This is a genomic window from Paenibacillus sabuli (genome assembly GCF_014705605.1).
Lineage (GTDB): Bacteria > Bacillota > Bacilli > Paenibacillales > Paenibacillaceae > Paenibacillus_D > Paenibacillus_D sabuli.
In genome coordinates, this window is sequence record NZ_JACXIZ010000040.1 from 1 (window position 1) to 55,835 (window position 55,835).

A 55,835-nucleotide genomic window follows, 5' to 3' on the forward strand; every position below is an offset into this window, starting at 1 on the left:
GCCTGAAATCGATCGAAATAAGCGCGCTGGCAACCGTTCCTCGTATTTAAGAGATTTTCTCACGAATGCTCACGCATTCGCAGGATTTCGAGATTTTGCACAAGTTGCATCTTGGCGGCGTACGACGAGATGGACGGGAATGGACGCGTCGTGGATGGATTCGGGCATGCGGGAACAGAAGGGGCGAGTGGTCGCCACTTACGTAGAACGCTTCTTCTGTCGCACATGCTCCACCTGAATCTTGGAGGCTCACCCTCCCATGCATCAACGGGTCTATGCCCTGCCATTCCTTCGTTTCACCTGTCCAAGCGGTGGAGTCCGATTTCGTTTAGCTGACGGGTCGTAGCCCTTGACGGTTGCCATACTCGGTTCCTTGTGCGTTTTGGGATCGGGCCTCCTGCGAATGCCTGAGCATTCGTAAGCGGATCAAGCTGGGTGGTTCGTTTGACTGGCGACGACACGACGGCGGCCGTGAATCAAGCGGCGGCGGCGATCCCCGGACTTCGGTAGTCCTCCCCGCGCTGCACCATCCCGACCAGGATACGACAGAGCTTGCCCACCAGCTTCAGGATCGGTCATCCCGCGCGCCACATGGTGAGCGTGCCAGCGCTTGAAGTCGGGGTGCTGGCGCACCAGGCTGAGGACCGCCAGGAACAAATGCTTGCGCAAGGTACTGTCCCCGCGCTTGGACAGCTTGATCTGTCCCTTGTAGCGTCCGGAGGTGCGTTCGGCCAGGTTAAGGCCGGCGCGGCACAGCAACTGGTCGCCGTGGGCATAGTGACGCAGGTCGCCAGCGTAGCTGAAGAGACTGGCGATGGCCACGCTGCCCAGGCCCTGAATGCTGCGGAGCTGCTCGACCAGCGGCAGATCGCCGAAGAGCGCCTCGACCTCCTCCATCACCTCCTGGAGCACCTGCGTGGTCGAATCGTACTGGTCCACCAGCCGCTTCAGGTCGCGCTGGGCCTCAGACTCTGTCCCGCGTTTGCCGACGCTTTGGGCGGCGCACTGTAGCAACTGCTCGGCCTTGGCTTGGCCCAAGGCGCCGGCGGCGCGCTTCATGCCCTGCTCCTGCCCCCCCCCCTGATGACCTCCTCCGCCGTGAGCTTGCGAAGCGTTCGGGGTGAGGGGAAGGCGCGCAGGGCCGCCAGCGCCCGAACCCCGTCCCATGCCTTGAACACCTGCTGGAACTCCGGGAAGTATACATCGATCCAGCGCACGATGCGGTTGCCCAGACTGCCCTGTTGACTGACCCAGTACTCGCGGTCACTCATGAGCGTCTTCAACCGGTCATAGGTGGGGGAGAGCGGCTCGTACTCGCTGTAGAACCCACGGCTGACCGACTCCGCGATGACCAGCGCATCTTTGGCGTCATTCTTGGACGGGCTGTTGTTCCGATTTTTCCTTGTTGCGGTGCGTGGTCATCGGGTTGACCAACATGACAGCCACGCCTTGCTCCACCAGCGCATTGGCCAGGTTGAACCAATAGTGGCCGGTCGGCTCCATGCCCACGAGGTACGCCACCTTCCCGTGCCGGGCGCAGGCCGCCTCGATCCAGTCCCGCAGCTTCTGGAACCCGGCTTGCGTATTGGGAAAGGGGAGCGCACGCCGCGCCAAGGTCATCCCTCGAAAATCGACGATTTGGGCGACGTGCATCTCCTTGGCGATGTCGATGCCGACGATGGCGTGTTCGGCTGTAATGCGGGCGATTGACCCTTCACACCTCCATCATACGGGGCACTCCTGTTTTTTCCAAAGCCGCTAGCTTAGCGTATACAGGAATGTTTAGCTGAGGTGCGTGCGTTTGCCCGCCTGATGGATGAGCTGTCTTGGTTATTTCGTGAAGGATCCTTAGACCGATGGATCAGCCAATCACAGCGCACAGGTTCCTTTAAAGAGAAGGACAACCGCTCATCAGAAGAGCAGGAATTACTGGAGCTGCGGACGAAGAGGGGGGAGATTTAAAGCAAGCCGCGCTATCCAGGGGATGAAGGTAACTATCATTCGAAATAATTATGATCAATACTCGGTATCAGCATTGTGTAGCGTCCTGCAAATTGCAAGAAGTACGGTTTATTATTTTCAAGCGGCTTTTCATGCAGATCCAAAGCAGGATAGTGCCGAAGCAATCTAATTGCTTTATTTCATGGATGTTTTTTGAAGGCAGTTGTATAATTAAGTTATACACACAACATTCAACAGCATTGAAGTGTGAAACGAAACGGTTGATTCACTAACGGCAACAGTTGATCAAAGAGGGAGATGTAGGGGTGCGCTGGAGACATGGAGAGTCTTATTTTGCTAAATTTATATTCGTGTTCTCTATTTTTGTACTTCTTCTCACGGGGGTCAGCGCAAGTCTGCTGTTGACCAAGTCAAGAAGTGTAATGATCGAGGAAATTTCCAAGGACAGTCAACATCGGTTGGACAATATTCGCGATTACTTGCAGCATACGTTATTGCCTAAATATGAGGCCCTATTGATGGAGATGGTGCTCTCGACGCTTTCTCCTTACAGCGAGGAAGCGGTTCCCTTTTTTCTGACCGGCAACGCCAGTGACAGCGGATTTAGAATCGCGAAGTTCAACGCGGATTTGGACATCATTCGGCATTCGAATGAAGGCGTTTTCAACATCACGCTCTACGTTCCCTCTTCCGAGACTATAATCGGGTCTGATTACTATTATGAAAATTTGCATCACTCGGCCGACGCGATTTTTATTTCTTCATTGTCCGAGCAGGTCGGGCAATCACATAAGTGGTTGTATCGGGAGCGAAATGAGACGTCCCTGCTCACATACGTTTATACCTTGCCGTATTTGTCGGAAGGTCAGGCGGTCAAAGGCTATTTGTATATCGATTTGGATGTTGGCGATATTACGGACATGCTGAATCTAATACTGAGCACATCTTCTGAACAATTATATGTGTATGATGATAACAATCAATTGCTTTTTTCTACAGCAGCGGATGGACAATCCGACCGGCAATTATTTGAACAAACCCTCAATCCAAGCCATGCATCAGGGTTTGATATCGTGGACACAGCGAATGAAAGCTTGGTGGTGGCATACTCTGCTGATCTATCTGTGAATGATTGGCGTTTTGTTGTGACCCGGCCGCTTCATTCATTTTTATTGTCATCCCAATCGATGCAGCGGACGATCGTGATTGTGTGCGCGTGTGTGGCCTTTTTTGGTCTCATTGTAGCCTTTCTGCTATCGCGCTTTTTTTATAAGCCTTGGAAGAGACTGATTTTTAATATACAACATGTGTATACGTTTCCTTGGCTGCCCGATCAAAAAAATGAATATCAAGTAGTCGATACCCTTTTACACCATTTGGATCAGCAGTTTGCGTCGTTCCATCATAAACTGAAGGACACGCAATTGTTTCACTTGCTTAGGGGGAATATGAGGGAAATTGATGACACTCCTGTACCGCTAGATGCCTACCATGTCGCCGCGTATATACAAGTGAAGAATCAATCAGGCCTGATGTTTATAGAGAAGTACAGGGCTTCCGGTCACTCGATTTCCCATGAGATTGTCTGCTTGAGCCAGAATGAAGTGGCCATCATTTATAGCTTTGAAGAGCAAATAACGGACTATACGGATGGCATTCAGCGCGAGTTGGAGAAGTTCAAGCTTGTCACCGGATATCATTTTATCATCGGTATAGGCAGCATGGTTCCGACCGTCGAGGAGATCTCCAGCTCATTCCAGCAGGCGACCTATGCCATTACTTATATTTTTTTAGACCACGAGGCGTCAAGCTTTTCCTACACAGACGTGTCGGAACTGAGTCAAGTATCCAGTGATTTGCAGTTGGACCAGTTTAAAAACGCATTGCACGCCGGGGAACTAAACAACGTAAGTTCCTACTTGCAAGATTTTAAGGAAAGACTAAGTGAGAGCAATGTCACGGTAGAAGCTGCCACGTTTGCGTTCAAAGAGCTGGTTATGCGGTTGTTTCAAGTGATGCTGGAGCACCGAATACAGGACCCCCAAAAGACGGCAAACGATTTATATACGGAGTGCAAACAGGAAACCTTGGAGCGTAGTTTGCAAGTATTGTACAGGCATTGCAAAGTGGCCGTAGCGTTCATTCAAAACGCCATGAATCCGTCTCATGCTGAAACCATACAAGAGATGCAAAGATACATACGCGATCATTTGAAGGAGGATATTTCACTTGACGTGTTGTCTGAACGCTTCTCCTACTCCCCGTCGTACATCTCAACCTTATTCAGAGAAGTGCTGCACCAGTCCTTTACGGGGTACGTCACGCAAGTGCGATTAGACAAGGCGGCGGAGCTGCTGCTTGAAAGAACGTTGACCATACAGAAAATCGCGGAGCATGCTGGGTTTAAGAACTCGCAATATTTCGCCACCCGATTTAAAAGCAGGTATGGTGTGACGCCTTCCCAATATCGCGATAGTTCCACCCCCAAAACGAGTCTTTCTTGAGAAAACATACCCGATTCGCGAAAAACGGTTTGCATTTTGCAAAATCGTTTTTTTGTGGTGTGGCGATTGAAACCGGCATATAGACGAACTTTTCCTTCCTATAGCCGTTTGCCACAACGTTTAAAAAACTTCAATGGTGTTTGCTTTTTTTTGAAATGGACTTTTTATCATTCAAAGTTATACAGACCCTTCGATTTTAAACTTTACGCCGCAATTGTAATCGGCTAATGTGTAGCATGTCAGAACGAAAGCGTTATCAAAATTTGCGGAAAGGTGGCACAACAGAAGGTGGCAACAGACAGAATAGCGACGAAAGGTCGTCAATTGATTCAAACGCACTTCCGGAATCGGATAGCCGCATACGTGAAGTACAAGTATATGATCCTGCTACTGCTCCCCGGCCTGATCTGGTACGGTGTGTTTTTTTACGCGCCGCTTTATGGCATTCAATTGGCGTTTAAGGATTTTAGAATTATGGACGGCATTACCGGAAGTCCATGGATTGGTCTGGACAATTTCAGAACGATATTTCGAGCCTCCAGCGACTTTTCCACCATATTAAAAAACACCGTGCTGATTAGCTTCTATCATATTTTATTTGGCTTCCCGGCGCCCATTATTCTTGCATTGCTTTTCAACGAAATACGATTTAAGGTCTTCAAGCGCATTACGCAGACGATTTCTTACTTGCCGCATTTTTTGTCATGGGTGGTGCTGTCCGGCTTATTAATTACAATCCTTTCGCCCTCTTCGGGAATCGTGAATGAACTGATCAAGGCGCTTGGTTTCGAGCCGATCTACTTTTTGGGAGACCAGCGGTATTTCCGGTTTACATTGGTCATTTCGGCCATATGGAAGGAAGTCGGGTGGGGAACCATTATTTATTTGGCCGCACTCGCTTCCGTCAATCCCCATTTATATGAGGCGGCTGTTGTGGACGGTGCGGGGCGCTGGAAGCAGACCTGGCATATTACGCTTCCTATGATTATGCCGACGATTGCCATCATGTTCATCTTGAGGATTGGCGGCATTCTTGATGCCGGCTTTGATCAAATCCTGAATTTGTATAATCCGGTTGTGTACGAGGTCGCCGACATTATTGATACTTATATTTACCGGGTTGGAATCGGGCAGTTGCAATATGGGATTACAACAGCAATCGGGCTTTTCAAAAACGCCATTGCAATTACGCTTGTACTGGGTACAAATTATATCGTGAAGAAATTAGGACAAGAAGGATTGATTTAGAAGGAGGTTCTATATGCATGGCAATGACAACTGGAGAGAAATGGTTTCAAGGATTTGCGGTGGTGCTCAGTGCAAGCCTATCCTTGGCGATGATCTATCCGTTTATTCATATGATTTCCATTTCGTTGAGCACACCGGCTGAGGCTCTTAGACCCGGCATCCACTTATACCCTCGGGAGTTGACATTGGATGCGTACCAGAAGGCTTTGACTTCCAACGGGATGTGGTATGGATTCCAGAATACGATTTTTCGTACTGTGGTGGGCACATTTCTAAGTCTGGTGTTCATGTCGATGGCGGCGTATCCGTTATCCAAAAAGGACCTGCCGGATCGAAATTTCTTCATGATGTTCATTATTATGACGATGTTTTTTAGCGGAGGGCTCATCCCTACCTATTTGTTGGTCAAAAACCTCGGATTATTTGACTCTAGGTGGGTGTACGTCATTCCCGTGTTATTCAATACGTTTTCACTCATTATACTCCGCAACTTTTTTATGGAAATTCCAAGTGAACTGGAGGATTCGGCCAAAATCGACGGGGCGAATGACATTCGAACTTTATTTTCCATTGTCATTCCATTATCCAAGCCCATTCTGGCGACTGTCGGGCTCTGGTCGGCTGTGATGCATTGGAACGCGTGGTTTGACGCCTTGATTTATGTGCAAGATCAATCCAAGGTGGTCTTGCAAGTGTTCATACGCAGGCTCATTGTCGAAAACCAGGATCTTGAAATCATGAAGATGATGGATGACCAAAAAAGTCTTAATGCCGAGACGGTCAAGGCTGCGGTGTTGATGGTTGCTACGTTGCCGATTTTGTTGCTATACCCGTTTTTGCAAAAATATTTTATTCAGGGAATATTAGTGGGTTCTTTAAAGGGATAGTTCAAGCAGGATATTTTCAGAACAATGGTTCTGCAAATATAAATTTATAACCTAGACGAGGAGGCAGCAACATGAGCAAGCCCAAAACGCTGGTGGCTAAGCTGGCCCTAGTGCTGGCAATCCTGATGCTGGCGGCGGCGTGTGCCAATGCGGAAAAAAACACGAATGAAACGAATGAGGGAAATCCACCTGCAGATGAATCGTCCAACCCTTCGGGGGGATCCTCGCAAGACGAAGAGCCGATTCAAATCTCTTGGTTAAGCTGGAATGGACCGGAAGGGGACGACTCCCCGGTACAACAGTATTTGGAAGAAAGGTTCAATGTGAAAATCAAAAATGTTCGCTTGGAAAGGGCACAGTGGCAGCAACAACTGAATATCAAACTGGCTGCCAAGGAAATACCCGATGTATTCTGGCTGTGGAGCAGCGAAGAAATTGATATGTATGCCAAGCAGGGTGTTCTGGCCGAGCTGCCGGTCGATCTGATTAAGGAAAAGATGCCGAGATATTCCGAGGATGTGGATCAAGGCGATCCAAACTTGTGGAAGTATGCGCTTGTTGAAGGGGAAAGCTACGCCATACCTTTGTATTGGCCTGACGGTCAAACCCCGTTCCTGCCGGGATATAACGAAAGCTGGTTAAAGGCGATCGGGTACGACCATCCGCCGACGACTTTGGAGGAGTTTGAAGATGTGCTCTATAAGTTTCGAAATGATGATCCTGACGGGAACGGTGTAAAAGATACGTATGGCATGACCGCCCGCGCAAAGGATGCATTGCCTCAGGCGTTTAATGTCGTGTTTAATGCATTTGGCATCGTGCCTCCCTACGACAATATGTTTTTTTATGATCAGGAGGACAACATTACATTTTCAATGATAACGGAAGAGGCAAGACAAGCGTTTAAATTGTTGCATAAATGGTATGAGGATGGCGTCATCGACCCCGAGTTCATCACGACCGATTATACGAAGATGAGACAAGATTTTGCCAACGGGCGTGTAGGTGTGATTGACCCGGGACTCTGGTATCATCATCAAAATGTATTCGAGCCGGAGTTTAAAGCGGTTAATCCGGAACAAGATTATGTGGTCGGTCAGCCGCTGAACGGCCCGAACGGGGAACCTGGGAAGGGCCTGTCTTATGGATTGAAAAACAACTATATTGGGATGGGTATTCAAGTCGAAGGCGACACAAAGAAACGAGATAAAATATTTGAAATTCTGGAGGCGCTTGCCACTGATGAAGAAACGTACTTAATGGCTTCCTATGGCAGAGAAGGGATCGATTATACAATGGAGGATGGGGGCGTTGTTCCGATTCCGGAATACGTCGATAGTCAGGTGCGTGGGGCCGAAATTGGCGCAGGACCCTACTACGGCCTCTTTATGACAAAGTCATTCCCCATGCTCAAGCATGACTTGCCGAAAGTAAAATCGGACTATAAATCAAATGTAACGGAAGGCGTTCCGACGTTCTCCAATGCAGTCATGGGCAATGTTCCCGAACTGGCTGCCTATCCGGATCTGAAAAAGCTGTCGGACAGCTATTTCATGAAGTTTATTTTGGGGGAAGTTGATTTGGATAAAGGATTCGATGATTTTGTCGAGCTATGGAAAAAATCAGGTGGACAGGAAGTATTGGAGGCAGCGGGCGAAGTGGCCCAAAGCCTGAACTAAAAGGAGCGCTTGTATCCTGGCTGCATGGCCGGGATACGCGTTTTCCCGTTGAAAAGACGATTTAGTGAACCGAAAAAGGAGGCACGTTTCGATGAAGAAGCTGCTGTTTCGTTTTGGATGGGGTGTCTTTTCACTTGCGGTGCTGCTGGTCCTTCCACTTATGGCCAATCAAGGGAACCAAGCATCGGCCGCCACGACGCCATACTTTTTCGATGGCTTTGAATCCGGATGGAACAATTGGATCAGTTCTCCGGGAAATGGGACCCCTGTGACGAGCACGAATCAGGCGCATGAGGGAAGCCGGAGTTACATGGTGGATGAGGACAAGGATGCCATCACATATGTAAGCGCAACCAATTTGAACCAAGTTGTCTCGATCTGGTTCTATGACAATGCATCGCAGGCCAATATGACGGTACTGGCGTTCGTTGATCCCAATCAAAGCATGAAGGATGTTGGAATCGGGGTAAACACAAGCGTGAGTACGACCAAGTACGTCACTCGGATTGCGGGGACGACCGTCGCGACGAGCGTCGACAGAACGACAGGCTGGCATGAGTTGGTTTTTGATTATCGTTCGAGTGCGAAAGCGGATCTATATATTGACGGGACATTTGTCCGCACGACCGATACGGTATCGTTCTTCAAGCGTATTGCTTTGGGAGATTACTGGATGGACGGGCAAGTGAGCGGTGTCTATTATGACGAAGTTACAATCTTGAACACATTTCCCTGGGTGACGGTTGAAGATGCCATGGGCTTCGAAGTGGAAGGCGCTTGGCAAAGTGAAGCGTATTTGTTGGAGGATAATCCCACCTTCAGTGAAGAGGATTTATTGGCCACCTCGACAACCACCTATGCTGCGCTGGCTTCAGGTCTTTCGATTTCCGACGAGCGAGTCCAAGCGGGCGGGGCCTCCGGTCGATGGGCGGACCATCCGTACTACCCGACGATTTCGACAAGAGTCCTCAATGAAGATTGGTCCGACGGCAACACCGTCACATTCTGGGTATATTCAGAGGAGCCGACCAAGGAAGAGGTAACATTGATCCTCTATAGCGATAATGCGACAACCGAATGGAAGGAATTTTATTATCGCGGCTTCGAGATTGATTGGACGGGCTGGAAGCAGTTACGTATACCTTTCCAGGCGTTCCAAACCTATGGAACGCCTGGTGGTTGGGACCAAATGGAAGAAATTAAATTTTCATCTAAATCCTTTCATCATCAGCCGAGTCCCTACACCGTATTGCATCTGGATGATTTTCGTGTGACGGAAGAGTCCCCCGCGGATATTGCGAATTTGCTGGATGAATGGACGGATCCCGAGGTCGATCAGACATTTATCACGAAGTACCCTGCCGCGTTTGAAGATGTGTCTTTAATGGATGTGGTTTTATTCGTCAATCATTTGACGGAATATGAAACGGCTTCGCCTTCCCGGCAGGCGGTCCTTGCCAGTCAGAATGCGGCTATCCTGGCCAGAAACGGGCTGACAGGTCAATCCTTTACACGCGATCAGTTCGTTGACGCTGCTGCGGCTCCATTAACAGGCGTTCATCATGATATTGTGGAGATGGATCCGGATGTGCTCAATCATTCGTACCCCGAACTGCGAGATACGCCTACGGGTGCAATCCAATATGAAGCCTATTGGAAGAGTGAACGAGCCGTTTACGGATACAACCCGGCCTTTTACCCCGGACCGGTCAGTCTGTCGCCAGATGGACAGCCCTACATTAAGTATGGCAATAGCATCATTCAAGTCTATCACACCGAGGAGGAGCAGTGGCTGATTCATGATATCGAGCCCGTATATCACAGCTATATCACAGGTACGCTCGGATGGGACGAATACATTCATCGGGACGATCAATTTTATCAGGATGTAAAAATTCGCTTCGATAATGACGGGGATGCGTACATTCTGGCCACTGTACAGAAATTGAATCCGGATGGGAGCAAGGCGCCAGCCATTGCGGGCTTGCTTTTACACTCCACGGACGGGTTAAAGTCTTGGGAGATTTATGAGCTGCCCAAAGCGTTCGGGAAATTCGAAAATCGCGAAACGTACAACGTGGACGCGATGAATGCTCCGCCGGTCATTACGCTTAGCGACCAATGGGCAAACGGCGCTGTAGATAAAGGGGGATACTTGTTGCTCCCGGAAAAACAACCGAACGGCACATTGGTGTTGCCCAGCGCGATTCAATTCTGTGATGGCTGTATATCAGTGGCGCCGTATCATTCCGGCGATGCGAACATTGCGATCACTTCAGGGAGCAAGGTCTATCTCGTATTTGGCATGACGGATGTCACACAATCGCCTTCCATTCCGTCGAACCATCCGGCCAACAGCTTGTCCTGGGTCAAAAATGGCGTCACATATTGGAGTCATGACGGGGTGCCGACTTATATCGTGAGCTATGATAAGACGACGCAGACCGTTTCCGATCCCGTGTTTGTAGGCTATGGCGGCAGATCGATAGATGCACATAACTGGCCGGCCTTGTCGATCGATAGCACGGCTCGCTTGCATCTGGCCATAAGTGGACATCACGACCCCCTTTATTATGTGAGAGCAGTCAATCCGAATGATAATACGGCTTGGGGGACGCCGGAGCTTGTCGGCTCGGCGATCACGTACCCGGCCATGGTGATGGATGCGGACGACACGTTGTATATCATTCCGCGAGACTCCCAGCGTGGCTATCGCTTTGATCTTACCTTGTACCGGAAAGAAATAGGGGCAAGTTGGGCGGGGCCTGTGCAACTGGTCAATCGTTTCAAACCCTATTATGAGGTATGGAATCAAAAGCTGACGATTGATCCGGCGACAGGCACCCTTTATTTGTCGTACTATTCCGCGGCCAGGCAGGTTCAATTTTTCAAGGATGAATATGATGCGATGATGTACATTTGGCCGGATCGAGAGAGGCTAGTGAATCCGGATGGGCTAAAAACACCGGTGGGGACGTATCAGACGCCAGGGAGAATGTACGTGGAGGCTGGGGGCATGGTGCCCTCTGAAATGACAACATTGATCTCAACTGACGGTGGCGATAGCTGGCATCTGGCCGAGACCTCCGACTACGCGTATACCCCATAGCAGCGTCACACGGGCGAATTGCAGACTTGCAAAAAATGCGGCAATTCAGTCAAAGAGCCATCGACCAGTCATCTGGTGGATGGCTCTTTAAAATAAGCTCATAATTAGGACGGGGGGAATTTAGGATGTTTTCTGATCGGGAACAGCTCCAAGAAGTCTTAAAAAAGGCAAATCAGTATGCACGCAAGCGCGCTAATGAATGGGGTGCCTCTCGGCTTTTTGGGGATCCATTGTAAAATGGAGGCCAATAAAACGCAGGAATATCACCAATGCGGTGAATGCTGTTCGTTTGTTGGCGTTGTGAAAAGGATGGTTTTGCCCGAGCGATTCAAATCAATCGGCAGCCTTCTAAAAAATAGTCGGATACGCATCTTCGCCAGAGACGGTCGATGAATGGCGGACTCAAGCAGTCAGGGGCGCACGAAATATGTTACTGGCGCTGGAATGCGTCAGGCTTTACGCTTGAATGGTTTCTTGAATCGGAACCTACAAGCGAAAGGATGGATCTGATGAACAAATTATTCAGGGTAGCTGCGATTCTCTTCTTGTGCGTTTCACTGCTTCCGGCGGTAAGACCGGGTGGAGAGGCCAAGGCCTCGTCGCCGTCGCCGCAGTATGTGTCCATGGAGACCGAAACGCAAGGCGATTGGGTCGGGGTGTACGGGGCGGACGGCTATGTGCTTCCGTTTTTTTCGACGACGCTGACGGATGGGCGCGACACCCCGCCGGCCGCCGATGTCACAGATTTACCTGATTATGTAAACGGTTACTCGAAAGCGGGGACAAGCTATTGGGCCTTGTCGCCCAACGATCCGCGCGCGCTGCAGACGCCGGATGGAACCGCCAGGAAGAAGATCAGCGTCTACGTCGGCACGACCGGGACGTACAGCTTTGATCTTGACGATGCCGAGCCGCATTTGTTTACCGTCTATACCACCGATTTTGGGTCGCAAGAGACCGTCGAACAGCGGTTCCAACTGCTGGACGACCAGGATCAGGTGGTCGATGAGCGGATGATCGATACCATTAATCAAGGCAAATATGTTACGTATATGGTGAGCGGCGATTTTAAGCTGAAGGTGACCAATGTCATCGGGAGCTACGCCTATGCCCAAGGCTTTTTCTTCGACGAGCCGGTGCCGATTAGCGTCGCCGATCTGACGCTCCAGAATTTGGGCGACCGCAAGGTACAGCTGGATTGGACGGATACGGCATCGACCGATGTGGATGTCTTGCGGAAAAAACAAGGCGAGAGCGCCTTCCAAAAGATCGGGGAGGCCGCCTCGGGTGTCACGACGTACACGGATGAAGACCTGGAGGCCGGAGCCGAGTATCAATACGCGCTGCAGAACGTAGACGGCGAGCTGCGTTCCTTGCCTTCAGGCGCGGCCTCGATTGTCGTGCCGGCGTATACGCAGACCCGATTGACGTTCGACTCGGCGGAGATCGAGGCGGATGCGGGGCAGACCCTGAACATCGGACTGACGCTTGAGACGGTCAGCGGAGCGGTGTACACGCCGCTGGAAGGTCAGGCGATCACGCTCCATCTGGAGGGGCCTTATGTCGGCAGTACGATCGAGGAGCAGCTCGGCACCGTCACCACGGATGCCTACGGGGAAGCGCAGCTCGCGTGGACGGCCGATTATGCCGGGGCCTACGAGGTGGTAGCCGCGATGCCGCCGGATGATGACGAGCAGTTGGCCGCAGCCGAGGCGCGACTGCCGGTCGACGTGCGCATCGAGGCGTGGGAGCAGGCTCCGGTCATCCTGCGGACGTCGGAGGCGGTCCAGGCGGGAGAGGTGCTGTCAATCTATGGCGGCGGGATGGACGAGGCGGGGACGTCGGTATGGATCGAAGAGTGGACCGGATCGTCGATGCCGGCCGCGCCTTCCCCCGCCGCGCTTGAGCTGACGACGGCCCAGCGGGAAGCGGAAGGCGGGCGATTCGCCCGGATCATCGTGCCGACGGCATTGGATAACGGCGTGTACGCCGTATGGGTCGAGAATACGTACGGGTTGAGCGATCCGGTGCTCGTCAATGGCGCCGATCCGCACTGGCTGGCTGATGATGAGGCCTATGCAGGGTTGGACGTGCGGCTGATCGGGCGCAATCTGGATGCGGCGGAATTCGGTGCGACGACGAACACGCAGGTGCGACTGGTCGACACCGTGAGTCAGCAGGTCGAGCCGGTCAGTGTAACGGATGTGTCGCCTTACGCGCTGGACTTTCAGGTGGGCAGCGCGCCTGCCGGCGAATACGCGGTCGAGGTGCGGAACGGCTCGAATGTGCCGTGGACCCGCTTGGCGGGCGAGACGCTGACGGTAGTGAGCGCAGGCGCGAATCCCGATCCGCTCGGCCTGAACGTATCCTGGGCCAAGGATTTTAACTGGGCAGAGGTCCGCGACATTCAACTGGACTACGGGGCGGCGGGCGACGGCGTCACGGACGATACCGCGGCGATTCAGGACGCCATCGACGATGTCGCGGACGACGGCGGCGGGGTGCTCTATTTCCCGGCGGGCACTTACCCGCATACCGGGCTCGACATGCGGGCCGGCGTCGTGCTCCAGGGCGAGGATCACGATACCGCGATTCTGCATTTCGTCGGCAGCGGCGGCGCGATGTTCGGCAGCAAGGGCGACGGCGTCACCGTAGGCCTGACCGGATTCGCGAGCTTGAAGTTGACGGTGGATGCCTCCGGGCTGTCGGGTACGGTGAGCTTGTTTGGATTGGGACATTCGTGGAACACGGCGAATCAGACGGCCAGCCGCTTCTTCGTGTACGACACGGTCGCCGACTTGCCGCTCGATGACCAGCAGGTCGGCCTGGCGGCGGTCATTGGCGCGAAGGAAGACGTGTTGTTTTTGGACAATGCCTTTACCGGCTATGAGATGGGCATCTATTCGCCCTTCATCGAGCGCAAGCTCACGATTCGCAACAACCAATTCGATATTGCGGAGGGCAATATCATCAATACCGGCGCCAAGCGGATGATCATCGAAGGCAACCACGGCACCGGGCATCTGATCCCCGGCGTGACCGAGGGCGGTAATTTCCGCGGCATCAAGTTCGGCATCGGCTCGCGCGGCTGGAATGCCGAAGAGATCTACATGGCGTCCAATACGGTAGAAGGCGTCGGCTCGGAATTTAACGACGGCGAGACGCTGCTGATGGAGAATCCGCAATCGAATTTTGCGGACGGCGAGATTCTGGGTGCCACGTCCGATACAGCCACTCTTGGCATCGATTTCGAAGCGGCCGGGAAGAGCTGGAGCGAGCAGTGGAATATCGTGATCGTCGCAGGCAAGGGACTCGGCCAGATGCGGAACATTACCGACTATGACGACCATGTGGTGACGGTGGATGAGCCGTGGACGATCGTCCCCGACCGCACGAGCAAGTTCAGCGTGCTGCGCATGGCGCGCGACGTCGTGGTGGCGGACAATGAGACCCTGGACAGCCGCGGCGGGATCCAGGTGTATCACAATACGTACGACGTCGTCATTGCCGATAATGCCACGGATGACACCGAGGGCATCTCGATCTGGGGACGCGAATCGGACGTCAATTCGCCGGAGCCGGTATACTTCGCGCAGGTCAAGCGCAACACGCTGGTCGGCGCATCGCCGCATTTCGAGACGACCTGGGCCGGGGTCCACGCCGCACTGGGCGGCGCGCACAACGGACATATCGACGTAGTCATCGTCTATGGGGCGGAATTCAAGGGCAACACGGTCAACCGTCAGGGCTCGGAGGATGTCGCCACGCTGCGGGGCGTCGCGGCCGCGATGCCGATCGCTTTCCGCACGCCGCTCGAATTGACGGGCAAGGGCGTGCTGGCGACGCTGCTGGAGGGCAACGCCATTGCGCATTCGGATGTCGGCTTCCTCGTGTCGCCCGGCGTCGACGCGACGTTCCTGAAGGACAATACGTTCACTTCCGTGGACGAACCGCTTCAAGACGAAGGGACGAATACGATCGACTGGTAAGGCTTTGGCGCCGGGCGGCTGCTAAATGGTGTTGCCCGAGCGCCGGTTTTGTGCCACGATGAGCGTATGCATGCCAGCGTGCGGCAATGAAGCAACTGATGACAGACAGGAGCGGGGAAGTCATGCGAAAATTACGATGGATGCCATTCGGGGGCTCGAAGTGGATTACGAATACGTTGCTCATCTCGATTATTCCCGTGATTTTGTTCGGCACCGTCATCTATCATCTGGGCTCTTGGATTGTGCAGCAGGAAGTGCAGCGCTCCTCTCAGGAAAGCTTGACGCAGGTGCTGGTCCAGGTGGAAAGCCAGATCAGCAATATTGAACAGATGACCAATCAGTTGGCGCTGCAGTCGACGACCGGCGACCTGATGAACATCGGGGCCTCGCCGAGCTTGGCGACGAGCTTTCAGACCAATGACATGCGGGATCATCTCAATGTGATGCGCAGTTCAACCGACGCGATTCATTCGCTCTACTTCTATCACATTTCGCAGCAGATGCTGATCACGGCCGACGATGTGACGCCCGTTCGGGCAGACCGGTCGGGTCTGGATACCTCATGGATGGAACAGATGGATGCGCTGATCGCGGATCATCGGCAGCGCATGTGGGTCACGCAGCGCGAAGCGATCGACGATCGCGGGCAGGCTTTTTCGACGATCACGCATATCGTCATGCTGCCGCTGCTGTACAATGCGCCCAAGGCCGCCATTGTCGTGAACTTGAAGCCGGATTACATCAAGGAAGCGATCTCCAGCTTTCCGCTCGGCGCGCAGGGGCGCCTGCTCGTGCTGAATGCCGAGGGCGAGAGGATTGCCCACGTGCGCAGCGAGGGCCTGGAAGGAGAGCCGTCGGAGACGGTGTTAGCGGCGATGCGGGGGTATGAGGGGCGCGACGGGGTGCTTACCGAGCACGTAGGCGGCGCTTATGTCACCTTGGCGGGCTCTTCCCGCAACGGCTGGACCTATGCCATGATCATCCCGGACCATGTGCCGCTGCAAAATGTCGAGTTTTTCAAATGGACGATCATTCTGATTACACTCGTATTATGCGTGCTGGTGCTCTACTCCGCGTACTTCAGTCATAGCCGCTTTCAGCATGCAATCAAAAAATTGATGGAGAAGCTGGCAATCACGAGGCCTGCGGAGGAGCTGACTCCGGACCGGGATCACTTGGCCCGCATGGAGGTGCTGATTAACAAGCTGGTGAGCGAGGTGAAGCACGGGCGTAATCTGGAGAAGGAAAATTTCCCGCTCCTGAAGACGCACTTTTTGTACGCCACCCTGCACGGCAATTCTGTGGAGCTCTCCCGCTTGTCCAGCCGCGAATCGGAATGGAACCTGTTCCCGCATCCCCACTATTGTGTGCTGGCTGCGGAGCTTGACCCTGTATCTTCTGAAAACAATGCGAAGGACCGTGCCTTGTTTTTGTTCGCCGTAACCAATATTGCCTCGGAGCTGACGGATACGCTGGACCGCGAACGCACGCGGCTGGAGACGCTGATGACCCATCACCATGCGGTGATTGTGCTCAACTTCGCGGACGACCGACAGCTGGAATCGGCCGTATTGCCCTTCGCAGAGAATCTTCGCGCCGTGGTGGCGAAGGTGCTGAAGCGGACCGTGACGATTGGCGTCGGAGGCAGCGTGAGCGACATCGCGCAGCTGACGCGTTCCTATCATGAGGCGGTACAGGCGCTGCGGATGAATTGGGCCAATGCCCATGATCGGGTGCTCCGGTACGACGATGTCGCGCGGGTGGCGGACAAGCTGATGCAATACCCGTATGACGAGGAGCAGGATCTGCTGCTGGCGCTGCGTTCGCGGGACCGGGAGGGCGCGGAAGAGAGCCTGCGCAGCTTTCGGCGCAAGATCGACGTGGAGCCGGCCTCGGAAAATATGGCGAAGACCTTTTACCTGCAACTGCTCGTTTCCGTCGTGAAGCAGGTGCAGGAGTACGACGATGACATGAGCCGCGTCTTTGGCGAGGACAATCCGTACGAGGCGTTCTTTCGACAGACGTCCATCGAGCAGATCAACGGCTGGTTCGCGGCCGAGATTGTGAAGCGGATCATCGACTTCATGGAATCCGTCAAGCGCAGCCGCACAGAGGTGGTCATCCGCAAGACGATCGATCTGATTCACGCGCGTTTTTGCGACGATCTATCGCTGCAGATGGCGGCGGACGAGGTCGGGATCAGCGCGAAATACTTGAGCCAACTGTTCAAGGACGAGGTCGGAGAGACCTTCATCGAATACGTAACTCGCGTCCGGCTGAACGAGGCGATCGAGCTGTTGACCAAGACGGAGCTGACGTTGGCGCAGATCGCGGAAGAGATCGGGTACACCAGCGTGCAGCAGCTATTCCGCATGTTCAAGAAAAAGATGCATATGACGCCGGGCGAGTATCGCGAGCAGCATGCCGCGAAAGAATAAGAGTCTGTGTCCGCTTGTCGGATACGGACTCTTGTCTTTCGCGAGAGAATAGAAAGGATCTCGGAGCGTAGCTTGTGTCGCCGCCAGAGGACGGCGTCAGCCGATTCGCCTTGAATAGATGGATCATCGATCAAATTCCGGCCGATTACGCGCAGCATCGCCTTTTTCGCGGGATCAAGGCGCGTGCGGGCGCGCGGATCATGCGCCATGGAAATGTGTGAGTAGCCTCGGAATCCCTTCTTCGTGTAGCTTGGGTAACAGAGGCACAGCGCGACACCGCGACTGGCCATCTGTCCGAGACGATCAAGACGAAGGAGGGGCCACCCATGAAAAGCGAGGCCGCCGTTGCCGCCGCGAGGCCCGGGCGATTTCGGGAACGCTTGCAGACCTACCGGCACAACAGATTTCTGATTTATATGTTTCTTCCCGGATTTCTGATTTTCTTTATTTTTTCCTATGTCCCCATGTACGGCATTATGATTGCATTCAAAGACTACCGCATCCTGGACGGGATTGCCGGCAGCCCGTGGGCCGGCTTGGAGCATTTCCGCTATTTATTTGCGGGGCAAGGCTTCACCAACGCGCTGCGCAATACGGTCGTGATCGCGCTGCTAAAATATTTGTTCGTCTTTCCTGCGCCGATTATTCTGGCCTTGCTGCTGAATGAAATTCGGCTGTCCTGGTTCCGGCGCACGATCCAGACGATCTCGTATCTCCCCCACTTCTTCTCCTGGGTCATCCTGGGCGGGATCCTGTTCACGTTCCTGGGCCGGGAAGGGGGCTTCAATCAGATTCTGGGGTACTTCGGACTGCCGCCCGTGAACTGGCTGATCGAGCCGTCATCCTTCTACGGCATGGTCGTGATCACGGATATCTGGCAGAGCATCGGCTGGGGGTCGATTGTGTACTTCGCAGCGCTCGCGGGCATCGATCCGACACTCTACGAAGCGGCTATTGCCGACGGCGCGAGCCGCTGGCGGCGCATCTGGCATATTACACTGCCGTCGCTCGTCCCCGTCATTACCATTATGCTGCTGTTGTCGTTGGGCAATTTCCTGCAGGTCGGCTTTGATCAGATCTACAACCTGATGACGCCGACGACCTCGGACGTCGGGGATATCCTGGACACCTACGTCCTGCGCCGCTTGCTGACGATGGATTACGAGGTGGGCGCGGCGGCCGGCATTTTCAGCTCCGTCTTCGGTCTGCTGCTGGTCATCGTCGCCAATTATCTCGTGAAGCTGTATGACAAAGATCAGGGCATCTGGTAAGGAGGATCGCGACATGTACAAAACAACCTGGAACGAAAAATTATTCGATACGCTGAATGTGATCGTGCTGATCCTCCTGGCCTGCGCGACCCTGTATCCCTTCATCTACACGCTGACGGTGTCGCTCAGTCTGCCGTCCGAGTTCAAGCTTCCGGGGCTAAAGCTCTTTCCCCGCGACCCGACGCTGGCATCGTATGCCCACGTCCTGGATCAGACCGGCATAGGCCGCGCGTTTTTTAATTCGCTGCAGCGGACGGTGATTGGCGTCGCCGTACTGCTGGCCGCCACGGCGATGACAGCCTATCCGCTGTCCCGCAAAGGCTTTCCGCATCGCGGCCTGGTCATGAAATTGTTCGTGTTCAGCATGCTGTTCAGCGGCGGTCTGATTCCGATGTACTTGCTGATTCGCAATCTGGGACTGCTCGACAGCGTGTGGGCGCTTGTGCTGCCCGGGGCCGTGTCCGCCTTTAATTTGATCATCATGCGCAACTTCTTTCAGGCGATCCCGGAGGAAATCATCGACTCCGCCAAGATCGACGGCGCCGGCGAGTGGCGGGTGCTGTTTCGGATCGTGCTGCCGCTATCGACCCCCGTGCTGGCGGTCGTGGCGCTGTGGGCCGGGGTCCATCACTGGAACGCCTGGTTCGATGCGATGATTTACATTCAGGATCTCGACAAGCAGGTCTTGCAGCTGTTTGTGCGCCGCGCCGTCATCGAGGAGTCGGATGAGCTGGCCTCGCAAGTGGAACTGCTGCAGGCGGGCAACTACTCCAGCGAGACGCTCAAGGCGGCGACGGTCATGGTAGCGACGATTCCCATCTTGTGCATCTATCCGTTTATCCAACGTTTCTTTGTCAAAGGCATCATGCTCGGCTCTGTGAAAGGCTAAGAAAGGCTAAATATGGGGTCAAGTCGAAGGACTTTATACGATAGATCCGATCACATCATCTCACATCATCGAAAGCGAGGGATTCATGTGTCAAAGCACAAAAAGTGGACTCAAACCGCGATGTGGAGCCTGGCTGCCGTATTGCTCTTGTCGATCGTGCTTGCAGGCTGCTCTGGGGGGAGCAACAACGATACACCGCCGTCGGAAAACGATCAGGTCGGTGAATCGACCGACAATAACGCATCCGGCGAGGCCGGGAATAACGGGGCAGGGGACGAGCCGGTCGCGCTGTCGTGGATGGTGCGCGGCGTTGTGCTGGAGGACTCGTTTGGCGAGCAATTCGTGGAAGAGAACTTCGGCGTCGATCTGGACATCATCTCGGTGCCCGGCGCCGATTATGTCCAGCGCCAGCAGATCATGATGACCACCGGCGAGGTGCCGGACGTGATGTTCATCCTGGATCCGAACGAGATGAAGAAGTATGCCAATCAAGGCTTGCTCGCCGAGGTGCCGATGGACTTGATCGAGCAGTATGCGCCGGGCATCCGGGCGGAGATCGACGAGCATGCGCCGCAAGGCTGGTACTACACGGAGTACAACGGCGCCAATTACGGCGTGCCTACGCTCTATCCGTCGGGGCGGTTCACGACGCCGGTGACGTGGCGGACGGACTTGCTGCGGCAGGCCGGCATCGACGAGATTCCGGAGACGATCGACGAGATGACAGCAGCATTCGAAGCGTTGAAGCAAATTGACGTGTACGGCATGTCGACCAACGGCAATTCCTACTATCAGGCCTTCCAGAAGATTTTCGGCGCTTACGGCGTCATGCCGATGCAGTGGACCGTGCGGGACGGCGAGGTGGTCAACGGGGCAGTCTTGCCCGAAGCCAAGGAAGCGCTGGCTCAGCTTGCCGAGTGGTACCAGAACGGCTACATCGACCCTGAGTTTGTAACGGGCGCGAATATGGATACCAAGTATACGGACGGCGTGTTTGCTTTTAGTCAGAACAGCAGCATTTATTCCACCGATGAATCGAACCCGAACTCGGCGATTTCCGTGTTGCGAGCGGTCAATCCGGACGGCGAGATCGCATTCGGTCCCCTGCCGAAAGGACCGCGCGGCGAAAGCGGCGGCTGGGCCTGGGGCGGCGCGGGCAACATTTTTGCCTTCGGCAAGCAGCTGGAGGATCACCCCGAAAAAATGCAAAAAGCGCTTGAAATCATGAACGAAGCGGTAACCGATCAGGAGATGTTCTTCACGCTGGCCTTCGGGGAAGAAGGCACGCATTGGGAATATGTCAACGGCACCGATTTCAAGGAAGGCATCACGGCGATTCCGCCGTACGATGATCCCTCCGTCTTGCAGGAAGAGGGCATCGGCATGAGCCGCGGCGCTTCGTTCTTCGGCCATTCCGGCATATATGATTTTTACGAGATGTACACCGGCGCAAGCATCATGGAGCTCAACAACATGTACCTGGATGGATCCATGTACGATATTTTCGGCAAGCCGGATATTTTGCCCTCGGCCGGCCAGTACTGGGGCGATCTGCAAAAGCTGAAAACCGAAACGTACGCCAAAATCATCCGCGGCGATCAGCCAGTCGATTATTTCGATAGCTTCGTTCAGCAGTGGAACGAGATGGGCGGCGAGCAGCTGCGCGAAGAAGGGCAAGCCCTTTACGACAGCCTGCAGTAGCCTTTAGAAGCGTCAAAACAGTGAGTGCGGCATCCTGTTCGTCCTGCGTATGGGGCGCACGGGATGCTGTTCTCCATTCCAGATGTAAGAGGAGGCACTATGGGGACGTTGACGTTTGTCATCAAGGATCACGTGAAGCATGCCAATTACAGCTGGCCTTCCTCCATGGTACGGTACGAGATCGCGCTCGGACCGGGCGAAGCGCATCGGGACGCCTTGCGGTTGACCGATCAGGAGGAGCGGGCGGTGCCGTTTCAACTGGAGGCCGTCCAATTGGAGGGGGCGTTCGTGCGGCAAGCGGCGGTCTGCTGGATCACGAGTCTGCCGCCCGGCGCGGCGTATCGCTATACCTTGCACTATACGGCCAGTCCGGCCGAGGACAATCCGGGACGCGGGGATGGACTGGCGCAGGAGGATGGACGGGTGCACGATGAGGACGGGTCTCTGGCTCGGAACGAGACGGCTCCGGGCTTGCAAGACGGCCTCGTCGCTTCGCCGCTGGAGGATGGCGCAGCCGCTGCGCCTGCGGAGGTCTTGACCAACGGCAAGCTGTGTCTGCGGTGGCTGGAAGGGGACGGGCTGTCCGTCTTCGAGCTCGGCACACCGGCCGGCCGCAGCCTGGCTGCCGCCCGCTTGGTCGTGAATGCCCGACTCCTGGACGTGGAGCGGGTGTGCATCGCCGCGGGTCCGATCTATCAGGAGCATGTGCTGCACTACCGCTTCGAGGGCGAGCGCACCTATCGCCTGACGCTTCGTTTGACGACAGGCATGGATTTTGTGGAGATGGACGAGGCGATGGCTGGTTTTGCGCCGAAGGAGGAGGCCCGGCTGGAGCTGGACTGGTCGGGATGGGCGCCGCACCGGCGCTTCACGAGATACCGCGGCGAGGAGCGCATCGACCGATACGCGGAAGCGGACGGACGTCTGCCCTTCTCGGTGCTGCCCTTCGACAGCTGGATCTCCTGGCACGGCGCCAAGACGGCCTCGTTCGTCGACCCGGAGCTGCGGCTCGGAGCAGGTGTATTTGCCCTGGACACGCTGCGCTGGGACGATGGGGCATACGCCTTGTGGCGCTCGCCGGAAGCGATGGCGCTGCGCTTCTATTACCGGCGGGAGCCGGGGGACGATGCCGGGCGCCGTCTGGTCTGGACCTACCCGCTCGTGCAGGGATCGCGGGCGACCGCGCTCGCGCTGTACGATTGGGACCCGGAGGCAGAGCGCGCGCGCCAGACCGTGGGCGGCGTCTCGGACAAGGAGGTGCGCATCCCCTCCTATGTGGATGAGCTCTGGCTCTGGCATACACTGCTTCCCTTGAATAAGGTCAAGGACTGGGTGTTCGAGTGGGAGGAGGATCGCGCAGCCTATCCGCGCGCGCTGGCAGTAGGCGCGCTGCCGCCCTCGCTGGACTGGTGGTACTTCCACCGCGACGGCCCTCCGCAACCGTCCGATGTGGGGGAGATGATCGGGAAGCTGTCGTACGGCTTCCATCACATCTTCCATACCGCGCCCGTATCGAGCCGGGAATTCTCGTCCTGGGCGGCGCTGTTCGATCTGGCGGCCGGGGCGATGACGGCGGCGGAGTTCGACCGCTGGAAGGCGGCGAGCGTGCTGATGGCGTATGTGCGGGAGGACGAGAATGTGATGCCGACCCGCACACTGCTCGGAGGACATCCGAACTTCCTGATGGATATCAAGGCCGTGCCGGGCTTCATGGCGGCGCTGTTCCCCCATCATCCGCATGCGCGGCGCTGGCGGGAGGACTTCGAGCGAGCGGTGGCGCTGAATCTGAAGTACCACACGCGCCCGGCGGTGGCCCGTTGGGAGGCGCAAGGCGGGCGGTGGACGGAAAATCTCGGCTGCTACGTATGGGCGGCGCTGAAGCCGATGCTGCGCGCCGCCTGGATGCTCCGCACGTCCGGCGCGGACAATGTGCTGCTGTATCCGAATCTGCTCGCCCTGGCGCGCTGGCTCAGAGACAGTCTGAGCGCGCCGGTGGACGGCGCCCGCACCTATCCGCCGCAGGGGGCGCATTCGGGTGTGCTCTACGATCCGATCGCCGCGCCCTATGAGCTGCGCGTGCTGGGCGAGCTGATCATGCGCTACGAGCCGCTGCTCGGCGAAGAGCTGCTGGCGTTGAGTCCGGAGGATGCGCCGGGCTTCGAGTCGCACGGGAAGCAAGGCGTCTGGCGGCAAATGCTGGAGCCGGCCTATGCCGGCAATCGCGGCACCAGGCCGGAGCTGCGCTCCGCCAAATATACCGGCTATGGCTACATCCTGCGAGCAGCGGTGCATACGCCGAGTGAGATGTCGGTCCATCTGCAGCAGCTCGACGAGGGGCCGAATTACCGCTGGGGGCGAGCCGCAGAAGGAGGCTGCGGCACGATCTATTATTATGCGGACGGCAAGCGGTATAGCTACAATCGCCCCGAGGATGTCGGCGACGCCAATATGGGCGATGTCGCGGGGAGCTGCAACTTCGGCGTGCTGGACGGGCATGCGTTCCGCAGCGTCGGCCGACATGAGCTGACCGAGCCGCTTCACGATTTTGGATTTGCCCAATTCGCGCAAGTGAACGCCGGGCCCTATGCACAGCCGATGTACCGTTCGCGCAGCGTGCTGATGTCGGGCAATGACTATATCGTCATCTACGACGAAGTGGCGGATATGCGGGTATTCGGGCGCTTCGCCTGGTTCGGACACCAGAGCGGGCCGCTCCCCGATATTTATCAATTGAAGCCGGGCGCGGCCGGCGTAGCTGCGACACCGGGCTTGCCGATCGACAAGCCGCCGGGAGGGCCGGCAGAGGGGCAGAGCCATGGGCATCGCGATCCCGGCGGGGCGCGGGGCAAGGTATACGACGGCTACGGCGACTTCCTGACGGTCGTCACCCACCGCACGACATGGCAGCCGCAACTGACGGAGGTCCAGGAGACGCCTTACGGGGCGCGGATCGTGCTCAGCGGCAGGACGGACTACGTGTTCCGCGACAGCGCGGAGATCGTCATGGGGGAGGAGAGCGTGCGCTTCCGGGGCTATGCCGGGATCGTGCGCGAGCACGCGTCGGGCCTCGTGGAGGCGGCCCTGTTCCGAGGGACGCGCATCGGCGCGGGCGGCGTGGAGCTGACGCTCGCGGACGCGTCCGGCAATGGCGCAGGTGCAGGGGGCGTCTCCTTCGTGATCCGCGATAGCGACCTGACCGGGGCCTCGCACTTGGCCGGGCCTTGTCAGGCGGAGCTGAGCTGGACCGGCGCCCAACGTCCGGCGCCCGGCGCCTGCTTGACGATCGGCGGGGAACCGGCGAGCTGGGAGACGACGGGCGAAGCGGCCATTCGCTTCCTGCTGCCTGCGGGCGCGTGCGCCTGGCAATGGAGCGAGCGCCCGCCCGCTCCGGCAAGGACGATCATCACGGGCACAGAGGTATCCGCGGGGGCAGTGAAGGTGTGCTGGGCGGTGGTGCCAGGTGCTACCGGGTATGACGTAGCGATCAGCCGGGACGAGGAGGCGAGCTGGGAGAGCCGGGATGATGCGGCGCATGAGGCGATCCAGGAGAGCGCGGCATCCCTTCAGGGGATTGTGACCACGCTTCAAGGACTAGAAGATGGCACCAAGCTGCATGTTCGTGTCAGGGCTCTGTGCGCGGAGCAAGCGGGCGCCTGGAGCGCCTCGTACCCGGTGTACGTGACCGCGCATGTACCCGAGGCGCCGGAGGGGCTGCGGCTATCCCGCGAAGGCGCGGGCATTCGCGCGACCTGGGGCATGCTGCTGGGGGTCGAGCGGTATTGCTTGTACCGCAGACCGGCTGGCGCAGCGCGCTGGGAGCCGATCTACCGGGGCGGCGAGCGAACATACACGGATGCGGCGGCCGGGGACGACGCATCGGCCAGGGGCGACGTCGTGTATGAATACTGCGTATCCGCCGTCAACGGCAACGGCGAAGGCCCGCTTTCGCTCCCGCGCGATACCGCGCCGGGCGGACTCATCGACTGGGACCCGCGACCGGATGAGACGTTCCGAAGAGATACCCGTAGCAACGAATACGGCTTCAGCGGCTTCGACTATTGGGCCAATCGGGAGCGGGGGAGCCTCGATCCTTACCCAGACTGAGCCGGGATTCAAGCTGCACTGCTGCGGTGAAAGCGAGCCAGACCAAGAGCCAAAAGGCCTTCAAGCCCCCATAACCGGGGGCTTGAAGGCTTTTTGGGACTGTAATGGACACCAGCGGCGCTTAGCGCCGAAATTGGATGCGCGCGCGGTTCTAACGGACACTACGGTCGCTTAGCGGTCTTTTTCGCCACGTAAACGGGCCGCGCCCCCCGCTAAGCGTTCCCCATGTCCGTTACACGGGGAAGGAGGCTAAAAAAAGGCGCTAAGCGGCGCCCATGCCCGTTACAGTCGATTTGCTCTCGCAACGCGGCGCTTGTGTACGCACACCAAGGACGCTGGCACCGGTTCTCCTTGTTGGCCCGTTGTGCACCTCGTCCCAGCTAGTCCACGATACAAACGATGTATTCTCCCCGAGCGTCGCCGGGCTGAATGACCCCCAGCTCCTTAAGTTTCGCCATATTCTTGGCAATGCTTGAAGAAGAGGCATCGAGGGTATCGTCAAACAATTGTCTGTGGAAGCGCTCTCCGTCCTCCATCCTGCTGATCAATTCAAACATCGTCTTTGCATGTCCTTTCCCCAGCAATTCACGAATATGCTTGATTCGATCGTAACGTTGCAGCTCCTTAAGAACCTTAGTCAGCGATGCGTTGACGCATTCCAAATAAAAAACGACAAATGGCTTTAAGTCGCCTTTCGTGGCAGCCATTAGCGTATCATAATAGTCTTCTATTCGTTTATCAAAAAATTCTTCTACACTAAAGGCATCCTTAATTGTAGCAAGATCACTGTGTATTAAACCAACCAAAGTGGAAAATGCGCGTGCCGTTCTTCCATTGCCATCTGGAAAGGGATGGATGTAGCCTATAACATGATGCGTTATGCCGGAAATAAGAAGCGGATGGAGCTTTTTATCATGATTTGCATGTGAAGTCTCGTATGGATTTTGATACCCGGTTACACTTGTGTAAAGCCAAGTGAAGTAGGCCTGCATGAGTTGTGGAACTTCATGAAAAGCAGGAGGCTGGTAGCTGACATGCCCATCGTGATCCTGGAGCGCTACTGGAATCGTGCGATAGCCTTCCGGGTAACCGGTCAAGTCGTTCATGAGTATGGACTGTATATTTTTTAAAACGGGTTCATCCATATCTGAAATATCTCGGTTTGGATATAAGCTATAAATATACTCATACGCTTCAAAGACGTTTTTAACTTCGATTTGTGCTTTTTGTTTAATAGTCAGCGGATTCCTTTTATAATGTTGATAAAGTTGTACGACCTCTTTTAATTCCAGTTTATTTTGCTCAATTTTAGTCGTGAAATGTGCGGTTCTCACCAATGAGTTGCGTAAAATCGTTGGGGTCAGGGGATGGTTTTTTAAGCCTAGTCTTGCCAATGCCCCGATATTTCGTTCGGCCTCCAGAATGAGCTGGTTGATGTCATAGTCAAATGGGTTTAGATTGGGGTGAAAGACCAGCCTGCCTTCTGAATAATCAAAGTGCTTATTTGCAAAAGTGTACGTCATTTTTACACCGCCTTTTACACGTGAAAAACCAATTTAAACAAGGGTTTCATCTCCTTTTATTATATTCAATTACATCTAGTATGTACACCTTTCCGTGCGGCTAAACCAGCCCGACATCGGCCCTCTGGGAGGAATCGTGCAGCCGTTGTCGAATAGAGCTGTCGAATAGAAGTGTCGAATAGAAGATGGGAGTCGGCAAAGGGATCGTTCGGGCTCCTTGGATCCGTCCATCATCCGCTGGGCTCCGTCCATGGGCAAGAGCCGCCTCAACGTCTATACTGATTGAACGCAAGGGGGAGAGAAACATGAGGAGAGGCGGCAGCCTGCAAACGCGTTTGATCGTGGTCTATTCCCTGATCATCATTCTTATTGTAACCGCTTCCTTTTCGTTCTTTTATTTATTTCAGCGCGCCAAGCATGAGAGCTGGATGCTGGATGCGCATCGGCGCGAGATGAACAGCATGTCCCAGAATATCGACAGCATGCTGTATTCGGTGGATCGCCTGGCGATGCAGCTCAAGTATAATGATGAAATTGAAAATACGTTTTATTACCTGCGCTTCGAGCCGGAGCCGGAGCTGTACTTTGAGCGGCATCGCGATCAGGCCGAGCGGCTGAAGCGGGAGATCAACAATATTATCGGCGTCGACACGATGACGTTCAACCGGGTATCGGTGATCAGCAAGACGGGCGCCTTCATCGGAGTCGGGGCATACTACGAGAATCAACAGGTCCGCGAACGGATCCGGACGCTCCCCTGGTTCGAGCATCTGAGAGATCCGAATGTCTACAGCGACATCTGGCCGGTGCACGAGGACCCTTGGGGCGATCACGGACAGCGCGTCATTTCGGTCATTCGGGAGATCGGCACCGATCCGTACGCGATTGTCGAGATCCAGATCCCGTACAGCTATATCGAACGGAAGATCACCACCATCTGGCCGACGGACGGGGCCTTCCAATGGGTGATCGTCGATAAGACCGGAAGCCTTGTTTACGCCCCGGGCGGGGCATTGCCCGAGGAAGCGCTCGGACAATTTTTAAGCCTGTCGGCAGAAGGGCAAGCCCCGCGCAGCGGCCATACCTGGATCGGCGGAGACGGGGTGCCGCGCGCCATCATGCTCTACAACACCGCGATGTATTCGGGGTGGCATTTTTTGTTGGTGCAGACGGAAGCTTCGTTCTGGGCGAATGTCGAACCGATGAAGCAGGTATTCCTCACGCTGGCCCTGCTGCTCGTCGTGCTGTCGGTCGTGCATGTCTACGTCTTCTCCAAGAAGCTGCTGAGGCCGCTGCGCCATCTCCGGGATACGATGAACGAGGTGACGCTGGATTCGATTCAGAAGGACGAGGTGTACCGCCTGCTGCAAGGATACACGATGACAAAGACGCACGACGAAGTGCATCACTTGTACTATTCCTTCCGAAAAATGCTGGCGCGGCTGGAGGAGTCGAAGACGCAGGTCGTCGAAGCGAACGCCAGGGAGATCAAGGCGCATTATGCCGCCTTGCAGGCTCAGATCAATCCTCACTTTCTCCATAATACGCTGTCGCTGATCGGGGTGATCGGCTACCAGAGCGGCAACGGCAGCGTGATGAACCTGACCTCGATGCTGGCCGACATGTTCCGCTATGCCACGTATTCGGGGGGCGAGCAGGCGCAGCTCAAGGACGAGCTCGAGCACAATCGCAATTATTTGGAAATCATGAAAATACGCTACGAGACGCATCTGCAGTACTCTATTGAAGCGGAGCCGGGGACGGAGACGCTGCGCTTGCCGAAAATTACGCTGCAGCCGTTCATCGAGAACTGCTTCAAGCACGGCTTCCAGCATAACTGCTATCCGTTCATCGTCCGCATTCGCGCCTACTATGCAGACCGCGATCTCTTCCTGGAGATCGAGGACAACGGCGTCGGATTCTCCGCGTCCGCGCTCGAGCAATGGCAGGCCGCGCTGCTGTTCGACGAGGACCGGCCGCCCTTGGATTCGCCCGATGGCGGAGCGGGATTGCGCAATACTTGGAATCGGCTGCGCATGGCGTACGGCATGCAGTTCCACTGTGTCCTGGAGAACGGGGCATCGGGCGGCGCGCGGGTGAGGCTGATTTTTAGACAAGTGAATCTGAATCAGATCGGAGGGGATACGGTTGCCTAGTGTACTTGTAGTGGATGACGAACTGCCGTTTTGCCGCGCCTTGCGCAGCTTGGTGGAGACGGTGGACAGCCGGTTCACCGTCGTGGGCGAAGCGTACGACGGGGCCGAGGCCCTGGTCCAATTGCAGGCGAAGAAGCCGGATGTGCTCATGACCGATATTCGGATGCCGATGATGGACGGACTGCAGTTGATTGAGGAGGCGAAGCGTCTTCAACCGGGGTTAATTACGATCATCTTAAGCTCCTACCCGGATTTTGCGTACACGCAATCGGCCATTCGTCTGCGCACCGACGACTATCTGCTCAAGCCGGTTCGCATCCCCGATCTGGAGCGGACCTTGCATCGGGTCGAGCAGCGCTGGCGGGAGCGCGAGCGCGATCAGGTGAAGCGGCGTTTCGAGGAATGGTGCTGCGGCGAGTCGAGCGATGCGCAAGCAAGGCAGGGCTCGGCCCATACGAAAAACGTGGTCAACCAAATGGAGGCTTATCTCCAAGCCAATTACAAGCAGCCGATCACACTCGAGGAGCTGGCGGCGCAGTTCGGCTTCGTGCCGAATTATGCGAGCGCGATGTTCAAGCGCGAGAAAGGCATGACCCCGGGCGAATATTTGACGCACTGGCGCATCCGCCAGGCGATCGAAACGATGAGCCGGCAGCCGGAGCTGCTGCTCAAGCAAGTGTCCGAGTCGGTCGGCTATGCCGATCCGTACTATTTCAGCCGGGTGTTCAAAAAGGTGACCGGGGTGTCGCCGACGGAGCACCAGAGCCGAATGGCCGCACGGTAGCGGCCTGGCTAGGGCCGGGGCAGAGGAGTGATCGGTCCATCTCCTTCTTCGATTGATCCATTCTCTTGCGCAGAAGCGGATTGCTATACTAATCGTGCTTCAGACATGTAAGGGCTTACATCAAATCAATCGAGGAGGAATTGAAAAATGGTCGCAGTTCATTTCAGAGGGGCGGTTGTCATGATCCTGCTGATGCTGGTGGGGGTGGGGATGACGAACCCGGATCGCGCCGGCGCGGCGCCGGTCGAGCTGGTCCGGGACGAATTCGAGGCGTATGCGCCGGGTAGCTCGCCGGCCGCATGGCCGCACAACGCCACGGGAGACTCGTATGTCCAGGTGAAGGAGGCGCTCTCCGGCAATCGCTACCTGCAGATCTACGATGCCAGCAAGCAATCGACGCAGGGAATCCAAAAAAGCTTCGCGCCCGAGACCGGGAAGCTCGGCCTCCACGCGAGGCTGCAGCTCCCGTCCGGCGCCACGGCGGGCAAGGCGAACATCCTGCTCTATGTCGCGGACGGGTCCAATCAGCCCGGCATCTCGCTCATCCTCTCGCCGACGCGCATCGTGTCGCATCGGACGGTGAGCGGCGTGACCACGTCGCAGACCCTTGTCCAGGGCATGACGGCCGGCGAGTGGTTCGAGCTGGCCATCGCGGCCGATGTCGCTGCGCAGACCTTCGCGCTCTATGTCGACGGGGCGGCGGTTGCGGCCGATATACCCTTTCGGCATGACAGCGTGACGAGCCTGTCGAATCTTCGGATCATGGGGGCGTATTACGGAGACGACGCGAACTGGGTTCGCATCGCGAATATGGACGACATCGCCTTGTACAGCGGCGGGCTGCCGCAATCCGTCGTGCCTGCTCCGATCGTGACGCCGCCGCCCGCAGGAAGCGAGTCGCGCTCGTTCGACCGCTATTCGAGCGTCTTCCTGTCCTCGCGCTGGTTCCGTCAGGATGGCCAGGACGGCCAGCTCGGCACCCTCGATGTGCTCAAGCGCTTCATGGCCACCGGCAACAAGTGGGCGTACATTACGGATGAAGCGAGCATTCACAAAATCTTCAGCCTGGGCGTCGGCATGCAAGGCGGGCTCAATATGAATCATGGTACCGGCGGACGGGCCCTCGACTTCGACGGGACCGCGGTCGCGGCGCCGTGGATGACGTGGGGCGCCACCTGGGGCAGCATGAACGACCCCGTCTACTTCAATCTCGTGCTGGAAGCGGGCAAGGCTGCCGTCGATGCGGGCGTGCGGTCGTTTCAGTTCGACGATTGGCGCGGCTCGGTTCAGGCGTACGCCTGGGGCGGCGATTTCAATCCGAGCACGCTGCTTCAATTCAAGGATTATCTGGAGCAGCACTATACCGCGACGGAGCTGAACAGCGCCTTCGGGATCGCCGACATTGAGACCTTTGCCTATAAGACGTATCTGGAAGACGCGTACGACATCGAGACGAACAGCGATTATGTGAGCTTGCGCGGCGGGATCGCGCTGGATGCGGTATTCAAGCAGTTCCTTGATGCGAGCACGCGAGCTTTTCACGTCAATCTGCAAGCGGCCTTGGAGGACTATGCGGAGGAGGCGCTTGAATTTTCCAACAACGCCTCGTTTATCCGCAACGCGGTCGCGTCGACTCATTTCCTGCATGATCTGTTCGACTACGGGATGGGCGAGCACCATGAAGGCACGTTGATCCTGGACAATATCGTGGCGAACGGCGCGCTGGCGACCGGGCTCGGCAAGCCGCATATCCTCTCGCCGTACCCGGTGCATACGGAGACGATCCGGCAGGCGATCGCCGCGGCGTATGCGATGGGGCAATATTTCCTCGTGCCGTGGGATATCTGGATGGAGGGCACGACCCGATACTTCGGGACGGTCGACCAATACGGCGATCTGTTCCACTTCATTCGGCAATACCCGTTCCTGTTCGACGGCAAGGAGGTGCCGGCGAGCACCGGAATCCTGCTGAACTGGTCGGATATGAATACATCGGCCTACAGCGCGCTGGCCATGCGCCTGTTCGAGGAGGGCGTGCCGTTCCGCGTGGTGGTGGCCAATGACGAGCACCCTGTGTACGCGCTGGATGCGGGGCAGCTGGACGGCTTGACGTCGCTCATCGAGCTGACACCGCTCTCCGCCTTCGCCACCGCGGACCAGCAGGCGGTCACGGCCAGCGGCGTGCCGCTCGTCTCGCCGCTGGCCGTGGATGCGACCTGGCTGGCGGCGCGCAGCGAGGTGGCGGTCGACGGCCCCGAGCACGTCTATGCCGCACTGCGTGCCGACGAGGCGTCCGGGGGCGACGCGGTCATTCATGTGCTCAATCGCTCGCCGCTGCAGCAGGCAGACGGTGCGGTCAGCCTGCTCGTGGACAGCGCCTGGGCGACCGGCAGGCATGTCGCCTTGTACCGGCCCGGTCATGATCCGCTGCGGCTCGTGCCGCAGGCCGCGGGCAGCGGGCAGGTGGAGCTGATCCTCCCGGCTGTGGAGGAATGGGCGATCGTCTACATCGGCGAGGAGCAGCCGTCCGCGGCCACCGGCTTCGAGCTGGATCTGCCGTGGTCGGGCGTCCGGCTCGGCAACCCCGCGGCGGCCGGCCTGGCGGAGATGAGCGGCGATGCGATCCGGGTATCCGCCGCGGGGGCGGGCTTTGGACTGCGCACCTATGGCGACGGCGGGGAGATGGATCAGGTCAGCTACGTCTACCGCACTGTCCCCGCGACGCCGCTGCAGGCCTTCTCCTTCTCGGCGGAGGTGTCACCGGATGCGCTCGCGGCCTCGACAGGCGCGAGCGGACTCATGCTGCGCGCGACGCCGGCCTCGAATGCCGCCTTTGTCGCGGCGGCGGTCGGCGATGACGGGCTGTCGCTCATCTGGCGGGAGGCGGACAACGAAGCGGTGCAGCGCATGCCGCTCGACGCCCTGTGGACGGGCGATTATCTGCGCCTGGAGCGGACCTCGGCCGGGATCGCTGTCCGGGTGTCGGAGGACGGGGAGAACTGGGGCAGCCCGTTGGCGACGGTCCCGCAGGCCTTCGAACCGGCTCTGGCCGGCTTGTTCGTCCGCTCCGATGACCCGGAGGCGCTGCATGCGTCGGTGTTCGCCGATGCCGCGCTCGTGCTCGGGGACGTGCAGTGGGGCGGCGCGGTGACGGGCATCGAGCTGGAAGCGCCCATCTCCAGCCTGAAGGTGGGCGACACGGCGGCGCTGCGGGTGACCGCCTCCGTCTACGGCGCGCAAGGGGCGGTGCAGCGCGACATCTCGCGCGAGGCGATCATGTGGTCGAGCAGCGACACGTCGATTGCGGCCGTCGACGGGCAGGGTCGCTTGCTCGGGGTCGGTCCGGGCGTCGCGACCGTGACGGCGAGCGTATATGAAGGCGCGACGGCCTGGACCGATTCGGTGACGCTTAGCGTGATCCCGCCGCCCGCTTCGCTGCTGGAAGAGAGCTTCGACAGCTACGGCGAGCTGGACACGCCGCCCGGCTGGACGATCCAGCGACTGACGGGGGGCGGCTCCTATGTCCGGATCGCGCCGATTCCGACCGAGACCGATCAGAGTCTGGAGATTTACGACAACATATTGGGCGGCTTCCCGTCGGCGACTGCCGAGTTCGAGGCGGTCAGCGAGGCGGTGCGCATCGCCTTCGATTTTCGCGTCGACCTCGGGGACGACCCGGCGAGCGGCGGCGCGATCGTCATGTATGTGCAGAATGCCTCCGGCCAGAACGCGGTCTCCTTGCTGGTCGACGACGACGGATTCTGGTACCTGGACGGCAACCAGCGAGTCACCGTCGCCCCGGCTGTCAGCGGCCAGTGGGTGGAGGTCGAGATGGTGGTCGATCCGGTGACGCGCAAGCTGGATCTGTGGCTGGACGGGCAGCAGGTCGTCACCCAGGGCAATTTCCGCGAGACCGTCTCCCAGCTCAAGAAGGTGCATATGGGCGGCAGCACATCCGGGGTGGATACGCTGGCGCAATGGAACAACCTGAGCATCCGGCTTGACGCTGCCGACGGCGAGCCGCAAGCGTAGCAGCTTTGCATTGTCCATCCGCGGCTTTGATTTGTCGATTCCGAATGAAGCGCTTTCTTGATACAGTAGGTTGTAGCAAGCTTGCGACATAGGGGAGGAGAGCTCATGCGCCGCGGATGGCCACACAGTCTGACGAAGGAGTACCGGCTGAACAAGCATTTGTATCTGATGATTCTTCCGGCCTTCATCGGGTTTATCACGTTTCATTATGTACCGCTGTACGGCATTGTGATGGCGTTCAAGCAGTACGATCTGATTCTCGGATTTCAGGATAGCCCGTGGGTCGGATTCAAGCATTTCGCTTCGTTTTTCAATGATCCGTATTCGGTGCGGATCATACGCAACACGCTGCTGCTTGGCTTTTATTCGCTGCTGTTCGGCACCTTGCCGCCGATTATTTTGGCGCTGATGCTCAATGAATTTACCAATCAGCGCTGGAAGCGGATTTTCCAGTCGATCAGCTACCTGCCGCATTTCATCGCGATCGTCGTCATCGTCGGGATGATGGTGCAGCTGCTCGGACCGGACGGGATCGTCAACACGATGCTGGTGTCGCTTGGCCTGGAGCAGATTTATTTCTTTAATCAGGCGGAGTATTTCCGGACGCTGTATGTGACGAGCGGAGTGTGGCAGGGCGTGGGATGGGGCTCGATCCTCTATCTGGCCGCGCTTACGGGGATCGACCCCGAGCTGTACGAGGCGAGCTACATGGACGGGGCGAACCGCTTTCAGCGCATCTGGCACATCAGCATCCCCGGCATCATGCCGACGATTGTCATCCTGCTCATCCTCAATGCGAGCGATGTCATCAATGTCGGGTTCGAGAAGGTGTACCTGATGGCCAATCCGGCGATCTACGAGACGGGCGATGTGATCCAGACCTTCGTCTATCGGCGCGGCATCGTCGATCGCAACTTCGGCTTCGCTACGGCGGTCGGCCTGCTCAACAGCGTCACGTCGTTCATGATCTTGTACGCAGCGAACCGGATTGCCCGGATGACGAAGCAGAACTCGTTATGGTAGGTGACAGACAATGAAAACAACGGGCTTTGGCAATAAAGTGTTCGACACGGTTAATTTTACCCTCGTGCTGCTCCTGTGCCTGATGATCGTGCTGCCGTTCTGGTACATGTTCGTGCTGTCGGTCAGCGATCCGTTCAAGGTCGGGATGAAGGAAGTCGCGCTCATTCCGCAGGGCGTCAACTTCAAATCGTACATGGCGGTGCTTCAGGAAAACCAAATTGTCAACGCCTACTGGAACAGCATTCGCTACACCGTGGTCGGCACGTTCATGGTGATCGTCGTCGCCTGTCTGACCGCCTATCCGCTCGCGCTGCAGCGCTTCGGCTCGCGCAAGGCGATTACGATCCTGTTCACGATCACGATGTTTTTCAGCGGGGGCATGATCCCGACCTTCATGCTCATTCGGGGGTTGGGGATGCTGGATACGATCTGGGCGGTGACGCTGCCGGCGGTGTTCGGGTTTTGGAACATCATCATTTTGCGGACGAACTTCCAGTCGCTGCCCAGAGAGCTGTTCGAATCGGCCTACATGGACGGGGCCAACGACTGGCGCATCTTGTTCCAGATCGTGATCCCGCTGTCGGGTCCGATCCTGGCGACGCTCACCTTGTTCGCCTCCGTCGGATTCTGGAACGCGTTTTTCGCCCCGCTGCTGTATCTGACCTCGCCGGAGATGCATCCGCTCACGATTATTTTGCGCAGGGTGCTCGTCGCCAACGAGGTGCTGTCGTCCGAGGCGATCAATTCGGCCAACAGTCTGGTGATGGACCCGATCGCGGACGCGGGCCGCACGACGAGCATCCGGATGGCGACGGTATTCGTGACCATCGGTCCGATTGTCCTGATCTACCCGTTCGTCCAGCGCTACTTCGTCAAGGGCATCCTGGTCGGCTCGGTGAAAGGATAGCGCTTCAACTAAATATGGGAGGGTTAACAAAATGAAATTCAAGCTATTCGCCCCTGCAATCCGCAGCGGGCTCAGTGTCATCCTGTGCGCGGCGCTCCTGCTCGTGGTCGCCTGCTCCTCCGAGAGCGGCGGCAACGGGAATAACGCGACAGGCAAAAACGGCTCGGACGCTGCTGCGACGGGCGGGAATCAGACAGAGACCGCCAAGGAAGTGCCGACCGTCGACTTCTTGCTGGGCTGGGACCCCGGCCTGCCGATCAGCTCCGAGCTGCCGGTGTTCGTGGAGTGGGGGGAGAAGACCGGCGTCAAGTTCAATGTCAACAGCCCGCCGCGCGATGCGTTCAAGGAACGCATGAACGTCGTGCTGTTCTCCAACGACTTGCCGGATATGATGAAGTTCTTCCAGGATGCGACGACCTTCAAGGATTACGGGCCGCAGCTGTTCGTCGCGCTGGATGAGTACCTCGAGGCCGGCAAGCTGCCGAACCTCCAGCGCTGGCTGGACAAATACCCGGAGATCGAAGAGGTGATGAGAAGTCCGGTAGACGGCAAAATGTACGGCTTTCCGCTCGTTCAGGACTTCGACTATGCGCCGACGCTGTGGCTCGTCCGCAACGATCTGCTCAAGAAGGAAGGGCTTGATGCCAAGGACATCAAGAGCTTCGACGATCTGAAGGAGGCGATGCTGGCGCTTCAGCGGCAGACCGGCGACTACATTACGTCCTCCCGGCTCGGCTTCAGCTACTACGCCTCCAGGATGCTGCCGTATTTCGGCGTAGGGCAGGGCACGCTCTATGATTCGGAGCAAGGCCGGTACGTCTTCTCGCCGACGGAGCACGAGGAGCGCTACAAGACATGGGTCGAATTCGAGCGCTGGATGTACGAGAACAAGCTGCTGCATCCGAACTTCCTGACGATGAACGATCAGGAGCTGTTCGCGAGCTACGCCAGCGGCGACTTCCCGTTGATGCGCGAGCAGACGGGGATGTTCGAGCTCAACCCGCAGAGCGATCCGAATATCGAGGTGGCGGCGATCTACCCGTTCGAGGTCGACGGCGTCATGTACCAGCAGGCCAGGGACCCGCATTACAACATCGGCTACCGCGGGCCGGTCGTCATCAATAAAAACTCCGAGCACATCGAGGACATCATCCGGGCGATGGACTACGTGTACAGCGACGAAGGAATCGAGCACATGATGCTGGGCGTCGAAGGCGTGACGTTCACCCGTGACGCGGGCACGCCGTCGGGCTACAAGCTGGATCAGGTGCAGAGCGTCTGGACGATGAAGGCGGACGGCTCCTTCCCCGACGGCATGAAGCGGCTGCAGGACTACGGCTACGGCACGTGGTGGCTCACCGGCGTCGTGCCGGCGTACGACCGGTTTGGCTTGCTCAAGTACAAGGCGGGCGAGGAAGCCCAGGCCAAGGTCGTGCCGGATCGGGTCGACCGGCTGAGCGAGCTCGGCACCCTTCGGGATCCGGATCCGCTGCTGAACTTCACGAAGGAGGAACAGACGCTTCGTTCGGAGATTACGACTGCCCTCGATACGTATATTAGCGAGAATGTGTCGAAGTTCATTCTCGGCCAGAAGCCGATGTCGGCATGGGACGCCTTCATTCAAGGCTTCGACGCCCTGCGCGTGGACGAATTGCTCGAACTAATGAACGGCAAGTTATAAAAGTGTGCTGAAAATGGGCCAGAATGGCCGAAAATGCGTTGGAGAAAAGCGTATGCTTTCGAAGTACGTTCTTGCAGAACGTTTGAGCGCCCGCCATCTTGCTCCTCGATTCCTTCCTCTGAGAGGGTTAAATTCAAGGAATCGTGGAGGAACGGCGGTCGGAAATGCATTTCGGGCATGGCGGGCCCCTTTTTTGCCACACTTCTAAGGAGAGAAGGTGGAAACGTGAAAGACTGGCGGAATATCAAATATGGGTATGCGCTGCCGAGCGAGCATTATTGCGACCAGCCCTATATCGTGGTCACGAAGGACGGCCACTGGCTGTGCGTCATGACCACCGGCCAAGGCGTCGAGGGCCAGAGCGGGCAGCATACCGTCTCCACGATCAGCAAGGACCAGGGACGGACCTGGTCCGAACTGGTCGACATCGAGCCGGCAGACGGCCCGGAGGCGTCGTGGGTGACGCCGTTCCTGGCGCCAAGCGGGCGAGTCTACGCCTTCTATACGTACAACAGTGCGAATCTGCGCAGCGTCCGACATGCCGACGGCACGCAGGGGCGGCGAGTCGATACGCTCGGGGACTTTGCTTTTAAATATTCGGATGATGGCGGACTGAGCTGGTCGGAGCAGCGCTACCGCATCCCGGTGCGCGCCTTCGAGATCGATCTGGCCAATCCGTACGACGGGCGGGTGCGCTTCTTCTGGAGCGTGTGCAAGCCGATCGTGCACAAGCATTCCGTGTACATCGGGCTGGCGAAGGTCGGGCGATTCGGCGCAGGCTTCATGGAGACGTCGGAGGGCTGCTTCGTCTGCAGCGACAATCTGCTGACGGAGGACGACCCGGCGCAGCTTCGCTGGGAGACGCTGCCCGAGGGCACGACCGGCCTGCGCGCGCCGCACAGCCTGGTGGCCGACGAGCACAATCTGGTAAGTCTGGACAGCGGCGACTTGTATTGCACCTACCGCACGGTGGAGGGCTACAATTGCCACGCCTACAGCCGCGACGACGGCCGCACGTGGACGCCGCCCCGGCACGCCGAGTACGCGCCGGGCGGCCGCCGGATCAAGCATCCGCGCGCCGCCAACTTCGTGCGCAAGCTCGCCAGTGGCAAGTACGTGCTGTGGTTCCACAATCATGGCACGGATCGCACCGCGGACCCGGCCTCTGCGTACCGGGACCGCAATCCCGTCTGGCTGGCCGGAGGCGTGGAGCGCGACGGCGCTCTCTACTGGTCGCAGCCCGAGATCGTGCTGTATGACGACGACCCGGATACCCGCATGAGCTACCCGGACTTCATCGAGGATCGGGGCCGGCTGTTCCTGTCCGAGACGCAGAAGACGATCGCCCGCGTGCACCCGGTCGAGTGGACCCTCCTGGAGCGGATGTGGGAGCAGGTCGAGCAGGCGCACGGCACCCGTGCTGCTGAGGGCCTCGTCCTGGATTGGAGCGATGCGTCCGGCGGCGCGGCGGCGACGATGCCGCGTCTGCCCACGCTGCGAGAGGGCGGCGGCTTCACGCTCGAGATGTGGGTGCGCGCCGATGACGCAGCGCCGCAGGGGGAACAGATGCTGCTCGGAGGCCTCGCGCCGGACGGACGGGGCATCCGTCTGGCGCTGACGAAGCAAGGCACGGTGCGAATCGAGCTCTCGGACGGCAAGACGCTTGCCGCATGGGCGTCCGATCGGCTCGATCCGCGCGAAGACGGCATCCACCATATCGCGGTCGTGGTGGACGGCGGGCCCGCCATCATTGCTTTCGTGGTGAACGGCGTCCTGCATGACGGCGGCGCAGCGCGTCAGTTCGGCTGGGGGCGCTTCTCCCCTTACCTGAGCGATGTGAACGGCGCCGAGCAGGCGCAGCTGGCATTGATCGCGCAGCTCCGCATCTACGACCGGCCGCTGGCCATCGCCGAGTGCGTGGGCAACTACCGGGCGGAGCGTGCGCTCCATCAAGGCGCGGTGCAGCGATGAAGTGGATGATACGCGTGGACATGGAGGGCGTCACCGGCGTCGTCAAGATGAGCCAGGTCGTGCCGGGCGCGGCGGATTACGCATTCGGGCGGTCGATGATGATGCACGACCTGCTCGCCGTGCTTGAGGGCTTGTTGCAAGCGGAGGAAGACGAGGTCTGGCTGTACGACATTCATTTCGACGGCACCAATATCGAGCTGCAGGCGCTGGACCCGCGCGTGACGGCGATCTGCGGCAAGCCGCACTACGGCGCGGCGAACAAGACCTTCCTCGACGACAGCTTCGACGGCATGATCTTGCTCGGTCTGCATGCCAGAGCGGGCATGCCGGGCGCGCTGCTCCACCACAACTATGAGCATGACATCCAGTCGATTATCGTACGTGGCGCAGATGCATCGGTGCATGTCGGCGAGATCGGTCTGGAAGCGCTGATGGCCGGGGAGGCCGGCGTGCCGCTCGTGCTGGTCACCGGCGATTCCGAAGGCTGCGCGGAAGCGGAGGCGCTCTTGCCCGGCACTGTCACCGCCAGTGTCAAGATGTCGCTAGGCGATACGGCCGCGGCATGCCTGCCCCCGGCCCGTACGCGTGCGCTACTCGCCGATGCGGCGCGCCGCAGCCGCTCGGCAGCCGCGCGGCTCGAGCCGTACCGCTTGCCGGGCCCGATCGAGCTGGAGCTGACCTTTGCCGCCGGCGAGCTGCTGACCCGGCTGCAGGGGCGTCTCGGTGCTTCGTTCCGCGGGCCCGATCGGCTCTTGCTGACCGGCGAGACGGTGACGGAGGCGTGGGCCAAGTATTTGCACGCCAAAGCGTAAACCTGAGGTGAAAAAATGCCAGAGTGGCCGAAAAGGCGTTGGGAGAGGGGGAGAAGGCATGAAGGCCCATTGGCGAAATTATATGAAGCTGGGCATCAACCATCATCTGCTGTATCCGGCATCCTTCGAATCGAGTCAGGCGCATCGGGACAGCTTCCCCGGATTGGTGCGGCAAGAAGCGTTCGAAGTGGTTGACCTGTTCATCATGGAAGGCGGCGCGGCGGAGCAATTCATCGTCGACGAGCTGCGGGCAAGCGGCAAGGAAGCGGTGTACAATTGTCCGCTCATGCTCGGGGACGAGCTGAATCCGCACAGCGAGGAAGAGGCGGTCCGCCGGCATACGCTGGCCGAGCTGAAGGTTCACCTGGATCGGGCCCGCCGGTTGAAGGCGCGCAAGGCGGTCGTCGCCAGCGGCATCGATCCCGGACCCGCGCATCGAGAGCGCCAGGCGGCATATTTTGTCGAGTACCTGGCGCAGGCGTGCCGGTATGCGGGCGAGGAGCTGGAGCTATTGATCGAGCCCTTCGACCGGGGCATCGGGAAAAATCTGCTCATCGGTCCGAGCGAGGAGGCCAGGCGGGTGGTGGAGCAAGTTCGCGCCAGCGGCTGCGGCAATATCGGGATTTTGCTGGACATGGGCCATGTGCCGCTGATGGGCGAATCGTTCGAGCACGCCGCCGCGACGCTTGCCCCGTATATTCGCCACATCCATCTGGGTAGCTGCGTCCAATCCGACCCGGACGACCCGCTGTACGGGGATATGCACCCGCCATGGGGCTACCCCGGCGGTGCGCACGATGTCCGGGAAGCGGCCGATTTTCTGCAAGCGTTGTTTACGATCGGCTATTTGGCCGAAGGCAAACGCGAGACTGTCACGCTGGAGATGCGGCCGTATCCGGGCAAGAGCGAGGACGAGAGCATCGCGATCTTCCTGGCGAAGCTGGATCAGGCTTGGACCCTGCTCTAGCCAAGTAATCATCCCCCCAGAATCTGGGTTGCGCCCCTGCATACGGGTTACTAAGAAGGGAGGACAATCGCGCACCCGAGGAGGAATGGATCATGAAAAAAGTGCTCTACGTACCGCTCGACGACCGCCCCGTCAACCTGGACGACGTCGTGGCCCTCGGCCGCACGGCAGGTCTTGAGGTGTACGTCCCGCTGGCTGACGATATCGCCAATCAGCTGGATACGCGGGTGTACGCCGAGGGTACGCTGGTCACCGGCACCAGCGATCCGGTCTACGGCAAGCCGGAGCGGATCCGGCGATTTCTCCAGCAGCACGCCGCCCGCGCGGACGGCTATGTGCTCGCCGTCGATATGCTCGTCTACGGCGGGCTCATCGGCAGCCGTCGCCTGCGGCCGGCGCCGGGCGAGCATGCTACGCGAATGAACGAGCTTGACGGGGAGCCGGACCATCACGCTGCCGGGTGGCATCCGCTGCCGGAGGAGGGCGAGCCCGGTGCCATCGATATCGTCGCGATCACGGCACCCGAGCCGATCGCCGCCGCGATGGATCGGCTGGCGACCAACGGTGCGGCGCAGCAGGCGAGCATCGTCCTCGACTTCACCGGCCCGACCGCCCATCCCGACATCACGGCGGCTCTGCTCGCCAGTCCCTGGACCGGGCGATTGCTTGGCTACAGCGCCTGGAATACCGCCGGCAACAAGATCGGGATTGCCCTGGGCATGGGAGAGGCGCGGTATGCCGGACTGACAGTGCTGCATAAGCCGAAGGAACTGGACGCCGCCATGGATGCGCACGGCTCGCTGCTGTTCAAGCGGTTCCTGGAGGACTATTATTACAAGGCTGTCGCCATCGCCGACATTCGCGAATTTTCCCGCAGCCGCACACCGTATACCAACGTAACGGCCGATCAGCAAATGCGGCTGTTCAATACGCCGGCCGATTACGATGCGGCGGTAGCTTTACTGCGCGAGCGGATGCAGGCGCATACAGAGACGCTGCGCAATCAGCCGGCCTTCCTGGGCGGCGAGCGTCCGGCATGCGCCATCCGCCGCATTCGCGGCGTTTGCTGGTCCTTGTCCGTCTACGACAGCGCGATTCTCCCGGCGGCGAACCCGGGGTTCCCGTGGGGACGGGCCTTCGAGATCGACCTTGCCCCCAGGGTCGCGCTAAGCCCATGCCCGACCGAATGATGGCATTGGCCAATCCTGCGCAGCCGAATCCTGCACGAACGTAAAAATGTATCCCTTGAGAGTGGGCCCGCCCCACTCTTTTTTGCGTGGACAAGCGGTATAATGCAGGGGAACCGCGAATGAATCGCGGGAAGGAAAGGGGAGGGGGAATCCACGACGACTGGTCTTTATTCATGTTAGCGCTTTCCGGAATTTTAGTAGAAGTCACGCTGCCGTATCCGAATTGCGTTTCCGATTTCTATTTAAGAAGGAGGTATTTATGCGTATTTTTGCGAAAAAAACAAGTGCTGTGTCGGTCATGCTGGCTCTGATACTCGCCGTGTGTATGCCGGCTGCCTGGGCCGAGGAGAGCGAGCCGGGCGGCGCCGACGCGGCGCCGGCGGCGCAGATCGCCGCTGCGCCGGCCACGATTCAGAATTACCCGATGCCCTCCATCTACACCGCATCCGACGCCTATACGCTGAAGGCCGACGATGAAACGATTCCCGTCATTGCGTACAAGGACGATTACGACTATGCGCAATTCTCATTCGACGGCACGGTCCAGATCGAAGTGACGGCGGACGAGCCGATCACCTCGTTCTCGATCAGCCCGATGGCCAAAAACATCGAGGGCACGGTGAGCGGCAACAAGCTGACGTTCAAGCTGGCCGAATCCACCTATGTCATCGTCAAAATCAACGATCAGCGCAAAAAGCTCGTCATCGCCGCCGATCCGCTGGAAACCGATATTCCCGCCTCCTCTGGAGCGGGGATCTATAACGTGAGCGCCTCGCCGTACAATGCCGACAGCACGGGGGCTACACTGGCCTCCGGCGCGATTCAGCAGGCGATCGACGACGCGCATCAAGCCGGCGGCGGCACCGTCTTCGTACCGGCCGGCGTGTACAAAAGCAGCAACCTGACGCTGAAAAGCAACGTGACGTTCTACCTGGCCGGCGGCGCGGTCATTGTCGGCACCGGTAAAGGGGAGGATTACGTCATCGACTTCCGCAAAGACTCGCGCAATGCCGACGGCACGTATTTCATCCGGACGGCGATCGACTCCAGCAACATCACGATCCGGGGCCGGGGGACGATCGACGGCAAAGGCATCGCGATGCGCGAGCGCAAAATGCCGGCCCCGAATAAAAACGAGGGCTTCCTGAACAACCTGCTCGTCCCGCTCGCTACCTCGAACTTCACGTTCGACGGCTTGATCCTGCGGGATGCCGGATTCTGGTCGTTCATGGTCGTACGCTCCGACAATGTGACGATCCGCAACCTCAAGGGCTTCCAGGACCTGTACAAGATCGAGAATGACGTCATCGACATCAACGAAAGCCAGGACGTCCTGGTCCAGCACTCGATTGCGATCTCGGACGACGATACGTATTCGACCAAAACCTGGCTGCAGACGGGGATGTCCAAGGACTGGCCGGGCGAGCTGGAGCATCTGGAGAACGTCGTCTTCGACGACGCGTTCGCCTGGACGAGATGCGCGGCCTTCAAGATCGGCATGGGCGTCGCCCAGCCGCAGCTCGGCGTCACCATCAAAAATTCGTACGTGTACCAGAGCGCCCGCGCGCTGCTGGTGGACCACGGTTACCAGTACAACACATTGCCAGAGGAAGGCTACGCCCAGGGCGTCACGTTCGAGAACATCGATATCGAACGCGTCGGCATCAACCAATTCGGCAACTACTGGCTGCGGGTGTCGTCAAGCACCTCCGGCGACGTGAGCGACGTCCTGATCAAGGATATCAATATTCGCGAGCTGGGCGCTCAGAACTCCAGGCTCGGCGGGAATGAAGTCAAGGGGAGCATGGTGCGCAATGTCGTATTCTCCGATGTGTATGTGAAGGGCGAGCTGGCGACGAGCCTGAGCGACATGAAGATTACGACCAACAATAATGTGAGCGGCATCGTCTTCGCCAATTCCGCGCCGCCGCTCTTCAGCGACGACTTCGAAGACGGCAACACGTCGGGATGGACGACGGTATCGGGCGGCTGGTATGTGCCGACGGTCGGGACGAACAAGCTGCTCTCCAGCGGCAGCCAGACGACCACGTCCTTGATCACCGCGAATAGCGGGGGCGCCTGGACGGACTACGCCTACCAAGCAAGCGTGCGCATGCCGTACACCAATGCCAATGCAGGTATTGTCTTCCGGGTGCAGGACGCCAATCATTATTACATGTACCGCATCAATGCGGCCAATCAAAAGCTGGAGCTGTTCAAAGCCGTGAACGGCCAGCTCACGATGGTGGCGGACACGCCGTTCACCGCCATTGAGAAGCAGCATTATACCCTGAAGGCGGTCGTCCGGGGCAACACGATTCAAGGGTATGTGAACGGCGATCTGAAAACGGAATGGACCAACCCGGTCACGGAACTGACAGCGGGCGGCGTCGGCTTGCGCACGACCTCGGCGGGCGTGCATTTCGACGATGCGAAGGTGGCTACGCTGAATCCGCCGCCTGTGGACACGACGCTCTCGCACACCAGCGTAGCTGAGAACACGACGGCAGGCGGTGTGGTCGGCACCTTCTCCGCCGTCGACCCCGACACGGGCGCGCCCTTTGCCTATATGCTCATCCCGGGAGCGGGAGGCACGGACAACGGCAGCTTCACGATCGACGGCGATCGTCTGGTGCTGACGACCACGCCGGATTACGAGACCAAGAGCAGCTACACCATCCGGGTCAGGAGCATCGATTCGGGCGGGGCGTATGCATACAAGACGTTCACGATCCAGGTCACGGACGTGGACGAGCCGTCCACGAGCCCGGACCCGACGGTCGTGCAGTTCAGCGACGACTTCGAGGATGGGAATACGGCGGGATGGACCTCGCTCTCCGGCTCCTGGAGTGTGGCGACAGACGGCTCCAAGGTGCTGAAGCAGACGGCGTCGACGACCGGCCTCATCACCGCAGGCAGCGCCTGGACCGATTACGCCTACGAGGCCAGGGTCAAATTGCCGATCACCAATGCCAATGCGGGCCTGACCTTCCGGATGCAGGATGCGACACACTACTACATGTTCCGCGTCAACGGCTCGAATCAAAAGCTGGAGCTGTACAAGGCGGCGGGCAGCGAATTCACACTGGTATCCAGCACGCCGTTCACCGTGAACGCGAGCCAGTGGTATACGCTCAAGGCGCAGGTCGAGGGCGACACGATCAAGGGCTATGTCGACGGCGGGCTGCAGCTGCAATGGACCAACCCGGTATCGGAACTGACGAGCGGCAAGATCGGCTTCCGTACCACTTCGGCAAACGTTGCGTTCGATGATGCGAAGGTGCTCGTACCGTAACAGGTGAATGCAAGGCGTCGCCCCGACAGCCATGTCCCATGGCTGTCGGGGGCGGCATCGTTTTTGAACACCCTGCGTTCCACAGGCGGCTGGCGCTAACGGTTGTGAGCGAGCCTAAAAGAGAGAAAATCAGGTAATTTGAATTCTAATGGTTGCAGGAGTGCTTATTTGACGGAATATACCTGTTTTTGGCCGAATTTAATGAAATAGGCGCTGTGGCAACCGTTAAAATGAAAATGTTGCTTATTCGGGCACAATAGCCGCTGTGGCAACCGCTAGGCGCTCGATGTCGCGGAACGAAACACGCTGTGCTGCCAAAGGCCGGCTTGCTCGTTTCGCCTTGAAATCGAGCGCGTTCAACGTTTCCCATGTAGAACAGGAGGCGCTCGATGTCGCGGAACGAAACACGCTGTGCTGCCAAAGGCCGGCTTGCTCGTTTCGCCTTGATTGTCAACCAGCGATCGGGCGTGCCATAATCGAAGCACGAGATTCTAACGGAAGGCGTGAAGCGCTTGCAATCTTTTAGCAGACAATCATTTGGCAATAAGCTCAAAATCGCCTTTTTGTCCGTCATCGTGCTCTCGATCCTGATGACCGGCGGGTTGTCGTATACCATATCGGCCGTGACGCTGGAGCAAAATGCGCTGAAGCTGACGCGCGATACGGTGGCCCGCTCTGCCCAGATTGTCGACGAGAAGCTGAACAAGCTGATGCTGATCATGATGACGTTCATGATCAGCCAGCCGTTCTACGATATGCTTCGCGACGTCGTCGCCTCGGAGGACAGCCGGTACTACAAGCATCTCAACGACCTCGACAATGTTTTTTCGCAGGCGCGCATTGCCGAACCGCTGATCCACTCGATCTACGTATCGACGCCGATCGGCGAATTCTATCCCTCGTCGATGAATCGCAATCGCGGCATCGCCTTCGCGGATACCGACCTGTACGCGCGCATCGAGCGGGAGAAGAAGAACATGTGGGTCGGCGGACACGAGGACCAGCTCTTCTCCGGCGGGGAGCGTGTCATCTCGCTCATTCTGCAGCCGATTTTCGATACGCCGGTGAGCGGGGTGTACATCGTGGTCAATATTCGCGAGGCCGGCTTTCGCCAGCTGGTACAGGGCAACTCCGGCGACGATGCATTTAGCTTCTTGCTGAATGCGGACGGCGAGACAGTCTATCCCGTGCAGCAGCCGCTCGTCCGCAAGGCGGTGGAGGACGGAAATCTGCCGCGCATGATGCGCCTGGAGGAGGGCAGTCAATCCTTCGAGCTATCCGGCGAAACCTACCTGCTCAATTATGCGCGCCTGAACATCGCGGACTGGACGATGACGACGATTCGTTCCCGGGCCGACGTGCTGCGGGATCTGGTCGTGGTCAAATGGCTGATCGCCGGCGTGGCGGTGGCGGCCTTGCTCGTCACGCTGCTCGTCTCGGGCGCCTTCGCGCGGTATCTGCTGAAACCGCTGCAAGGGCTGATGAAGGTGATGAAGCGCGTGGAGCAGAACGATCTGACCGCCCGCTTCGCGAGCGGCAGCGGCGACGAGCTGGGGCAGGTGGGCCTGCGCCTCAATCGGATGCTGGAGCAGATCGTCGTGCTGATCGACGAGGTGACGGATGCGCAGACGCATAAGCGCACTGCCGAGATCAAGGCGCTCTCGGCCCAGATGGACCCGCACTTCCTCTACAATACCCTGAACACGATCTACTGGAAGCTGAAGCTGAAGCAGATCGAGCCGTCGCAGCAGATGGTGCTGTCGCTGTCGCGTCTGTTCCAGCTGGGGCTCAACAACGGCCGGGAGATCACGACGCTGGCCAGGGAGCTGGAGCATGTGCGCCAGTATCTGGAGCTGCAGTCGAGCTGCTACGAGGGCCTGTTCACGTATACGATCGAGGTGCGCGAGCCGGAGCTGACAGCCTGCTCGATGCCGCGCATTCTGCTGCAGCCGCTGGTGGAGAACAGCATCCTGCACGGCTTCCGCGATCTCAAGGAAGGCGGCCGCATATCGATCGAGATTGCCGAGGCCGGGGAGAGCCGCTGGGCGATCGTTGTACGGGACAACGGCAACGGCATGGACGAGGCGCAGGTGCGCGCGCTTGTCGCCGCAGCCGGGGCGGCGCCCGGCGATTCGCCCGCCTCCGGCCTGGAGTCGGGCAAGGGCTACGCGGTGTCCAATCTGATGCGCCGGCTCCAGCTCTACTATGGGGATGAGGCGGACCTGCAGATCGACAGCGCGCCGGAGCGCGGCACGGAGATTCGGATTGCTTTGCCGAGGAAAGGGGAAAAGTGGGATGAGCATGCCTAGGGCGATCAGCCTCTGCATCATCGACGATATCAAGAGCGTGGTCGACGGACTGACCGCGCTGGACTGGGAGGCGCACGGGGTTCGGGTCGCGGGCGTGTCCAGCAACGGCGAGGAAGGATTGGCGCTGATTCGCGAGCTGCGTCCGGACGTGGTCATCACCGACATCCGGATGCCGCGAATGGACGGGCTGCGCATGCTGCGCACGGTGCTGGAGGAGAACCAGGGCTGCAAGTTCATCCTGATCAGCGGCTACGCCGATTTTGACTACGCGCAGCAGGCGGTGCAACTCGGCGCGTTCGACTTCGTGGTGAAGCCGTTCTCGGAGGAGGAGATCCGCGCGGTGGTGCTGCGGGCCCAGGCGGAGGTGGCCCGGGAGCGATCACAGCGGCTCGATCTGCGCGAGATGGAGCACAAGCTCCGCGAGAGCATGCCTGTACTGCGACAAGAGTATGTGGCGCTGCTCGTCAATCATCGCACCTCGTGGGAGGAGGCCCGGGCGCGCTGGACGTTCCTGAATATCCCGCTGCAGCCGCGCGGCTTCGTGGTGATGCGCATCGAGATCGACCGCTTCCCGCAGCAGGCGGCCGAGCCCTCCATGCGGGAGACGGAGCTGATTCGCTTCTCGCTGTTGAATATCATGGAGGAGACGCTGGCCGCATGCGGGCCGAGCATCGTCTTCCGTACCCAGGGCGATCAATACCTGGCGGTCATGAATGACAGCCCCGACTCCAGTCCGATTGCGATCGCCGAGCAGTGCTGCCGCAACATCGCGCGCTATACCAAGTTCACGGTGTCGATCGGGGTCGGCGGCAGGGTGAAGGCGATTGGCGAGCTGCCGGATTCCCATCGTCAGGCGCAGCGGGCGCTCTCCCATCATCTGTTCACCGAAGGCAACGCCGCCATCGCGTATGAGGCGATCCACCAGAGCGGCAGCCAGGAGCCGCTGGCGCTGGAGTACAAGGACGATCTGCTGCTCGCCCTGCGCTCGGGCAACGTCGAGCGAACCGAGGCGATCCTGACGGCGATCGCCGGTGCGCTGCAGACCGGAAGTGCGCCGCACAATCCGGATTATCTGCTGAATCTGTACGACGAGCTGGCCGCGTCGGCGATTCGCACCTTTTACGAAATGGTGCCGTATGCGGATATTCAGCCGCTCATTCAGACGTTCCGCACGGTGCAGGGGACCGCAGGTCAGCCGCTGGCGGCCCTCCAGGGCCGGCTGCTGGACTTGTGCAAGGGAGGGGCCGACCTGGTACGCCGCAACAGCCTGTCCGAAGGGCAGAAGGTGATCTATCGCGCAATCGATTACATCAAGGGCCGCCTGTCCGAGGATGTGGCAGTCGGCGAATGCGCCGCGCACGTGCATCTGAGCACGAGCTACTTCTCCAGTCTGTTCAAGCAGGTGACCGGGATGACCGTCACGCAGTATGTGACGTCGGCCCGTATTCAGAAGGCGAAGCTGCTGCTGGTGGAGGGCGCCCAGGTCCAGGAGGTGGCGGCGGCGGTCGGCTACGAGGAGCGCCGGTACTTCAGCGAGATGTTCAAAAAGGTCACCGGTCAGACGCCGTCGGAGTTCAGAGAGAGCTATCATGCGGAGCAGCCGGAGTCTTGAGTCGCATGACCTGCAGACTATAGAATTCTATCCCTCGAGAGTGGATTTGCCGCACTCCCTTTTCGTGCCGGAGGGGCTATACTGAATTCGAGCTCATCAATCCAACATCAATTAAAGGGGTAAACGGGATGCAAAAAAAATGGGTAGGTCTCAGTCTCGCGCTCGTACTGGCTCTTGTCATCGCAGGCTGCAGCGGGAATTCCGGCACGAACGGGACAAGCAACACGGGCACCGGCAATGGCGGCGATACGAACAACGCGGCCACTAACACAGGGAATAACAACGCAACGCCTGATACGCCGGCCGGCGAGCCGGTGCAGCTGAAGTATTGGACGGACGACCGTCACGATCAGGAGTACATCAAAGAACTGGTCGACGAATTCAACGCAACGAACGAAGACAACATTCAGGTCGAGCTGACCGTCATGTCCGAAAATTATACGCAAAGCGTGGACATTGCGTTCTCAAGCAATCAGGCGCCGGATGTGCTGCGTCTCAAGAGCGGCAACACGCCCGACTTTTTCAAAAAAGGGTACCTTGCGCCGATTGACGCGTACATGACCGATGCGCTGAACGAGAAGTTCGGCAACCTGCTGCTGGACGGCGTCAACCGTTTTGGCGGCAAGGTGTACAGCCTGCCCAACACCGGTCTCACCTTGCGACTCGTCTACAACAAGGACCTCTTCGCCAAAGCGGGAATCGAGAGCCCGCCCGCGTCGCTGCAAGAGATGGTGGACGATGCCAAAGCGATCACCGAGATGGGCAAGTCGAAAGGTATCTACGGCTTTGCACTGAACTATAAGAGCCCAAAATCGGCCTTCGACCGCTCCGTCCGGGAGATTCTCTCCCTGAGCGGACATCAGGGACTGGGCTTCGATCTGAAGACGGGACAGTTCGATTTCGCGCCTTACGGACAGATCATCGAATATTTCAAGCAAATGTACGAGGACGGCAGCTTTTTGCCGGGCGCGGAATCGCTCGACATCGACCCGCTGCGCGCGCAATTTGCCGCCGGCAAGATCGGCATGTACCTCTCCTTCTCGACGGAGCCGGGCGTCTACACGGATCAATTCCCGACCGACATCAACTGGGGCGGCGCCCTGGCTCCGAGTCTGGATGGAGAGATCAAGGGAACGTCCGAGATCGTCTCGGCCGGCACGTGGCTCGGCATCAGCGCGCAATCGGCCAATCCGGAAGCGGCCTTCAAATTCATGCAGTACATGTACGGCGACGAGATCCTGACGACGTATCATGAGAAGGGCTTTGGCATCGCGATTGTGCCGAGCATCGTCGAGCAAGCCGGCGACCCGGACATCGCGGGCATGGAAGGCTTCCTCGTCGGCGAGCATGATTCGCTCTGGCCTGTGTCGCCGACGGTGACGCCGGAGGGACCGGGCTACGCGGATGCGTACTTCAAGTATATGATTGAAGGCGGAGACGTGGGCGCCATCGCGGAGGACCTGAATACCCGGTACAATGCGGCCCTGGCAAGCGCGATCGAAAAAGGCGAGGTGTCCGTGACGCCGATGCCTGACTTCGACCCGGCCAACCCGCAAGGCGAATAACCGGTAAGGGATGGGGCTGCCGCACGAGCTTGGGCGGGGGCCCCTTTTCTTTCCCCCGAGGAGGAAAGGGATCATGAGCATGAAATGGAAGCGGCTGGGGGAAAATGTGTGGTTCCTGTCCCCGAGCATCGTGTTGACGGCAGCGCTGGGCGTGTACCCGCTGATCTGGATGCTGCGGTATATGTTCTACGACTATGCTGGCTACGGCGAGCCGCTGTTTATCGGCTTGGACAATTTTCAGCGCTTGATGCGCGACGGGCAATTCTGGGAATCGGTCGGGCAGACCTTCGTCTACGCCGGCGGCAAGCTGGTGCTGACGCTGCCGGTCTCGCTGCTGCTGGCCGTCTTCCTGAACGGCAAGCTGCGGGGCGCGGGTCTGTTGCGCGGCATTTATTTCGTGCCGACCATCATCAGTACCGCCGTCATCTCGGTGGTATTCTATACGATCTTCAATGCGTACAACGGCATGGTCAATACCGTGCTGATGAAGCTCCACCTGATCGGACAGCCGATCGACTGGCTCGGTCCGAAGTATGCGATGCTGACGGTCATCCTGGTGGCGGTCTGGGGAGCGGTCGGCAACTATATGCTGCTGTTCCTGGCGGGGCTGCAGGGCATTCCGCAGGATCTGTACGAGAGCGCGTCCATCGACGGCGCCAGCGCCAGCAGGCGGTTGTGGAGCATTACGCTGCCGATGCTGGCACCGGTCGCCCAACTGGTCATCATGCTGGCGATCATTGCTTCCCTCAAGGGCTACGAGAGCATCATGCTGATCACGGAGGGCGGGCCGATCGGCAAGACCGAGGTCATGTACCTCTATCTCTACAAGCTGTTGTTCCCGGTATCGACCGGCTCGCCCGTCGAGCAGCAGCTCGGCTACGGCAGCGCCGTCGGCTTCGCCACTGCGGTGATTGTCGGCGCCATTACAGGCTTGTATTTCTTATTGAGTCGCAAGATGAACAAAATGTACTAGCATGATGGAGCACGAAAGGCTACAGGCGTGCAGGAGGTTCAGCCGATGAACAAATTAACCAAAGTGGCAGGCCGTACGATCATGTGGGCATTTTTGTTGCTCACGGCGGTCCTGACCTTATTCCCGATCCTGATGACCTTGACCGGCTCGCTCAAGACCGGCGCCGAAATGATGACCGGCGGCACCCTGTGGCCGTCCAAGCTGCAATTTGCCAATTACGCGGAAGCCTGGAAGCAGGCCAATTTTGCCCGCTACACCTGGAACAGCGCCTTCGTCAGCGTGATGGTGACGATCGGCACGCTGCTGGTTGCCGCGATGGCGGCCTATGTCGTGGACCGGCGCACCTTCCCCGGCAAGTCGCTGTATGTGATGGTCCAGGCGTCGATGATGTTCATCTCCGTCGGCGCGATCGTGCTGCGGCCGCAATTCGAGATGATGGTCGCGCTGCATCTGAACACGACGCTGTGGGGCGTGATCCTGATTCTGATCAGCGCCCATTCCAGCACGTTCTTCATGCTGCTGGGCTTCTTCAAGGCCATCCCCCGCGAGCTCGACGAAGCGGCGATGGTGGACGGCTCCGGATTCGCCCGGACCTTCTTCCGCATCATCCTGCCGCTCCTGGCGCCGGGGCTCGGCGTAGCGGGATTGTTCGCCTTCCGGCATGCCTGGAACGAATACATCCTGCCGCTCGTATTCACGATGACCAATCCGCAGCTGCAGACGCTCACCGTCGGGCTGGCCAATCTGCGCTACGGCGCATCCGCGGCGATGCAGATCCATCTCATGATGGCGGGGGCCTGCCTGTCGATCCTGCCGATGCTGATCGTCTATATGGTGGCTAACAAGTCGTTCATTCAGGTGACGGCCGGATCGGTCAAAGGCTAATCAAGTGGAGGCTAACATGAACGAACAGATGACATTGCCGTCCGCCCGCATCCCGGTCGCTCCCGAGGCGGAGGTGCTGGTGATCGGCGGCGGCGCCGCCGGCGTGGCGGCAGCGATCGCCGCGGCGAAGGGCGGCGCGAAGACGATGCTGGTGGAGCAACGCGGCTTCCTCGGCGGCATGGGCACGGTTGCGCTCGTGCCCGCCTTTTGCCCGTTCACGGACAAGCGCAAGCCGATCATCCGCGGCATCGGCATGGAGCTGATGGAGCGCATGAAGCAGGCCTGCGAGCCGGCCTATCAAGCGGAGTACCGCGAGACGCTGGACTGGGTGCCGATCGACCCCGAGGTGCTCAAGCGGGTGTACGACGATGCGATCCTGGAAGCGGGCGTGACGCCGCTGTACCACAGCTTTGTATACGAGGTCGTGCTGTCAGAGGATCGCAAGACGATCAAGGGAGTCGTGCTCGTCAACAAGAGCGGGCGCTCCTTCGTCCCCTGCCGCTACGTCATCGATTGCTCGGGCGACGGCGACGTGGCCGCGCTGGCGGGCGTGCCGTTCCACAAGGGCGGCGATTCGGGCGAGCTCCAGCCCGGCAGCATGTGCTATCTGCTGGCCCATGTGGACCGCCCGCGGTTCAAGCGCTTCCTGGAGGAGAGCGGGGACACGGGGCAGCTGCACCAGACGGTGGAGCGGGCGATGGCGGAGGGCGCGCTGCCCGAGGGCCGCAAGTCGATCTCCGGCTTGGCCTGGGTCAGCGATTACCTGGTCGGGGTCAACTTTGGCCATGTGTTCGGCGTCGACGGCACCCGGGCCGAGGACCTGACGCGGGGGGCGATCGAGGGGCGCCGGACGGCGCAGCGCCAGCTGGAGTTTTTCCGGCGGTATGTGCCCGGCTTCGAGCACGCGCATCTGGTGGCCAGCGGCGAGCAGCTCGGCATCCGCGAGACGCGGCGGATCGAGGGAGACTATACACTGACGGTCGACGACTTTCTCGAGGCGCGTTCGTTCCCCGACGATATCGCCCGCAATGCGTATTACATCGACATTCATCTGGCGACGAGCAAGAGCGAGATGACCTTCAACCATCTGCCCCCGGGCGTGTCGCACGGCGTGCCGTACCGGGTAATGCTGCCGAGGGGCATCGACAACCTGTGGGTGGCCGGGCGCAGCGCCTCCTCGGACCGGGCTGTGCAGGGCTCGCTGCGGGTCATGCCGAACTGCTTCTCCATGGGGCAGGCCTCGGGGACGGCGGCGGCATTGGCGCTCCGTGGCGGGACGGGCTCGCGCGGCATCTCCGTGCCCGAGCTGCAGCAGCGGCTCCTGGAGCAGGATGTGTGGCTGGGCGAGGCGTTCGTTCCGGCGGGCATGCAGCAGGAAGGGGACGCGCCGTAGGGTGCAGCAGGCTGTATAGGCAGGCGGGATTCGCTCCACCGGCGAAAATAAGCGTAAAATGTGAGGCTATACGGCGAAATGTGCTTCGGCGAGGGAAAGGTTCGCTTTGCATTCCGCATCAGGCGGGTCCTCCTGTCGAGAACCCGCCTGGCCTGGTCTAAAAACAGGTAAAAGACACAACGCTCCGTAGCTCGACGCCCGTAAATACCCACATACGGCCGGTCCATCGAAAGCCCGCGACAGAGGTGCGCCCGACAAAGGTCGGGAAAAACCAGAACGCATTCCCGTTCCTCAGCCACACAAAGGTGTTGCGAAATAAACAGCCCGAAATCGCGCCAGGGTCGACGGCAAACGAGGTCACGGCGGGCTGCGGCGGTGTAAATTGGGGAGGAGGGGAAGAAGGGGCCTGCTGGACGCCTTGCGGCCCTTGCGGCGGCATAAATGCCATTTCACTTCACTCCGTTCGTTAGAGAATCAGTACAATTCAGTACAATAAGGAAATGACAAGTAAATTGTACAGCACCAGCGGCAAGACGACATTGTTTTGAAAACCGGGAACAAAGGCGCGATTCGTGCCGTTACTCGGCATTTGCAAATACAAAATCCCCTTCTCGCAATGGACGGGCGACCCCTCAAAAACATCGCCGTCGACCGTTTCCACGCGAACATACGCATGCGCATGGTTTTGACATAGCGTCTCCATATGCTCTTGAATCCTTTTCAAGTTTCGCTGCGTCGTTGGATCCATCCGATACAGCGCCTGATTTTGCCCCGCCTGCTGTTGCACATTCATGGCAATCCCTCCGATTTAAATAATTTCCTTTTCTCCATCCTATGCAGTAGCCTATGGGGGAGTGCGGACACGAATCTACCGTCGGTTTGATTCGGACAAAAACCCGTCCTCGCCGTTTCGCCTTGAAATTATAGAAAGTACAAGAAAACGTGTGTACTTGTCTAAATTTCGCGGAACGAAACT

Annotated in this window: 33 protein-coding genes and 1 pseudogene; 28 read left to right on the forward strand and 6 right to left on the reverse strand. The window is 58.4% G+C overall.

Annotated features, from left to right (window positions below):
• Positions 1-426: 426 nt before the first annotated feature.
• Genes IDH44_RS26730 through IDH44_RS27030 form a run of 3 tightly spaced genes read right to left on the reverse strand, consistent with a single transcriptional unit; the run spans position 427 to position 1,653 of the window.
• Complete coding sequence (locus IDH44_RS26730; RefSeq protein ID WP_223869875.1) at positions 427-1,059, reverse strand: IS110 family transposase; 633 nt, start codon at positions 1,057-1,059, stop codon at positions 427-429.
• Entirely contained in the window at positions 1,056-1,355 is a 300-nt protein-coding gene (locus IDH44_RS27025; RefSeq protein WP_263364400.1) for a hypothetical protein, read from the reverse strand. The genes IDH44_RS26730 and IDH44_RS27025 overlap by 4 nt, the downstream gene beginning before the upstream one ends.
• Positions 1,356-1,368: 13 nt before the next feature.
• Positions 1,369-1,653, reverse strand: a complete 285-nt coding sequence (locus tag IDH44_RS27030; protein ID WP_263364399.1) for an IS110 family transposase — start codon at positions 1,651-1,653, stop codon at positions 1,369-1,371.
• A gap of 614 nt (positions 1,654-2,267) precedes the next feature.
• On the opposite strand from IDH44_RS27030, the gene IDH44_RS27235 reads away from it, so the two are divergent.
• The 5 genes from IDH44_RS27235 to IDH44_RS20195 all read left to right on the forward strand — a co-directional run bounded on the left by IDH44_RS27235 (position 2,268) and on the right by IDH44_RS20195 (position 11,389).
• Positions 2,268-4,466, forward strand: a complete 2,199-nt coding sequence (locus IDH44_RS27235; protein ID WP_190920624.1) for a helix-turn-helix domain-containing protein — start codon at positions 2,268-2,270, stop codon at positions 4,464-4,466.
• Between the two features lie 378 nt (positions 4,467-4,844).
• Complete coding sequence (locus IDH44_RS20180; protein ID WP_190920625.1) at positions 4,845-5,714, forward strand: ABC transporter permease; 870 nt, start codon at positions 4,845-4,847, stop codon at positions 5,712-5,714.
• A 17-nt stretch (positions 5,715-5,731) separates the two neighbouring features.
• On the forward strand, positions 5,732-6,601 hold the full coding sequence (locus IDH44_RS20185) for a carbohydrate ABC transporter permease (protein WP_190920626.1): 870 nt from the start codon (positions 5,732-5,734) through the stop codon (positions 6,599-6,601).
• Between the two features lie 71 nt (positions 6,602-6,672).
• Complete coding sequence (locus tag IDH44_RS20190) at positions 6,673-8,280, forward strand: extracellular solute-binding protein (RefSeq protein WP_190920627.1); 1,608 nt, start codon at positions 6,673-6,675, stop codon at positions 8,278-8,280.
• Between the two features lie 91 nt (positions 8,281-8,371).
• The gene (locus IDH44_RS20195) at positions 8,372-11,389 is read left to right on the forward strand and encodes a BNR-4 repeat-containing protein (RefSeq protein ID WP_190920628.1); all 3,018 of its coding nucleotides are present in this window, start codon (positions 8,372-8,374) and stop codon (positions 11,387-11,389) included.
• 192 nt (positions 11,390-11,581) lie between these two features.
• Here IDH44_RS20195 and IDH44_RS27465 read toward each other — a convergent pair.
• A pseudogene (locus IDH44_RS27465) lies at positions 11,582-11,770 on the reverse strand (type II toxin-antitoxin system death-on-curing family toxin); the annotation flags it as partial.
• 128 nt (positions 11,771-11,898) lie between these two features.
• Here IDH44_RS27465 and IDH44_RS20205 point away from each other — a divergent pair.
• From IDH44_RS20205 to IDH44_RS20230, 6 genes are all read left to right on the forward strand, one after another.
• A complete protein-coding gene (locus tag IDH44_RS20205) occupies positions 11,899-15,378 on the forward strand; it encodes a glycosyl hydrolase family 28-related protein (protein WP_190920629.1) in 3,480 nt (1,159 codons plus the stop codon).
• A 122-nt stretch (positions 15,379-15,500) separates the two neighbouring features.
• Positions 15,501-17,816, forward strand: a complete 2,316-nt coding sequence (locus tag IDH44_RS20210) for a helix-turn-helix domain-containing protein (RefSeq protein WP_190920630.1) — start codon at positions 15,501-15,503, stop codon at positions 17,814-17,816.
• A 326-nt stretch (positions 17,817-18,142) separates the two neighbouring features.
• The gene (locus IDH44_RS20215) at positions 18,143-19,087 is read left to right on the forward strand and encodes an ABC transporter permease (protein ID WP_190920631.1); all 945 of its coding nucleotides are present in this window, start codon (positions 18,143-18,145) and stop codon (positions 19,085-19,087) included.
• Positions 19,088-19,100: 13 nt separating this feature from the next.
• Positions 19,101-19,976: a carbohydrate ABC transporter permease gene (locus IDH44_RS20220; RefSeq protein ID WP_190920632.1), complete on the forward strand. Its 876-nt coding sequence runs from the start codon at positions 19,101-19,103 to the stop codon at positions 19,974-19,976.
• 87 nt (positions 19,977-20,063) lie between these two features.
• Complete coding sequence (locus tag IDH44_RS20225) at positions 20,064-21,677, forward strand: extracellular solute-binding protein (RefSeq protein WP_190920633.1); 1,614 nt, start codon at positions 20,064-20,066, stop codon at positions 21,675-21,677.
• Positions 21,678-21,776: 99 nt separating this feature from the next.
• Positions 21,777-25,781, forward strand: coding sequence for a fibronectin type III domain-containing protein (locus IDH44_RS20230; RefSeq protein ID WP_190920634.1), 4,005 nt, complete (start codon positions 21,777-21,779; stop codon positions 25,779-25,781).
• Positions 25,782-26,161: 380 nt separating this feature from the next.
• Here IDH44_RS20230 and IDH44_RS20235 read toward each other — a convergent pair whose 3' ends face one another.
• A complete protein-coding gene (locus IDH44_RS20235) occupies positions 26,162-27,304 on the reverse strand; it encodes a Fic family protein (RefSeq protein ID WP_190920635.1) in 1,143 nt (380 codons plus the stop codon).
• 305 nt (positions 27,305-27,609) lie between these two features.
• Between IDH44_RS20235 and IDH44_RS20240 the strand changes: the two genes are divergently transcribed.
• The 17 genes from IDH44_RS20240 to IDH44_RS20320 all read left to right on the forward strand — a co-directional run bounded on the left by IDH44_RS20240 (position 27,610) and on the right by IDH44_RS20320 (position 54,859).
• On the forward strand, positions 27,610-29,460 hold the full coding sequence (locus IDH44_RS20240) for a cache domain-containing sensor histidine kinase (protein WP_190920636.1): 1,851 nt from the start codon (positions 27,610-27,612) through the stop codon (positions 29,458-29,460).
• Complete coding sequence (locus IDH44_RS20245; RefSeq protein WP_190920637.1) at positions 29,453-30,244, forward strand: response regulator transcription factor; 792 nt, start codon at positions 29,453-29,455, stop codon at positions 30,242-30,244. Before IDH44_RS20240 ends, IDH44_RS20245 begins: the two co-directional genes overlap by 8 nt.
• 147 nt (positions 30,245-30,391) lie before the next feature.
• Entirely contained in the window at positions 30,392-34,276 is a 3,885-nt protein-coding gene (locus IDH44_RS20250) for an Ig-like domain-containing protein (RefSeq protein ID WP_190920638.1), read from the forward strand.
• A gap of 105 nt (positions 34,277-34,381) precedes the next feature.
• Positions 34,382-35,299, forward strand: a complete 918-nt coding sequence (locus IDH44_RS20255) for an ABC transporter permease (RefSeq protein ID WP_190920639.1) — start codon at positions 34,382-34,384, stop codon at positions 35,297-35,299.
• A gap of 10 nt (positions 35,300-35,309) precedes the next feature.
• Positions 35,310-36,206 carry a carbohydrate ABC transporter permease gene (locus IDH44_RS20260; RefSeq protein ID WP_190920640.1) on the forward strand — a complete coding sequence of 299 codons (897 nt, stop codon included), beginning with the start codon at positions 35,310-35,312 and terminating at the stop codon, positions 36,204-36,206.
• A gap of 31 nt (positions 36,207-36,237) precedes the next feature.
• Entirely contained in the window at positions 36,238-37,887 is a 1,650-nt protein-coding gene (locus tag IDH44_RS20265; protein WP_190920641.1) for an extracellular solute-binding protein, read from the forward strand.
• Between the two features lie 225 nt (positions 37,888-38,112).
• Positions 38,113-39,858, forward strand: coding sequence for an exo-alpha-sialidase (locus tag IDH44_RS20270; RefSeq protein ID WP_190920642.1), 1,746 nt, complete (start codon positions 38,113-38,115; stop codon positions 39,856-39,858).
• Positions 39,855-40,670: a M55 family metallopeptidase gene (locus tag IDH44_RS20275; protein WP_190920643.1), complete on the forward strand. Its 816-nt coding sequence runs from the start codon at positions 39,855-39,857 to the stop codon at positions 40,668-40,670. Before IDH44_RS20270 ends, IDH44_RS20275 begins: the two co-directional genes overlap by 4 nt.
• A gap of 58 nt (positions 40,671-40,728) precedes the next feature.
• Positions 40,729-41,637, forward strand: coding sequence for a sugar phosphate isomerase/epimerase family protein (locus IDH44_RS20280; protein ID WP_190920644.1), 909 nt, complete (start codon positions 40,729-40,731; stop codon positions 41,635-41,637).
• A 92-nt stretch (positions 41,638-41,729) separates the two neighbouring features.
• Positions 41,730-42,827, forward strand: a complete 1,098-nt coding sequence (locus tag IDH44_RS20285) for a DUF4127 family protein (RefSeq protein WP_190920645.1) — start codon at positions 41,730-41,732, stop codon at positions 42,825-42,827.
• A 259-nt stretch (positions 42,828-43,086) separates the two neighbouring features.
• Positions 43,087-46,122 carry a family 16 glycoside hydrolase gene (locus tag IDH44_RS20290; protein ID WP_190920646.1) on the forward strand — a complete coding sequence of 1,012 codons (3,036 nt, stop codon included), beginning with the start codon at positions 43,087-43,089 and terminating at the stop codon, positions 46,120-46,122.
• 512 nt (positions 46,123-46,634) lie between these two features.
• Complete coding sequence (locus IDH44_RS20295; RefSeq protein ID WP_190920647.1) at positions 46,635-48,431, forward strand: cache domain-containing sensor histidine kinase; 1,797 nt, start codon at positions 46,635-46,637, stop codon at positions 48,429-48,431.
• Entirely contained in the window at positions 48,418-50,043 is a 1,626-nt protein-coding gene (locus IDH44_RS20300; protein ID WP_190920648.1) for a response regulator, read from the forward strand. Before IDH44_RS20295 ends, IDH44_RS20300 begins: the two co-directional genes overlap by 14 nt.
• 128 nt (positions 50,044-50,171) lie before the next feature.
• A complete protein-coding gene (locus IDH44_RS20305) occupies positions 50,172-51,608 on the forward strand; it encodes an ABC transporter substrate-binding protein (protein WP_190920649.1) in 1,437 nt (478 codons plus the stop codon).
• A 73-nt stretch (positions 51,609-51,681) separates the two neighbouring features.
• Positions 51,682-52,581, forward strand: coding sequence for a carbohydrate ABC transporter permease (locus IDH44_RS20310; RefSeq protein ID WP_190920650.1), 900 nt, complete (start codon positions 51,682-51,684; stop codon positions 52,579-52,581).
• A 45-nt stretch (positions 52,582-52,626) separates the two neighbouring features.
• Complete coding sequence (locus tag IDH44_RS20315; protein WP_190920651.1) at positions 52,627-53,466, forward strand: carbohydrate ABC transporter permease; 840 nt, start codon at positions 52,627-52,629, stop codon at positions 53,464-53,466.
• A 16-nt stretch (positions 53,467-53,482) separates the two neighbouring features.
• A complete protein-coding gene (locus IDH44_RS20320) occupies positions 53,483-54,859 on the forward strand; it encodes an FAD-dependent oxidoreductase (protein ID WP_190920652.1) in 1,377 nt (458 codons plus the stop codon).
• Between the two features lie 484 nt (positions 54,860-55,343).
• Here the strand turns inward: IDH44_RS20320 and IDH44_RS20325 are convergent, their stop codons facing one another.
• A complete protein-coding gene (locus IDH44_RS20325; RefSeq protein ID WP_190920653.1) occupies positions 55,344-55,652 on the reverse strand; it encodes a hypothetical protein in 309 nt (102 codons plus the stop codon).
• Between the last annotated feature and the right edge of the window lie 183 nt (positions 55,653-55,835).

Bases quoted from the DNA above. Each gene is read 5' to 3' on its own strand.
- IDH44_RS26730 (WP_223869875.1), bottom strand. From the start codon at position 1,059: ATGAAGCGCGCCGCCGGCGCCTTGGGCCAAGCCAAGGCCGAGCAGTTG.
- IDH44_RS27030 (WP_263364399.1), bottom strand. From the start codon at position 1,653: ATGCACGTCGCCCAAATCGTCGATTTTCGAGGGATGACCTTGGCGCGG.
- IDH44_RS20180 (WP_190920625.1), top strand. From the start codon at position 4,845: ATGATCCTGCTACTGCTCCCCGGCCTGATCTGGTACGGTGTGTTTTTT.
- IDH44_RS20185 (WP_190920626.1), top strand. From the start codon at position 5,732: ATGGCAATGACAACTGGAGAGAAATGGTTTCAAGGATTTGCGGTGGTG.
- IDH44_RS20190 (WP_190920627.1), top strand. From the start codon at position 6,673: ATGAGCAAGCCCAAAACGCTGGTGGCTAAGCTGGCCCTAGTGCTGGCA.
- IDH44_RS20195 (WP_190920628.1), top strand. From the start codon at position 8,372: ATGAAGAAGCTGCTGTTTCGTTTTGGATGGGGTGTCTTTTCACTTGCG.
- IDH44_RS20205 (WP_190920629.1), top strand. From the start codon at position 11,899: ATGAACAAATTATTCAGGGTAGCTGCGATTCTCTTCTTGTGCGTTTCA.
- IDH44_RS20210 (WP_190920630.1), top strand. From the start codon at position 15,501: ATGCGAAAATTACGATGGATGCCATTCGGGGGCTCGAAGTGGATTACG.
- IDH44_RS20215 (WP_190920631.1), top strand. From the start codon at position 18,143: ATGAAAAGCGAGGCCGCCGTTGCCGCCGCGAGGCCCGGGCGATTTCGG.
- IDH44_RS20220 (WP_190920632.1), top strand. From the start codon at position 19,101: ATGTACAAAACAACCTGGAACGAAAAATTATTCGATACGCTGAATGTG.
- IDH44_RS20230 (WP_190920634.1), top strand. From the start codon at position 21,777: ATGGGGACGTTGACGTTTGTCATCAAGGATCACGTGAAGCATGCCAAT.
- IDH44_RS20235 (WP_190920635.1), bottom strand. From the start codon at position 27,304: ATGACGTACACTTTTGCAAATAAGCACTTTGATTATTCAGAAGGCAGG.
- IDH44_RS20240 (WP_190920636.1), top strand. From the start codon at position 27,610: ATGAGGAGAGGCGGCAGCCTGCAAACGCGTTTGATCGTGGTCTATTCC.
- IDH44_RS20250 (WP_190920638.1), top strand. From the start codon at position 30,392: ATGGTCGCAGTTCATTTCAGAGGGGCGGTTGTCATGATCCTGCTGATG.
- IDH44_RS20255 (WP_190920639.1), top strand. From the start codon at position 34,382: ATGCGCCGCGGATGGCCACACAGTCTGACGAAGGAGTACCGGCTGAAC.
- IDH44_RS20260 (WP_190920640.1), top strand. From the start codon at position 35,310: ATGAAAACAACGGGCTTTGGCAATAAAGTGTTCGACACGGTTAATTTT.
- IDH44_RS20265 (WP_190920641.1), top strand. From the start codon at position 36,238: ATGAAATTCAAGCTATTCGCCCCTGCAATCCGCAGCGGGCTCAGTGTC.
- IDH44_RS20275 (WP_190920643.1), top strand. From the start codon at position 39,855: ATGAAGTGGATGATACGCGTGGACATGGAGGGCGTCACCGGCGTCGTC.
- IDH44_RS20280 (WP_190920644.1), top strand. From the start codon at position 40,729: ATGAAGGCCCATTGGCGAAATTATATGAAGCTGGGCATCAACCATCAT.
- IDH44_RS20285 (WP_190920645.1), top strand. From the start codon at position 41,730: ATGAAAAAAGTGCTCTACGTACCGCTCGACGACCGCCCCGTCAACCTG.
- IDH44_RS20290 (WP_190920646.1), top strand. From the start codon at position 43,087: ATGCGTATTTTTGCGAAAAAAACAAGTGCTGTGTCGGTCATGCTGGCT.
- IDH44_RS20300 (WP_190920648.1), top strand. From the start codon at position 48,418: ATGAGCATGCCTAGGGCGATCAGCCTCTGCATCATCGACGATATCAAG.
- IDH44_RS20305 (WP_190920649.1), top strand. From the start codon at position 50,172: ATGCAAAAAAAATGGGTAGGTCTCAGTCTCGCGCTCGTACTGGCTCTT.
- IDH44_RS20310 (WP_190920650.1), top strand. From the start codon at position 51,682: ATGAGCATGAAATGGAAGCGGCTGGGGGAAAATGTGTGGTTCCTGTCC.
- IDH44_RS20315 (WP_190920651.1), top strand. From the start codon at position 52,627: ATGAACAAATTAACCAAAGTGGCAGGCCGTACGATCATGTGGGCATTT.
- IDH44_RS20320 (WP_190920652.1), top strand. From the start codon at position 53,483: ATGAACGAACAGATGACATTGCCGTCCGCCCGCATCCCGGTCGCTCCC.
- IDH44_RS20325 (WP_190920653.1), bottom strand. From the start codon at position 55,652: ATGAATGTGCAACAGCAGGCGGGGCAAAATCAGGCGCTGTATCGGATG.